32 protein-coding genes, 2 tRNA genes and 1 pseudogene (1 of these 35 cut by a window edge) are annotated in these 48,621 nt (G+C 39.8%); 12 read left to right on the forward strand and 23 right to left on the reverse strand.

The window, feature by feature from the left end:
* Together AC1RJ8_RS23430 and AC1RJ8_RS23435 are read left to right on the forward strand one after the other, a co-directional pair.
* Positions 1-67, forward strand: the end of a protein-coding gene (locus AC1RJ8_RS23430; protein ID WP_492956044.1) for a GPW/gp25 family protein. Its footprint begins 368 nt before the window's first position; only the last 67 of its 435 coding nucleotides appear in the window; its start codon lies beyond the left edge, outside the window; the stop codon is at positions 65-67.
* A 26-nt stretch (positions 68-93) separates the two neighbouring features.
* Complete coding sequence (locus AC1RJ8_RS23435) at positions 94-1,959, forward strand: type VI secretion system baseplate subunit TssF (protein WP_492956043.1); 1,866 nt, start codon at positions 94-96, stop codon at positions 1,957-1,959.
* Between the two features lie 160 nt (positions 1,960-2,119).
* Here AC1RJ8_RS23435 and AC1RJ8_RS23440 read toward each other — a convergent pair whose 3' ends face one another.
* On the reverse strand, positions 2,120-3,058 hold the full coding sequence (locus AC1RJ8_RS23440; RefSeq protein WP_492956042.1) for a type VI secretion system baseplate subunit TssG: 939 nt from the start codon (positions 3,056-3,058) through the stop codon (positions 2,120-2,122).
* Between the two features lie 117 nt (positions 3,059-3,175).
* Here AC1RJ8_RS23440 and AC1RJ8_RS23445 point away from each other — a divergent pair, with 117 nt between their 5' ends.
* Positions 3,176-4,069: a TssN family type VI secretion system protein gene (locus tag AC1RJ8_RS23445; RefSeq protein ID WP_492956041.1), complete on the forward strand. Its 894-nt coding sequence runs from the start codon at positions 3,176-3,178 to the stop codon at positions 4,067-4,069.
* Between the two features lie 21 nt (positions 4,070-4,090).
* Entirely contained in the window at positions 4,091-5,230 is a 1,140-nt protein-coding gene (locus AC1RJ8_RS23450; protein WP_492956040.1) for a hypothetical protein, read from the forward strand.
* 194 nt (positions 5,231-5,424) lie between these two features.
* Here the strand turns inward: AC1RJ8_RS23450 and AC1RJ8_RS23455 are convergent, their stop codons facing one another.
* The 3 genes and pseudogenes from AC1RJ8_RS23455 to AC1RJ8_RS23465 all read right to left on the reverse strand — a co-directional run bounded on the left by AC1RJ8_RS23455 (position 5,425) and on the right by AC1RJ8_RS23465 (position 8,534).
* Positions 5,425-7,098 carry a LamG-like jellyroll fold domain-containing protein gene (locus tag AC1RJ8_RS23455; RefSeq protein ID WP_492956039.1) on the reverse strand — a complete coding sequence of 558 codons (1,674 nt, stop codon included), beginning with the start codon at positions 7,096-7,098 and terminating at the stop codon, positions 5,425-5,427.
* Between the two features lie 288 nt (positions 7,099-7,386).
* Complete coding sequence (locus tag AC1RJ8_RS23460; RefSeq protein ID WP_492956038.1) at positions 7,387-7,806, reverse strand: hypothetical protein; 420 nt, start codon at positions 7,804-7,806, stop codon at positions 7,387-7,389.
* Between the two features lie 162 nt (positions 7,807-7,968).
* Positions 7,969-8,534: pseudogene (locus AC1RJ8_RS23465) on the reverse strand (zinc-binding dehydrogenase).
* A gap of 1,051 nt (positions 8,535-9,585) precedes the next feature.
* Here AC1RJ8_RS23465 and AC1RJ8_RS23470 point away from each other — a divergent pair.
* Positions 9,586-10,485, forward strand: coding sequence for a helix-turn-helix domain-containing protein (locus tag AC1RJ8_RS23470; RefSeq protein WP_492956037.1), 900 nt, complete (start codon positions 9,586-9,588; stop codon positions 10,483-10,485).
* Positions 10,486-10,618: 133 nt separating this feature from the next.
* Here AC1RJ8_RS23470 and AC1RJ8_RS23475 read toward each other — a convergent pair whose 3' ends face one another.
* The 6 genes from AC1RJ8_RS23475 to AC1RJ8_RS23500 all read right to left on the reverse strand — a co-directional run bounded on the left by AC1RJ8_RS23475 (position 10,619) and on the right by AC1RJ8_RS23500 (position 15,791).
* Positions 10,619-11,692 carry a carboxymuconolactone decarboxylase family protein gene (locus tag AC1RJ8_RS23475; RefSeq protein ID WP_492956036.1) on the reverse strand — a complete coding sequence of 358 codons (1,074 nt, stop codon included), beginning with the start codon at positions 11,690-11,692 and terminating at the stop codon, positions 10,619-10,621.
* Positions 11,693-11,695: 3 nt separating this feature from the next.
* On the reverse strand, positions 11,696-12,109 hold the full coding sequence (locus tag AC1RJ8_RS23480; protein ID WP_492956035.1) for a (R)-mandelonitrile lyase: 414 nt from the start codon (positions 12,107-12,109) through the stop codon (positions 11,696-11,698).
* 448 nt (positions 12,110-12,557) lie between these two features.
* A tRNA-Asp gene (locus tag AC1RJ8_RS23485) sits at positions 12,558-12,631 on the reverse strand.
* Positions 12,632-12,825: 194 nt separating this feature from the next.
* Positions 12,826-12,899, reverse strand: a tRNA-Asp gene (locus tag AC1RJ8_RS23490).
* A gap of 102 nt (positions 12,900-13,001) precedes the next feature.
* Complete coding sequence (prfA, locus tag AC1RJ8_RS23495) at positions 13,002-14,075, reverse strand: peptide chain release factor 1 (RefSeq protein WP_057933254.1); 1,074 nt, start codon at positions 14,073-14,075, stop codon at positions 13,002-13,004.
* A 966-nt stretch (positions 14,076-15,041) separates the two neighbouring features.
* On the reverse strand, positions 15,042-15,791 hold the full coding sequence (locus AC1RJ8_RS23500) for a UDP-2,3-diacylglucosamine diphosphatase (RefSeq protein ID WP_492956034.1): 750 nt from the start codon (positions 15,789-15,791) through the stop codon (positions 15,042-15,044).
* A gap of 152 nt (positions 15,792-15,943) precedes the next feature.
* On the opposite strand from AC1RJ8_RS23500, the gene AC1RJ8_RS23505 reads away from it, so the two are divergent.
* From AC1RJ8_RS23505 to AC1RJ8_RS23520, 4 genes are all read left to right on the forward strand, one after another.
* Positions 15,944-18,070: a prolyl oligopeptidase family serine peptidase gene (locus AC1RJ8_RS23505; protein WP_492956033.1), complete on the forward strand. Its 2,127-nt coding sequence runs from the start codon at positions 15,944-15,946 to the stop codon at positions 18,068-18,070.
* Positions 18,071-18,082: 12 nt separating this feature from the next.
* Entirely contained in the window at positions 18,083-18,703 is a 621-nt protein-coding gene (locus tag AC1RJ8_RS23510) for a hypothetical protein (protein ID WP_492956032.1), read from the forward strand.
* 186 nt (positions 18,704-18,889) lie between these two features.
* On the forward strand, positions 18,890-19,900 hold the full coding sequence (locus tag AC1RJ8_RS23515; protein WP_029274634.1) for an NAD(P)/FAD-dependent oxidoreductase: 1,011 nt from the start codon (positions 18,890-18,892) through the stop codon (positions 19,898-19,900).
* A gap of 43 nt (positions 19,901-19,943) precedes the next feature.
* Entirely contained in the window at positions 19,944-20,270 is a 327-nt protein-coding gene (locus AC1RJ8_RS23520; protein WP_025141835.1) for a 2Fe-2S iron-sulfur cluster-binding protein, read from the forward strand.
* Between the two features lie 357 nt (positions 20,271-20,627).
* On the opposite strand, the gene AC1RJ8_RS23525 is transcribed toward AC1RJ8_RS23520, so the two are convergent.
* The 6 genes from AC1RJ8_RS23525 to AC1RJ8_RS23550 all read right to left on the reverse strand — a co-directional run bounded on the left by AC1RJ8_RS23525 (position 20,628) and on the right by AC1RJ8_RS23550 (position 30,394).
* Entirely contained in the window at positions 20,628-23,234 is a 2,607-nt protein-coding gene (locus AC1RJ8_RS23525) for a glycoside hydrolase family 2 protein (protein WP_492956031.1), read from the reverse strand.
* 206 nt (positions 23,235-23,440) lie between these two features.
* Positions 23,441-25,699, reverse strand: coding sequence for a GH92 family glycosyl hydrolase (locus AC1RJ8_RS23530; RefSeq protein WP_492956030.1), 2,259 nt, complete (start codon positions 25,697-25,699; stop codon positions 23,441-23,443).
* A gap of 319 nt (positions 25,700-26,018) precedes the next feature.
* Entirely contained in the window at positions 26,019-27,344 is a 1,326-nt protein-coding gene (locus AC1RJ8_RS23535) for an alpha-L-fucosidase (protein WP_492956029.1), read from the reverse strand.
* A gap of 28 nt (positions 27,345-27,372) precedes the next feature.
* Positions 27,373-29,064 (reverse strand): S41 family peptidase, encoded by a 1,692-nt coding sequence (locus AC1RJ8_RS23540; protein ID WP_492956028.1) that lies wholly within the window; start codon positions 29,062-29,064, stop codon positions 27,373-27,375.
* Positions 29,065-29,247: 183 nt separating this feature from the next.
* Entirely contained in the window at positions 29,248-30,081 is an 834-nt protein-coding gene (locus tag AC1RJ8_RS23545) for a carboxylesterase family protein (protein WP_492956027.1), read from the reverse strand.
* A 97-nt stretch (positions 30,082-30,178) separates the two neighbouring features.
* On the reverse strand, positions 30,179-30,394 hold the full coding sequence (locus tag AC1RJ8_RS23550) for a hypothetical protein (RefSeq protein ID WP_492956026.1): 216 nt from the start codon (positions 30,392-30,394) through the stop codon (positions 30,179-30,181).
* Between the two features lie 257 nt (positions 30,395-30,651).
* Here AC1RJ8_RS23550 and AC1RJ8_RS23555 point away from each other — a divergent pair, with 257 nt between their 5' ends.
* Complete coding sequence (locus AC1RJ8_RS23555) at positions 30,652-31,254, forward strand: porin family protein (RefSeq protein ID WP_492956025.1); 603 nt, start codon at positions 30,652-30,654, stop codon at positions 31,252-31,254.
* 45 nt (positions 31,255-31,299) lie between these two features.
* Here the strand turns inward: AC1RJ8_RS23555 and AC1RJ8_RS23560 are convergent, their stop codons facing one another.
* The 4 genes from AC1RJ8_RS23560 to AC1RJ8_RS23575 form a co-directional block, all read right to left on the reverse strand.
* Positions 31,300-33,690, reverse strand: coding sequence for a T9SS type B sorting domain-containing protein (locus AC1RJ8_RS23560; protein WP_492956024.1), 2,391 nt, complete (start codon positions 33,688-33,690; stop codon positions 31,300-31,302).
* Positions 33,691-33,793: 103 nt separating this feature from the next.
* A complete protein-coding gene (locus AC1RJ8_RS23565) occupies positions 33,794-34,609 on the reverse strand; it encodes a DUF4397 domain-containing protein (RefSeq protein WP_492956023.1) in 816 nt (271 codons plus the stop codon).
* A 10-nt stretch (positions 34,610-34,619) separates the two neighbouring features.
* Positions 34,620-36,191, reverse strand: coding sequence for a RagB/SusD family nutrient uptake outer membrane protein (locus tag AC1RJ8_RS23570; RefSeq protein WP_492956022.1), 1,572 nt, complete (start codon positions 36,189-36,191; stop codon positions 34,620-34,622).
* 11 nt (positions 36,192-36,202) lie between these two features.
* Positions 36,203-39,301, reverse strand: coding sequence for a SusC/RagA family TonB-linked outer membrane protein (locus AC1RJ8_RS23575; protein WP_492956021.1), 3,099 nt, complete (start codon positions 39,299-39,301; stop codon positions 36,203-36,205).
* Between the two features lie 245 nt (positions 39,302-39,546).
* Here AC1RJ8_RS23575 and AC1RJ8_RS23580 point away from each other — a divergent pair, with 245 nt between their 5' ends.
* Positions 39,547-40,293, forward strand: coding sequence for a DeoR/GlpR family DNA-binding transcription regulator (locus AC1RJ8_RS23580; protein WP_492956020.1), 747 nt, complete (start codon positions 39,547-39,549; stop codon positions 40,291-40,293).
* 35 nt (positions 40,294-40,328) lie between these two features.
* Here AC1RJ8_RS23580 and AC1RJ8_RS23585 read toward each other — a convergent pair whose 3' ends face one another.
* The 3 genes from AC1RJ8_RS23585 to AC1RJ8_RS23595 all read right to left on the reverse strand — a co-directional run bounded on the left by AC1RJ8_RS23585 (position 40,329) and on the right by AC1RJ8_RS23595 (position 46,136).
* Positions 40,329-41,636 (reverse strand): RagB/SusD family nutrient uptake outer membrane protein, encoded by a 1,308-nt coding sequence (locus AC1RJ8_RS23585; protein WP_492956019.1) that lies wholly within the window; start codon positions 41,634-41,636, stop codon positions 40,329-40,331.
* 27 nt (positions 41,637-41,663) lie between these two features.
* On the reverse strand, positions 41,664-44,825 hold the full coding sequence (locus AC1RJ8_RS23590) for a SusC/RagA family TonB-linked outer membrane protein (protein ID WP_492956018.1): 3,162 nt from the start codon (positions 44,823-44,825) through the stop codon (positions 41,664-41,666).
* A 114-nt stretch (positions 44,826-44,939) separates the two neighbouring features.
* The gene (locus AC1RJ8_RS23595) at positions 44,940-46,136 is read right to left on the reverse strand and encodes an anhydro-N-acetylmuramic acid kinase (RefSeq protein WP_492956017.1); all 1,197 of its coding nucleotides are present in this window, start codon (positions 46,134-46,136) and stop codon (positions 44,940-44,942) included.
* A 153-nt stretch (positions 46,137-46,289) separates the two neighbouring features.
* On the opposite strand from AC1RJ8_RS23595, the gene nagB reads away from it, so the two are divergent.
* Positions 46,290-48,215 carry a glucosamine-6-phosphate deaminase gene (gene nagB / locus AC1RJ8_RS23600; RefSeq protein WP_426326997.1) on the forward strand — a complete coding sequence of 642 codons (1,926 nt, stop codon included), beginning with the start codon at positions 46,290-46,292 and terminating at the stop codon, positions 48,213-48,215.
* Positions 48,216-48,621 lie beyond the last annotated feature (406 nt).

The raw sequence follows: 48,621 nt of genomic DNA on the forward strand, positions 1-48,621 counted from the left end.
AATAAAAACCACAGGAGAAAAATATTTTTTTAATACCGCTTTATTTCTTAGCCCATTATCAACTTAATCTAAAACGCCCAAAATATTCTACACATGAAACCAGTTTTTTATTCATCAAAAGATGAAATCCGGAACAGAATTTTAAAAAATGCAGAAGATTTCTGGAATATTAAAGACAGTAACGACTTCGATCCACTTGTTAGACTGATTATTGAGGCGTTAAGCAATGAGCTTTTTAATGTATCCAATGATGTTAAAAATTTAGAGAACAGGATTTTTGACAAGATCAGCCGTATTTTAGCTCCAGATCATTTAACTTCATCGTTACCGGCACATGCCATTATGCACGCCAGGCCGATTGAACAACAGGACTATCTTTCGATCTATTCGCAGTTTGCATTTAAAAAGAATATCCCGCAGGAAAATGATAAGGCAAAGAAAACCGATATTTTTTTTAGCCCGCTGCATACCGTGAAATTAAATAATGCATCTATAAAATACATTGTTACCGGAAATACACTTTTTAATGTAGAACAGTTGGGCAAGCAGCCTATACACAATACCCTCCCTGGCACTTCTGTAGACAAAAACACCATTTACATAGGCTTTGACGGCATTAAAGACTGGATGGACTTTAATAAACTGAATTTATTTTTCGACTGGAAAAATTATTCGGTACCCGAAAACACTTACGATCTGCTCTCACTGGGGAAATGGTTCTACAAAAATAATGAGCTCGCCGCCTATACAGAACGTTTTATGGATGAGCCTTTAACGGGTAAGGTACAGGCACCGTTTCAGCACAAACAATTGCTTAATCTGATTAAAGCAGATGTTTTACAGTTTTACAGCAACAGGTTTATTACCCTGGGCGATCTTAACGATTTTAATATCGACGAAAGCAGGGAACTACCTCCTGAGTTTGCCAACCTTTTCCAACCGGGTGTTTTAAGCCAGATCGATCATTCGGTAAAATGGCTTAAAGTAATTTTTCCGGCGGCTATAAATCAGGAAATGCTGAACGAGCTCCATATTTATATTAATGCGTTCCCGGTGGTAAATAAACGGTTAAGCCAGATCAAACACCGCCTTAAAACGATGAACAATATTATCCCGATTAAAACGGAATCATTCGATCAGATGCTTGCGGTAGAAAACCTGAAGGATAATAAAGGGAAAAGTTACAACGAAATTCCTTACACCAATGAGAACGAAAAAGGAGACGGATCTTTTTCGATCCGGTACGGAGGCACGGAGCGTTTTGATACGAGAAACGCCAAAGAGTTAGTAGATTACCTTTTTGAGCTATTACGCGATGAGAAAGCAGCTTTTACAGCTTACGGACCTGATTTTTTAAGCACCATCCTTAAAAATTTGGAACAGAATATTGCGCTTATTGAACAAAAAAGCCGCTCAGCGCTTAAAGACATTAAAGAACTGCCCAGCTACATTGTATTGAAACCGATTGACGATGCGGATATTCTATTCCTTGATATCTGGGTTACACAAGCAGAAGAGGCCAACCACATTAATGCCGGAAGCCGTTTAGTGGTATACGATAACAATAAAGTAAATGCAGAGAGTATCGTTTTATTGAGCCAAACGAAAGGCGGCCGGTCGAGATTGAATGCAACCAACCGAGTGCAGGCTTATAAATATGGTTTAACCACGGCCGACCGGATTATTACAAAGGCTGATGTAATCAATTTTTGCCGTTACGAGCTGGGCAACAAATTAAAGGGCATTACCCTGGCCAAAGGCCTGATCATGGATAATAAACCAAATGCAGGCTTTATTAAAACTACTGATATTTTGATCGAACCTGCAGATCAGCTTAACCTTAGCATACAGGATTGGGAAGAACTGTTGAGTTTAACTTTGGCGAAATTAAACCTAAGGAGTACGATGAATGTGCATTACCGTATGCTGTTAAAGCCAGTGTTGTATAAAGCGGTTTAATAAAAAGGTCGTCATTGCGAGGAGGAACGACGAAGCAATCTTACTACTTTAGATGGGAATAATCAATTCATATCTAGCGATCGTTGTAAGATTGCTTCGTCGGCTGAAAAAGCCTTCTCGCAATGACGATCTCTCGCTCCTTGTTAAAACTTCATATTAACTAAAGATATACCGTATACCCTAAATATGCACTTTCGCCATCCTCGCTCAATATCGTTTCCTGATAATCGGGTGCGGTAAGGAGCGCTACATTAACCTCTGCATCAACAGGCATTAAATAACTGATGGCCATATCTAAAATTGCCCGGTTTTTTTGTCCGGGAATAAACTTAACCAGTTCCTGTGGCAAAGTTGGACCGATATTAACATGATAAGCTTCGTGTTCGGGGGTAAAGCGATCACCAATGATGGTATCAATGCCCAATGCACTTCCACCCAGCTGCATCTGCATTTCTTCGGCAATTTTTACCGGTGCAATATTAGCTGTAGCATCTACAATGGTAAGTGGCAGGTTAAACAGTGCAGTAAGTACTTTTGATGCAAAACCGATATCGTTTCTCTTTTGCTGAATTTCGGGTAGCAGGTGCATCCAGATGATGCTTTGTTCTTTATTGAGTAAATTAAATTCATCCCATCCAAATTCAAAAATCTGACTTAAATCGGAATAGGTTGTTTTTTTATCGAGCATATTTTCATATAACTCGGTCATGACCCTTACATAATTAATTTCCGCATCAAAGGGTGTAAAAAACAACCTGGCTTCCTTTTCTTCTTCTCTCCTATCCCTGATATCTTTAATCATAGATTCCTCGTCCATACCTGCACTACCAGTTGGCGGACGGTGGAAAAGCCCTTCAGGCAGCATATCGTACAAACCCTCTCTATTGGTATTGATGCGGATACGGTCTTGCCTTCTTCTTTCCGTATAGTAGGTAGTTGTATTTTCAATATCCTTAGCAAAAGCACGCTTATCTGGCCCTATCGGGATCACCTCAATCCGATCGGCATCAATTACCTTACGCTCTATTAAATCGGCAGCATGAGCCACCGCTTTATAATCTGTAAAGAGTTCGTTGTTAATCAAAGTTTCTTTTTTCATTTAAACTTTAAGCTTGCTTATTTGTTATAGGTTAAATTTATATTATCGAAAAAAAATAGGATTATAATCAAATACTAAAGATACTATATTTGTAGTACATCACATCTATCAAAATTAATGGACGTTCAATCATTTTTTATTCGCTTTCTCTTATTTCCGCTGATATTTATAGTCTCAACGGCGGTGCTTTCTATCATCAACAAAAAGAACCAGTTTCTTAATAACAAAAGACTTATCGTAAGTGTTCTGCTTATCGGCATTATTTTAGCGGCTCCGGGTTTCTTAGGGTTCCTGAACTTTAATTTCATGCCCTGGGGTTATATTATCTGCTGTATTTTTTATCTTTTAATGGGAACAGTATTCGTTTACCTGCTAACAAAATACTACCCCAAAGATATGCTGGAGCGCAAGGCTTTTATCTTTTTTGCCACTGTAATTTCGGCTATTTTAGCCGTTTATTTATATCAGCTAGCCTTTAACTGGTTAAGCGTTGTAAATTTTGGGTGGTTTGGTGCCGGCAGCATCACCTGCTTTTTTGTTCCACTTATTTTTTGGTGGGCTTATGTTTCACTGCTTGGTATCCCTTCAGAAATCTACAAGATCTGGAGATATCCCGATACGCCATTGGACATCAACATGGACCATGTAGATTTTAACCGTTTATTGGTACTGGAGCTGGAGCTTTACAAAAAAAGCAGCGATCCCGAACCTTTAAAGGTAAAGGTAAAAGCTGTAGAAAACATGAACTTCGGTATCTGGTTCCACAAGTTTATTGATGATTACAATTTAAAATTTGCCAAAAGCCCGGTAGAATTTAGGGGCGACGATATGGAAAATTATAAATGGATTTTCTTTATTAAAACTTCTTTTTTTAAACGCAATATTTTCATCGATCCGGATCTCGACATTATCGAAAATGGCATTACCGAAAAAATGACGATTTACGCTAAACGGGTATCTGAAAACGTAAACAAACCCAATGAAGTTGGAGAAAGTGCTATCTTTATCTAATCTATAATAAAAACATCTACCATGATAAAGCCGCTAAAATATAAATCCATTAACTGGATTAATGGCATGAAGCTTTCCAGTGATCATTTTACATTAAGTGATCTTTATTTGCAGGACTTTGTACGCGATGCCGCCTCTCTACATCTAAATAATAGTAATTACGGACTTTTACCGCCTTTTGCAGGTTACAAAAGTTCGCACGATATCGAAATTATCGAAAAAGCAACCAACCATATCGAGGTAAGGGTGAGATACTGTAATGCCATTACGCCCGAAGGCTGCCACATTGATATTATACAATCTGATAATATGGATACGCTGGTACACAACCATTATTTTGGCCAATCGGAACCGCGTAACTATGTTATTTTATTAGTGGTGAGCCCCTTTAACCGTGTACCAACAGGCACACCAAACCCTGAAGAAAACCCGATCCGTTACCCGGAGCTTGCCAAAAGTTATTCTATTGCGGTTTTACCGGAGAGCGAGGTGGGTTCACAAACAGCAGATAGTTATTTCTTAACCATTGGGCAGGTTTACTACGAAAATGGCCGGTTATCGATCAACAACAGTTATATCCCGCCCAGCTCAACCATAACAAGCCATCCAGCCCTGATTAGATATTATGAATCTTTTAGTGTTTTACTAAACGACTTACAGCTGGCTGCTTTTAAAATTATCGATAAAACAGGAGGAAGGGACAACATTACACCGCTAGGCAAGAACATCCGTTTAATCTCAGAGAAAATTGTAGATTACATTGCGGGTTTATTTTACGAATATAGAAACATTGCACATCGCGAATCGCCAGCAGTTTTAGCAGGTTATTTCTCCAGCCTGGCACACATTTTTTTTACAGCCATTAAACTGATTGACCCCCGCGAAAGAGAAGAACTCTTAAAGTATTTTTACGAGTGGAAAGATGTAACCCCGGGAAACTTTGAAGAGCTTTTGGCCAAAACCATCGAACTGGTTTACGATCATAAACAAATTAACAACAGTATGCTAATGGCCAACGAATTTATGAATGTATTGGTAGCGCTTTGGAATAAGTTGAGTGGATTAGAATATATTGGCCAGCGCAAAGAAAATATTGTGGTTGCCGAACAGCAAGTTGTACAGCAGGTACAGGCCAGAAAAACCTGGACATTGCTGGATTAAAATTATTTCTCGGCGTAAATTAATAATGGAGGGTGTATCATAAAGGCGATTTCAGCCCAGATGCTGTCATGTTGAGCCTGTCGAAACACCTTAAAGCGTATTTCAACAGGTCCTTCGACAAGCTCTCCACAGGAGTCCTTTGGACAGGATGACAAATCTATGTTTATGATACACCCTCTTTTTATTCTTATCAGTTAAAAATTAACCAGGGCCTGCCCATCGTAATAGCTAGGCGCTGTGATTCCTAAAAATTTTAATATTGTTGGTGGTACACCATACAAATAAGGTGCGCCGTGATAATCGGTTGTTTTACGTTTAAATATTGGAGTAGTTAAGGCACTCCACGTAACTGTTGCATTGCTTTTAGTCAGGATATTAATTTGAGGTGTAACCAAACTTCCATTATAAGTAGTTCCGGTGCCCTCGTTTCCCTTGGTATATAAAACCAGGTCGGCATTTTGCGGGTGCGATGAAGTTAAAGCGGTAAAACTGTAGGCGCTAATACTCGCTGCAGGTAATGCAGATTTAAACAACCTGATTTCTGATATATAGCCTGTAAAATACGGGCTATAGTTCCCTGTACCATCTTGACCGATCTGAAATGCAATATTGCTCTGCAAATCGCCAACTGCCGATAAATTACCTTCAGCCACCTGAACCCCACCATCGTACATGGTTGCTTTTTGTGTGCTACGGTTAACCACTATCGACACATGGTGCCACAACTGATCGGTTAAATCAACACCATCAATATCTAATCTGTGGGTGCCATCGCCAAAGTTGGCTCTGATTACGCCGTTTCTATTGGCAATGATAATACCTTTATTGTAACCACTCGCCCAGTTTTTGTTCCCAATAATTACCGGATCGCTGGTGGCGGTTGTTGCCCTGGCCCTAAACTCGATGGTAAAACTGCTTGTTGCACTAAGGTTAAGACTACTGAGCGTAGGCAGCTGACCATAAACATTGGTTTTAAAATTAACAGTAGAAATACTGTGCGGTGTCGATTCTGTTGCGGTGGTTGGTAAAGCATTAACCAATTGAGGAGAAATGGCACTGTTGTTTAAAATGATAAATGCATTTTGCTCGAGATAACTCGAACCGCCATGGCTTAAATCTCCACCGTGATCTGTGGCGACCACAATTAACCAATCTTCGTTATTATAAGTTGGCCGTGCTTTTAAAGCAGTTAATATCCTTCCCACACGTGCATCGGCAGCTTTTACCGAATCCATGTACATTTGCGTTGTGGTTCTATAATTACTGGCATGCCCGGCATGATCAACATTATCGAAATGGCAAAATGCAACATCGGTATTGCTGGTCGTAATTTCCTGAATGATTCTGGTTTCTGTAGCATTATCGTTTGCGCTGTTCTGTTTCACCGTTACATCAGGTGTTGCAACTATAAAATTATTGATCGAAGACCAGGTAACAATTGATGCGGTACGCAAGCTGGGCAAACTGGTCTTGATTTGCCTAAAAAAAGAAGGATAGTTTACGAAATCAGATCCCGAAAAACTATTATCGGAAGCTTTGTGTTTGGCTACCCCAACACCGGTAAACAATGCCGACCAACCATTTGATGACCAGGTAGGCACCTGGGCCAACGCATTGGTACTGGTGTACGATTGGTCCATCAACGTTTTAAGGTTAGGCGCGTTTGTAGCCGTAATGGCTTTCCATACACAGCCATCAATACCTATAAACAAAACTTTTTTAGGTTTCGCAACTAATGCATTCACTGCTAAAGCTTGTTCATCTGAAATTTGTTTTTCTTTAGGATCAGTAGTGCCAGCCTTTTTGCAGGACATGATAGACCAAACCATTAGAATAATTAAGAATGATAAAAGTTTCAATGTTTTCATAGTTAAATCAGGGTTAAGATATTGTTTACATAAACCAATTATTGTTTAGCTAAACTAAACAATAATTTTCATAAAAATCAAATATTTACCCTAAATTATTTACACAGTTTAATGATTAACAAGGCTTTAATGCAATAAGAAAGATTTAAGAGAAATATGTGAAACCTTGCTTTTAAAAAACGCTGTTTCTAATAGGCAAGTAAAAGCACAGATTGATGCTGATTTTGTTGAAATAAAAAAAAGCCTCAACTAAGGTTAAGGCTATAGGTTTTGAACATATTAACAGGTTTAATCGAAAGCAATCTGCTGCGGTCCTGAGATTTTATTGATGTGACACGCACACTTGCCACCACTTACTTTGATTACATCAGATTTAGTCTGGTTCGTTTCTACAGAGGTACCAGTAATTTTCAGATTATCTCCTTGTTCTGACAGACCAAGTTTATTATTATCATCAACGATAATAAATACGCCTTTTATGGTACTTGTATAAATACTCGAGTTAGCCGCTATCCGTTCTCCGGTTCTTTGGTTGATTACACTGAAATCTTTAACTTCCGCACCAGCGCCTTTATTGTCTACAAATTTTAACGTTACCGAGGCAAATTCTTCAGTACATATCTTGTCCCCACAATCGGAAGTAGTTTTATTTTTTTTACAGCTTAGTAGGGCAACACCCAACAATAATACAAGCGCTATTTTTTTCATCGTCTATTTTGTTTTTAATGAAAAACGACAAAGCGCATTAAAACGCTACAAAGCACCGGCTTTAAAAATTATTAAAGTCAAAGAAACAAAAAGCCTAAACTTTCCAAGTTAAGACCTTTGTTGTGGAACAAACAAAAATACAACCGAACATTCATCGATTATTTACTTGACTTTTATTACCACTTTTCCTTTGGCACGACCGCTTTCTACATAAGCTATTGCTTCATTGGCCGATTGGAGCGGAAAAATTTTATCTATCACAGGTTAATAGCCCCCGCGTTTACAAGCGTCGTAATTTCATTCAACTGAGATCCGCTGGCCCTCATAAACAGAAAGCAAAAATGCACATTTAGCCTTTTTGCTTTCTTCCTTACCTTTGAGCTCAATAGGCGCATAATCAGTTTCACGAACCAGGATGCACCGATTTGTTCCGCAAAATCCGGATCGGGAGGACCAGAGATCGAGATGAGTTTTCCGCCTGGTTTTAATACCCGTAGCGACTTTTCAAGCGTCAATCCGTCCTGGCTAGGCCAATCATTATCCGCTTCTTTCTTAATGGTCCAATCGGCAAAGTACCTGATGGCTTTCAGGGGCTGTAGTTCGGCACTGGTTTTACTGCTCTTTTTGGGCAGGCCCTTTAGGTAATCTACGCTGCGCCAGTTGCTGCCGATTACACGGCCTACTTTTCCCGAGAATGCGCCACTTGCGCCTTTTGAGTATGCGACCATATTTTTTGTTTTTTAAGTTAAAAATGTTCGTATAAATGATTGCTGTTATACCGGTATATTTAAATCCATGTTCAAACCTAGTGGCTTAACAGTATTGGCGCCTCATTTTGAGCTATAATGAGCTGAAATGGACCATCACAGTTGTGGGGCAGTGGGGCGAGGGCCTCTGGGTTTGCGGCGGCCCGATGGAATTAAGTTAAGCATCGCGGTTGCCAGTCTGAGCTTCTTGAGATTGATAAAATGCAAATAAATACCCTTCGACTACGCTACCTTTGACAGACTTCAATAGAATGGTCGTCATCTCGACTGTAGCGTAGCGAAATGGAGAGATCCTTGTACCAAGTTATTGAGATCAAATTTAAAAGATTTTGCTTCGCAGAGCCTTCGGGTTCTCCACTACGGTCGAAATGACGATACTTCGAGACCGTTTACCTCCATAAAATCACCCGTTATTATATTGATTTTATAAATAAATTATCCCTCGGGGTGACATCGTTTTGCGATTATCCCTGAACTTAATGACGTTGGGTGGCAGCCTGCTTAAGGGCAACATAACCGTAAGCGGTGTTGCCATTCTGCGAAAGCAAGCTTTGGCTTTACCTTTTAGGTAACCAAAAGGTAAAGCCGGGGTAAGCCTGGGGTAACCTTGGGGTTAACTTGGTAGCAACAAAGGGTAAACAACAGGTAAAGCAGGGGTAATTAAATACGGTCCTTTTGCTGGCTTTCCAGGTAGGCAGCCAGTAAATCTTTCAGGTAAAAACGATCGCCACCGGGCAATTTTACAGACTTTAACGTGCCGTCTTTTACCTTGCGTTGTAGGTACTTTCGCTAATGTTCAGGTAAGCTTTAACCTGTTGGCGGGCAAGCTGCGCATTAGGCTTGCCAAAGAGATCGATAAAGGTAAAGGCTAGTTGTTATTTGTTCAGTTTATACTTTTGCATCAGATCGTTGTACGGATTCCTGTTTTTCTTACCAATTTTCCTGTTCATTAGCGTTTCTGCAGGGATTATTGAAATACTTAAGCTATTTTCACTTTAAAATAACCGAAGTCATGGGAAATCCCCTTAGAATTGAAAGTGTGGCCCAGATCAATAACGAGCGGGGCCAGAAAACCCTGCATCCTTTGGTCAGTGTTCTTGATCAGTCGCTATCAAAGCCGGTAAAAGAGGCACGTTATATTTCTGATGTATACATGATCTTTTTAAAAGACGAGAAGTGCGGGGAGATGAAATATGGCCGCAATCACTATGATTACGAAGAGGGAACACTTCTTTTTATTGCACCCGGGCAGGTATTTGGTTTTGAGGAAAGCGAAAACATGATACAGCCGACAGGCTGGGGATTATTCTTTCATCCCGATCTGATCCGAGGAACCCATCTTGGCAAATGTATTAACAAATACAGCTTTTTCTCTTACGATGTTAATGAAGCACTTCATGTATCTGATGCAGAAAGAGAAATAGTGCTGGAGTGTTTGAATAAGATCCGGTATGAACTCGCTCATCCAATTGATAAGCACAGCAGAACGTTGATCGTTAGCAATATCGAAATGTTCCTGAATTATTCTGTTCGGTTTTACGACCGGCAGTTTCTCACCAGAGAACATATCCATAAGGATGTATTGACTGGATTTGAGGGATTACTGAATGAGTACTTCAAATCGGAAAAGCTGCAAACGCTGGGATTACCTTCCGTTTCGTATTGTGCAGCGCAACTCAACCTGTCTCCAAAATATTTCGGAGACCTGGTAAAAAAAGGAACAGGAAAATCTGCGCTAGAGTATATACACTTAAAACTGATTGATGCTGCGAAAGAACAGATCCTTGATACCAGCAAATCGGTAAGCGAGGTTGCTTATGGGCTTGGCTTTAAATATCCCTCACATTTCACCCGTTTCTTTAAACAACAGGTTGGGCATTCGCCCAATGAATACCGGAATTCAATGAATTGACTGAAGCCGGAAAATATGCATAATCTATTGTCAGGCTGCAAATTATAACAATTCAATCATGTTGATAATACGGATTCGTTGATTTAGCCTTAACGATTTCAAAAACCACATCCTTTCTCGTCCCTAACCTATCTTATTTAAGTTTACTAAAAACCTTTAGCATTGTTTCATTATCCAGGCTGTTCATATCTACCAGTTTTAATGCTTTTACCATCTTTAGGGTGGTTGTTTTGTAATGCTGAAAATGCGGTGTTAGCAAATGAGACTGATATGCTGCCTTATTGGCATATATTTCTATGATCCTAACCTCGGTAGGGGTTTTCTGTTGAAACATAGGAAAAATGGCAATTACACCAGGCTCAATATTTATAGAAGCGGCGGCCTCCTGCCGTAAAATGGATTTATATTCTTCGAGGTATTCGGGTAAAATTTCGATTTCAGAAATACGCACCATCATATCCTTCTCAATTACAGGAAGCAATGGTTTCCCGATTATTTTCCTGATGGTATTTCCCTGTGTTTTATTCACGCTTGCTTCAACCAGCATTGCTAATTGCTCCAATTGATTTTCAGTTATGCCTGTATTCTTTCCCATGTTGATATGAGCCTGCAGCTGACCTTCTACACCAGGCATTGAGGCCAAGGCTGCAATCGTTACCATTTCTCTTTGCTTATAATTCAACACGTCACTAACAAAAATATCTGCAAATAAATGTTCCTTTAAAAAAGCATCAATACGTGGTGCAAATGCTCCGAAGCCAGGGGCAGGTTTTGATTGTGGTGTCTTGGTCAGTTCTTCCAACACTTTTCTGCCCTGTTCATACTTATTTTTAGAATTATTTTCTACGATAATTGTTTTCCCTACTTTATCACTGATCCCTTTTTCTTTCCTCTCCTTTGCTACAGTCATAAAAACGTTAATGGCATTAAGGCTTCTTGGAAAACCACAATACGCATAAAGCTGAACGAGGGCTTCTTTAATTTCGTTAATAGCAAGTCCGGAATCCAACCCTTTATTCAATTCCACTTTTAACAGTTGCAGGTTTCCCGTAGCTGTAAGTACCGAAATCTTTACCAAGCTTTGCTGTTGTGCAGACAAATCCGTATTAGCTGTTTTGTTAGGTTGTGCATTCATTTTGATCATACTTGTTGTGAGCACAAAAAATAGTAGCCATTTTAAAAACTTGCTTTTGCCCATTATTCTCATGGCTTAATTTTTATTGGCAGCGTTGAACTCTTCATCAGTTACAGGGTTTAACCAAACTGCGTTGGTTTCACCTTCGTAATTGGTAATGGCAATATGTACCATCTTTGTTCTGATCGTGGCTCCATGCCAGTGTTGCACATTTTCTGGTATGTTGATCACATCACCTTTTTTGATGGTCTGGACTGTTTTCCCTTTTTCCTGATAAAGACCCTCGCCTTCGGTAACAATCAATACCTGCCCTTTAGGATGTGTATGCCAGTTGGTTCTTGCCCCTGGTTCAAAAGTTACGCTACCCAAGATAAAATTGTTGTTCTTATCTCTAACCAGAAGTGTCTGCAGATAAGCATCTCCAGTAAAATATCCATTGGTTAATTTTTCTCCTTTGGGGAAAAGAATCGCAGTGTTTTCTGTTGTCATTTTTTCTTGATTTTTATTGTTATTGCAGGCCGTTATAGAAAATAAAGTTCCCATTATAAAAGCTAATAACATTATCCTGAAAATTGTTTTCATTGCAATAAAGTTTATCTTATTCTACTAATTCAAGGTTATTTAGTTTCAGATCGCATTTCTCACCAGCGGCACCGCAAAGTTCGTCACTAAAGCTCGCAATGGGCTTATACAGAATACTGTTTTATTTACCAGTTTTACGGTTTTTGAGCTGAATAGACATGGTGTGGTCTTGTCTATTCATTCATAGTACTTGTTCACAAATTATTTTGGTTGCCTCATTAAAAAAAAGAAACGGGTATTATAGCATTGGAATGATATTGGGAATGAAAATTGAATAATTTGGTGTTTCCAGAAAACGAAAAAGCCTGTAAACATTTAATTTACAGGCTTTTAGTTGAATTTAAAACTACTTTCGCGGAATGGACGGGACTCGAACCCGCGACCTCCTGCGTGACAGGCAGGCATTCTAACCAGCTGAACTACCACTCCTTTTGTTCTCTTTAAAGTTCGAACCTCTTCCCCTTGCGGGATTGCAAATATAGACACTATATTCAGTTTATCACTATAATAATCGACTTTTTAATCAATAATTACGTAACACACTGAACCTCATTCTAAATATTTTAATCAAAACGATTATTAAACAAAAATGCCTCAACTTTTTCAAGTTAAGGCATTTATTGCGGAATGGACGGGACTCGAACCCGCGACCTCCTGCGTGACAGGCAGGCATTCTAACCAGCTGAACTACCACTCCTTTTGTTCTCTTTAAAGTTCGAACCTCTTGTCTCTTTCGAGGTTGCAAATATAGAGACTATATCTTAATTCGCAAACTTTTTTTCAAAAAATATACAACCCCTTATCCTACAGCACCTTCCTGCATCTTTTCTGCATTTTCAGCAAACTGAAGCGCATCAATAATCTCCTGAATATCGCCATCCATAATGCTTGGCAAGTTGTACATTGTTAATCCGATACGGTGCTCCGTAACACGGCCCTGAGGATAGTTGTAGGTTCTGATCTTCGCTGAACGATCGCCGGTTGATACCATTGTTTTACGCTTAGCGGCAATATCACCGTTCTTTTTCTGCAATTCGATGTCGTAAAGTTTGCTACGCAACATCTCCATCGCAATAACCCGGTTACCCAATTGTGAACGTTCTTGCTGACAAACCACCACAATACCCGATGGCTTGTGCGTTAATTGCACCTTTGTTTCTACTTTATTTACATTCTGCCCGCCGGCACCACCTGAGCGCGAAGTTTGCAGCTCTATATCGGCAGGATTAATGTACAGATCAATTTCTTCAGCTTCAGGCAAAACTGCTACAGATGCTGCCGAAGTGTGTACACGACCCTGGGTTTCGGTATCTGGCACACGTTGCACGCGGTGTACGCCGCTTTCGTACTTTAACTGACCATAAACATCATCGCCACTCACTTTCAGAATTACCTCTTTATAACCGCCTGCTGTTCCTTCCGTTACATCAACAGTTTCCACTTTCCAGCCTTTGGTTTCGAAATAACGGGTATACATGCGGTATAAATCGCCGGCAAATAAAGCGGCCTCATCTCCGCCGGTACCACCACGGATCTCGAATACCGCGTTCTTAGCATCTTCAGGGTCTTTAGGAATCAACATCAAACGGATATTGCTTTCCATTTCTTCCTGTTGTTTTAACAGAAGATCCAGTTCTTCTTTTGCCATCTCACGCATTTCAGCATCTTTCTCAGTAGCTAAAATTTCTTTGTTGGCATCAATATTACTCATCACATTTTTGTAGATTTTATATTCGTCTACAATTTTGCCCAAGTCTTTATATTCTTTGTTTAAAGCCGCAAAACGTTTCATATCCTGGATAACATCCGGATTGCTCAACGATTCTTCTACATCTTCCCAACGCAGCTTTATAGCTTCTAATTTATCTAACATATTTATTCTTGTTGAAATTTCCCGACGGTCCGTATAGGTCCAAAAATTCAGGAAATGCAAAAATAAGGAAAAAAGCTGAATTAGTTTGTTTAGGATTAGCGATTGGTTAATCGTTTGGACGTAATACTCAAGCCAGATAAAAAATCAAAATGTTGCTGCCAGTCGGAAAATTCAAAAAAAGTTATTTAAAGGTTTTGGAAACGAACAGTTCTGTGCCTGTGGCAGCCGGTAGTCCCGCTATCACTTCAAGTCCTCGCTCGTGCCTCGTTCCGGGCTTTCCGTTTTATCGGGTTTATAGTTAGCGGCAGGTGTATATAAGCACGAACCTGCGTACCTAAACGGGATCCGATAGCTATCGGATGAAGTGGCAGCTCCCGATTCTTCATCCTACCGTGTGGACACATCTTTTGGTTTGGTTTTTTTTATACGCTTTGCTAGCTTGCTTTAATAAATTACAGGTTTTACCGAAGAACGCCGTCAATCCCAAGGGCCTGGAGAATCAAAAAAACAGGAGTAGTTCATTACAATTGGCACGAACAAACCTAAAACGCAGTGGTTTTGTGTTCATAAATGCAAATTTTAAAGCTTTAATAAGTACTGAACACAAAACAAAGTGCCGCTGTTTTTTTGATGTGCGTGAGATTGTGTAAAGAGCCCATTGCTGGATTGACAAAGCGCTTTGGGTACTTTGGCGCTCCAAAGTACCATGCCACCGCGGCATAGAGCAGAAAACAACAAATTTATTTCCAAGCTAGTATTTATAGGGAATCGGAATCTGTTAATAGCAGGAAAGATGCTGAAATAAATTCAGCATGACGATCGCCTTTGGAATATGTGTTAAAAACAAATAAAGGCTAACAAAGATGTGTCCACACGGTAGAATTCTTCATCGGGACTATAACGAAAAGCCCGACGGACATTAGAAAAAGCTACAGACTTTGCTTTCCGAAAAAAAGAACTTAAAAATTAAGCATCTGGCTTGTAATACTCCAATTTCAAATCCACACCATCAAAAACCCCATAAGAATTATAGTTGAGCCATTCGCCGATATTTACATATCTGCTTCCGCTGCCCAAATCGATATCGAGCGGCAGATGCCTATGTCCGAAAATAAAATAATCAAAATGTTCCTTACTCAACTGTTCCTTGGCATAAATGGCCAGCCATTCTTTATCTTCACCTAAAAAAACTTCCTTTTCAGTTTGCGCAGCCCTACTGCCCTGGCTCCATCCATTGGCAATACCGATCCCTAGATTTGGATGTAAACGGGCAAATAACCATTGACAAAGTTTGCTTCTAAAAATCTTTCTTAAGAATTTATATTTATTATCGCCAGGCCCTAAGCCGTCGCCGTGGTGCAGGTAGAACTTCTTGCCCTCTCTTTCCATGATCAATTCATCGCTGATGATTTCCAGGCCAATTTCCTTTGTGAAATAATCGCGCACCCACATATCATGGTTACCCTTAAAAAAATAGATTTTTATCCCGGCATCGGCCATAGCCGCCAATTTACCCTGTAAACGGATAAATCCCTTCGGAATTACTTTAGCATACTCGAACCAGAAATCGAAAATATCGCCCATTAAAAATAGTTCGCTACAATTTGGTTCTATAAAATTCAACCAACTTACAATACGCGCTTCACGGGCACGGCTTTCGGCATAATTTGGAGTGCCTAAATGAAAATCAGAAGCGAAGTAAATATTCTTAACCATGTACAAATTCAAAGGTAAGGCAAAAAGCTGAAAGACTATAATCTGTGAAATCCTAAAATCTGTGCAATCACACCGAAAGGAAAAATCTCTAAATCTGCGTAATCAACCCAAAGAAAAAAAAGACATATATTAGTAACCAAATCTTATTAAAGATGAAAAAGCAAATTGTATTGAGCTTATTTGCATTAAGTGTGTTTGCCTGCAATCAAGGCAAAAAACCTGCAGAAAAAATAACATTGATGAAATACCCTGAAACGAAAAAAGACAGCACAAAAGATAATTATTTTGGAACCATAATTGCCGACCCTTACCGATGGCTAGAAAACGATACCTCGGCTGAAACGAAAGCCTGGGTTATAGCTGAAAATAAGGTTACCCAAAACTATCTCGAGCAAATTCCCTACCGTGCCGACATTAAAAAGCGTTTAACAGCATTGTGGAACTACCCCAAAGAAAGCGCGCCATTTAAGGTTGGCGAATATTATTTCTTCGCCAAAAATAACGGGCTTCAAAACCAAAGCATCTGGTTTATTAAAAAAGGATTAGAAGGTAAGGAAGAGGTTTTTCTGGATCCAAATACACTCACAAAAGATGGAACGGCAGCTGTTTCGCTTTTGGGCTTTTCGCACAACAAAAAATACCTGGCCTATTCGGTTGCACAAGCCGGATCGGACTGGAGCAATATTTACGTAATGGAAATAGCCAGCAAAACCAAATTAACTGACGAGCTGAAATGGACCAAATTCTCTGGCGCAGCCTGGAAAGGCGATGGTTTTTACTACAGTAAATTTGATGAACCCGCTAAAGGAACCGACCTTTCTGCAGCCAATAAATACCAAAAAGTGTATTTCCATAAATTGGGCGATCAGCAACAAAATGATCAGTTAATTTTTGAAGACAAAACCAATCCAAATCTATATTTCGGTGCCAATGTTACCGAAGATGAACGCTTTTTGGTGGTTTACGCCAATGCGGGTACTTCAGGCAACGCACTATACTACCAGGATTTAAAAGCGCCGGATAGCAAAATTGCCTTATTGGTTAAGGGCTTTGAAAACAACCACAGCGTTGTTGATAATATTGGCGATAAACTGCTGGTAAACACCGACCTGGGCGCAGAAAACAAACAGGTGGTTTTGGTCGATCCTAAAAATGCCGATCCTAAAAACTGGCAGAAGATTATCCCTGAATCGAAATTGGCGCTAGAGGGAATCGGAAGTGGAGGAGGATTTTTATGGGCGTCCTATTTAAAAGATGCAAGTACCAATATTATTCAGTTTGATTTAACCGGAAAAAAAGTTGGGGATGTAAAACTGCCCGCAATTGGAACTGTTGATAGCTTTGGCGGCTACAAAGAAGATAAAGAATTCTTTTACACCTTTTCCAATTTCACTACTCCAGGCACCATTTATCGTTACGACATCAACAAGAGCGAATCGATATTATATAAAAAATCTGGACTCCAATTTAATACCGATAATTACGAAACCAAACAGGTGTTTTATCCATCAAAAGATGGCACCAAGGTACCTATGTTTATCGTATCAAAGAAGGGGATCAAGCTTGATGGCAACAACCCGGTTTATCTTTATGCATATGGCGGCTTCCAGGTTAGTTTAACACCTGGGTTCAGCCTTTCGCGTTTGTTGTTTTTAGAGCGTGGCGGCATTTACGTTCAGCCTAGTTTACGCGGTGGAAGCGAGTATGGCGAAGCCTGGCACAAAGCCGGAATGTTATCGAAAAAACAGAACGTTTTCGACGATTTTATTGCCGCAGCCGAATACCTGGTTAAAGAGAAGTATACCAATCCATCTAAAATTGCTATATCTGGCGGTTCAAACGGTGGTTTGTTGGTAGGTGCCTGTATGACCCAAAGACCCGATCTGTTTAAAGTGGCTTTACCAGCTGTTGGTGTTTTAGATATGCTGCGCTACCATAAATTTACGGTTGGCTGGGGCTGGGCAGTTGAATACGGAAGTAGCGATAAAAAGGAAGATTTCGATTACCTGATTAAATATTCGCCGCTCCATAACCTAAAAAGCGGTGTAGATTATCCGGCAACCTTAATTACCACAGCTGATCACGATGACCGCGTAGTACCTGCTCATTCTTTCAAATTTGCAGCAACCCTACAGGAAAAATATAAAGGTGAAAACCCTGTTTTAATCAGGATTGAAACCAAAGCAGGCCATGGTGCAGGAAAGCCTACCACAAAGGTGATTGAAGAAGCGGCTGATGTGTGGAGTTTTGTATTTCAAAATTTAGGGATGAGTTGGTAACAAAACATAATCATGGTAAAAAATAAAGCGCTCTGGTTAGCCACTCTTGCTTTCTTCCTGATTATTCAAACAGTATATTTTTGGGAAGGTAAAACTGGGCTATTTGCCTTCCCGATAATCATAGGGCTGTGTATTTTTTACCTCATTTTATTTTTCCTTTTAATACAGCAATTAGTTTTGCTTACAAAGAAAAAATTCAAGGAAAAACATAGAATCTACATCAGTTCTACATTGGCAATAGTTTTGATATCAACAGCTTTTTTCCCTTCGGGCATAATTGATTTTGAAAAATTTGAGGGTAAAGACGTATTAATTGCGGGCTGGACTGGTTCGGCTGGCTGCACAACAATATTAAAATTTAAAGAAAACGGCAAGCTTTATAAAAGAGTGACCTGCTTTGGAATAAAAACAATGAATTCCCGATACTATATAAAAAACGATACTATATTCTTTGTTAACAATATCGACTCCAAATTAGAAGATCAATATCAATTTGCGATAATTGGTAAGTCTAGACTATCATGGAACAACCGAGATGGTTTATTCTCTTATAAAACCAAAAACGACAGCCTACCTAATGAGCTAATAATTGTTTATGATAAATTGGCTTTAAAAAAACGATATAAAAATTAAATTCTACAATATCCATAGACCAATTATAATTTGCTTTAAACCCCTAAAAACCCTTTACTTTTGTTTTACACCAACGCAAAGCATATAAAATATTGAATACAACTGGTTTACAAAATTATCTAGAATATTTCTAAATAGCAGGATTGATAATACTTTATTTTGTAACTTTGCGTCAAATTTTTTTTAATGATCACTACTGATATAGCCGTAATAGGCGCTGGTCCGGTTGGCTTATTTGCCATTTTTGAAGCCGGTTTATTAAAAATGCGTTGCCATTTAATTGACTACCTGCCTCAGGTTGGTGGTCAGCTGTCTGAAATTTACCCTAAAAAACCGATATACGATATCCCTGGTTATCCTTCTGTGTTGGCCCAGGAACTTATCGATAACTTAATGGAGCAGGCAAAACCTTTCCATCCAACGTTTACTTTAGGCGAGCGTATTGAAGGTTTAGAAAAGCGTGGCGAAGCAGATTTCGTTTTAACGACCAATATGGGTACTGTTATCGAAGCTAAAGTTGTGGTAATTGCAGGTGGTTTAGGTTGCTTTGAGCCACGTAAACCTGCTGTAGAAAACTTAGAGAACTTTGAGAATGGTAAGGGTGTAAACTATATGATCCTTGACCCAGAGAAGTACCGTGATCAGAAAATGGTGATTGCTGGTGGTGGCGACTCTGCTTTAGACTGGACCATTTACTTAGCAGAAGTTTGTTCTGAACTAACTTTGGTGCACAGAAGCGAGAGTTTCCGTGGTGCTCCAGATTCGGTTGCTAAAGTAATGGCATTGGCAGAAAGCGGAAAAATCAATCTGATTTTAAACAGCAACCTTCAGGCAGTACAGGGAACAGACAAATTAGAGCAGGTTGAAATTGTACAGAACCGTACCATGGAAAAAACGGTGGTAGAGGCTGATCATTTAATTCCTTTGTTCGGTTTGAGCCCTAAATTAGGTCCGATTGAAGACTGGAACTTAAATATCAATAAAAGTGCAATCGAGGTTAACGTTGATGATTATTCGACAAACATCCCTGGAATTTACGCTATTGGCGATATCAACACTTACACCAATAAACTAAAATTGATTCTTTGTGGTTTTCACGAGGCTGCATTAATGAGCCACAGCGCTTATTCTTACATGAACCCGGGGGTGAAATATACCATGAAATATACAACGGTAAACGGAGTTTCAGAATTTTAAGCTTTCTCCTATATTTGTCGCTACAACATAAGAGAACTAAAAAATGGAAAACAACATTAACATATATATGCAAGAGCCGGATGGCTCGGTTACTGAACACGTTGCCCCAACTGACATGGGTTTAAGCCTGATGGAGTTTTTAAAAGCATCAGAGTACGATATTCTAGCTACTTGTGGCGGAATGGCCTTGTGCGCTACCTGCTGTGTTGATGTGTTAGAAGGCGAAGAAAAACTTAACGAAATGACAGACGATGAGTATGCCATGTTAGATACTTTGCCCGATCTGTTACCAAATTCGCGTTTAGCCTGCCAACTGCAGTTAAACAACAACATGGACGGATTAAAAGTAAAATTGCACGGCGTAAGCTAGGTTGTAAAACATATTAAATGGAAAAAGGCGATACCTAAAGTGTCGCCTTTTTTTGTTTTATAAACCACTGACTCTTGTTAGTCGAGATTTGCAATCTCTACTCTCCGTACCGTGGATTCATCGCGATTTGGAGCAACGACCCTTGTTGCTAAACCTGATAAAGCGTAAAGCCCGGAGCGCAGCGAGGACTTGCAGCGATAGCAGGACTGCTGTCCGCCATTGAAAAAGAACCCATCATTTCCAAAAAACTTCATATGAGCCCTGTTAGTCGAGATTTGCAATCTCTACTCTAAGTATACCTCACCATAGGATTAAAAATCCTTAGTTCTAAAGACGGGATTACAAATCCCGCCTAACTTATTGAATATTTACTTTCTGCTTTTCTACATTCCAGCCATATACCTCTACAGCCATATTACTTTGTTTCCCTGTATATTCTACAGTTACCGTTTTACTTTCGCTCGGTAAAATACTTACATAGTTATCATCATAAAAAGCCGGGAGTACACGTTCGCCGGTATTGCCATTTATTAAAGCTATACGGTTAAAAAATGCTACAGGGTTTCCATTTGCATTGCTCAAAGTAACGGCCACCTTGCCGTTTTTCTGATCAACTGCTGTTACTTTTAATGGTGCTTGTTTGATGCTTTTTAAACCCGAATATTCGCCATCCTTACCGGGAAGCCAATAAATATTCTCGCTTAAAATGTTCTGCTTTTGATCTAAAATCCTTAAAGAAACGAACACACCTTCTTTTTTATCCAGTTTGGCAAGGAAATCATTCAACGGGAACAACCTTCTTACTGAAGACGGACCAACCGAATTGAATACCTGCGAATAGAAATAATCTTTGCCATCCATATCGTAAGCTTTCGCTTGCACCATCAGGTTGTTTTTGATGGCAAACCCATTGTTTACGATGGTAACCATACTATCCAAAGGATTCATCATCACATGCAAAGGCTCACTTCCTTTCCTTAAACCATATAAACAGGCGTTAGGATCCAGGTAATAATCGTACATCTGTCCACGCATGGCTGTCCAGGGATTTTGAGTTTTCCAGATGATAGAACCGGTATACCAATCCCACATTTTGTTCGAGAAACCCTCCATCAATGCCCTGTATTGATCGTAATTGGCCAATTGAGCCTTCATTGCAAAATCTTCTGCACTTTTCGGTTTGCCGTACGGATTAAGGTATTGTTCATAAGAGATATATTTATGATAATCCCACACCGAATCGGGCTTGGCTTTGTATTGTGGTGCAATCAGGTTTTCTTTTGGGATAAAACGGAGCAGGGAAACATAGTCGCCTACGCCTACCGAGCCTACTTCCGAGTTATAAGGGAAGGTTCTGGTACCCCAAAAAGTTTTAATATCCTGTATACCGTACGGGCCATCACCGTTTCCACCAATGGAATTGAAAGACATTTCATCGCTATTAGAAAAATCGAAAAGTTTTCTCGTTCCATCTAAACGCGGCAGAATATCGTTCTTTAAAGGTTCCAAAATATCTTCCGGAGGGGTAATCTCATTCCCTCCGCACCAAAAAGCAAGCGAAGCATGGTTTCTGATCATCTTGATCTGATCTTCAATCGCTGTTAAGGTTAAATGATGATCATCAGGATAATTTCTGCGTGTCCACTGGTCTTCTTTTTTCATTGGATCTACCCAACGACCGTTGCAATCGCCACTGAACCAGAAATCCTGGAACACCAATAAACCATATTTATCACAGGCATTGTAAAATTCAGGTCTTTCTAAAATTGCTCCTCCCCAGATCCTGATCAGGTTGAGGTTCATATCTTTATGGTAACGCACCTCAGCATCGTAACGGGCATCACTAAAACGGAGCATCGCGTCAGAAATAATCCAGTTACCGCCCTTAATAAAAATCTTTTGCCCGTTTACAAAAGCGCCCATACTCCTGGTATGCTCGTTCCAGATATTGTCTATCTGGCGAACACCCACTTTAAGCTGTTCTTGATCTAAAACCTGATTGGCCGCTATAAATTCGATCTTCACATCATACAGGTTCTGCGGCCCATATCCGCTTGGCCACCATAATTTAGGATTTTCGAGCTGTAAATCAGGGAGTTTAACGGTAGTTGTTTTATTTGCAGCAACGGTGGTAGACTGTTTAATCAACTTTCCGGCAATTTGATATTGTAAAATACCCGAAACAGGCTTACTGGTCGGGTTTTCAACTTCAACTGAAACTTTAACCGTAGCCGGATTTTGTTTCCCTTCAGGTAAACGTTTGCCCGGAACCAGGGTAATGACCTGTGGATTCAGGACATTAATGCTTTTTGTTTTCTCAATGGTCACTTTATCCCAAATGCCCGTGTTACGATCGCGGGTGGGCTGAATCCAATCCCAACCGGCTGTATATTGTGTGGTTAAACCTTTGGCAATGGTACCGTCGCCGCCCTGCCCACCGTTGGGATTGCCCGGAAAATCTGGCGGATAAACAATTACAGCCAGCCTGTTTTTCCCATTCGGGGATAACAGTTTGGTAATGTTGTATTGCGCCCTAAGGTGCATACCCACCTGCGTTTTTGGGTTAACTTTTTTTCCGTTTAAATAAATTTCGGCTTTGTAATTTATTCCCCTAAACTGCAGCCAAACCTGTTCGCTACCCACAGCGCGCTCTTCAAAATCTTTTACAAACCAATAGGTGTAATAATCGTTACCGGTTTTATACACATCAGGAATTTTCTCATTGTTCATTCCATAAAATGGATCGGGCACTTTTTTGTTATTCAGCAAAGTAGTTAATACCGTTCCCGGAACTGTCGCCTGCATCCAGTTGCCGACTGGAAAACCAGCTTTCGAGATTTCTGAGCCCGAAGCGTTGGCATCTTTGATATTGGTACATACCCAACCCGAATTTAGTTCATAGCGCTGTTGTGCATTTACGGTTAAAACCGAACAGAGTAAGAGAAGTAGAAATAGTTTTCTCATTTATTTGGGATCTTATAGTTGATACTTGTTATGGTTAATTTTCATGAGGATGTATTATAAATATGGATTGTCATCCTGTCCAAAGGACTCCTGTGGAGAGCTTGTCGAAGGACCTCCCAGAACACCATGAGGGGCATTTCGACGGGCTCAACGTGACAAAATCTAGATAAACCAGAATTACAATATAACCTCCTTTTCATCTGGAATTATTTTCCGGATGTTGGTCTATCCCCAGGTTTTACACCCCAGCTTGCTGATGGTTTATTGCCCATATAAATTTGCATATTTCCGCCAGCTGTTATCGCTTTGTGCAAGATATATGATTTGGTATAAGCTTTACCATTCAGCACAATTTTCTGAATGTATTTATTCTCCGCACTGTTATCCACAACCTTTATACTGAATTTCTTATTCCCGGGCAGCGAAATAATCGCATCATTAACCAATGGCGTTCCGAAAACGTAAGCCCCGTTTGCCGGATTTACAGGATAGAAGCCCATTGCGGAGAAAATATACCAGGCACTCATTTGACCTACATCTTCGTTACCACACAAACCATCTGGTTTTGAAGAATAAAAATCTTTGTCGATTTTACGGATCAGATCGGCAGTTTTCCATGGCTGGCCTGCGTAAGTATATAAATAAGGGATGTGGTGGTTGGGCTCATTTCCCTGGGCATAATTACCGATCAACCCGCTAATATCCGGCGAACCGTTGGTTCCCAAATCTAAGGGTAAGGTAAATAACGAATCGAGTTTATTGATAAAAGCTTTATCCCCTCCAAAAAGATTGATCAACCCTTCTACATCTTGCGGCACCAACCAGGTATATTGCCAGGCATTTCCTTCTACATAGTCATCTTCACGGTGTTTGGATGAAAAGGGATTAAACGGGCTTCTCCAGTTTCCATCAGTAAGTTTACCCCGCATAAACTGAACGCTCGGATCGAAGTATAAGCTATACAGTTTCGATCTTTTGCTAAAATAAGTGTAATCTGCTGTTTTATTCAGTGCCTTGGCCATTTGTGCAATGCAATAATCGTCAATGGCATATTCCAAAGCCTTACCTACTGATTCGTTTATTTTATCAGCAGGAATGTATTTAAGCTCCTGAATGTATTCGATGCCATCTGTTTTCTGCATAGCCGATTGTTTTATCGCTTCGTATGCCAGGTTTACATCAAAGCCACGGTACCCTTTTAAATAAGCATCAACAATAACCGGAACGGCATGGTAGCCCACCATGGTATTGGTTTCACTGCCCATTAAATGCCAAACAGGCAGTTTACCCTGTTGTTTATAGATGGCTAACATGGTATTTACCACATCGTTTACCTTATCTTGATGTAGGATGGTATACAATGGATTAGCCGCACGGTAGGTATCCCATAGTGAAAAGGTAGTGAGGTTATTGAAATTTGCCTTTTTGTATACCTTTTTATCTGTACCGAGGTAATCTTTATTTACATCGTTAAAAAGTGATGGGGCCACCATGGTATGGTACAAAGCGGTATAAAATATCTTTTTGGTCGTGTTTGAAGCCTCAATTTTCACCTTAGCCAGTTCTTTTTCCCACTTCGCATCGCTGTTTTTAGCTGTAGCGGCAAAGTCCCAGCCAGGCAATTCTGTTTTTAGGTTTAAAATAGCATTTTCGATGCTTACCGGAGATAAAGCAACTTTAATCTGTAATTTATCATTGTTAATGGCATTGAAGCTTACCGCAGCTTTTAGTTTTTTGCCAGATAATGCCGCACCACTTTTCACTGCAGTGCTGTCATATAACGCAATACTTTTAATCGGTTGTGAAAGTTTAATTACAAAATATAAACGCTGATCGTTTGCCCAACCTTTCGAATTACGATGCCCCACGATGGTGGTCGCATCAAGCTGTTTAAATGATGCCGATACAGGTGCATCCCAGCCTATACCTTCTATCAAATCGATAATAATATGTGGATTTTCAGCGCCTTTTTTAAAAGTATATTGGTGAAAACCTACCCTTTCAGTGGCTGTTAGCTCGGCTTTAATGTTATATTTATCTAACAATACGCTGTAATAACCTGCTTTTGCAATTTCATTCTGATGAGAAAATCTGGAGAGATAACCTTGCTGATCATCAGCTGTTTTTCCCTTTTCTAAGACTAGTTTACCTGTTGCAGGCATAATCGAAATATCACCTAAATCGCCAATGCCCGTACCACTTAAATGGGTGTGCGCAAAACCGGTAATGGTATTGCTGCTATAATTATAACCACTGCACCAGTCCCAGCCCTCAAAAATATTGTTCGGGCCCAACTGAACTGCACCAAACGGCACATTTGCCCCTACAAAAACATGCCCGTGTTTTGCCGATCCGATTAACGGATCTACATACTGGGTAAGTTTGTGGTTCTGCTGCGCAGCTGCATTAAAGGAGAATAGAGAGGCCGTTAGAAATAGAATAGACGAGGTTTTCTTGAACTGCATGTGTGCTTATAATTTCTTATATTAGAATTTAAAGCCTAAAAGTAAAACGTTTTACGTTTATTTTCTCATAAAGAGGGAAGAATTGTGCTAAAATTAAATAAAAGCATTGAATTTAGTAAATTATAGGAAGATAATAGGCTTTTGAACGAGAGAGATGGTCATTGCGAGAAGGCTTTTTCAGCCGGCGAAGCAATCTTACAACTATCGCTAACAGCGAACGCATTAAGATTGCTTCGTACCTCGCAATGACGACTCTTTTAATTGAAATTCAGAAAGATTCTTCACTGCGTTCACGATGACAGCCTATATAAACGTTCACTTACCCAATCTCCAAAACAATTACCTGATCGGGTTCTGCACTATTTAAAGTTGTAGTAATGGTTAATGTTGATTTTTTAAAGGTGTAGTTCACCACGCTTTTATCTTTCAATAAATACGCCTTTTTGATTTTCTTTACCGGAACATTTTCCAAATTAAGTGTTGTCGTTTTTCCATCAACAAGGTGGATATAAACTTTGTTATCGCTTTGTGTAATGCTTCCCCAGGCCTGTGGCTTAATAAATCCTGCTTTTGTGCCGTAAATACTTTCCCCGTAAATTTTAAGCCAATTGCCCAAACCGGCTAACCTGTCTTGAAACTCTGGTTGGATTTTACCGCTCGGCATTGGTCCGATGTTGAGTAAAAGATTGGAGCCTAAACTTGCTGCTTTAACCAACATATGTACCAGTTCTTTATTCGACTTGTAATAGGTATCGCTCAAATTATATCCCCACGAATTTGAAATGGTTTCGCAGGTTTCGAGCGGTAATTTATCTGATGCCTTCTGAAAACTTAAGCCTGATTTATTCTCTCCGGGCAGATCGCGCTCGAACATCTGAAAATCTTCTCCGGCAAAGGGTGTTAAGTGATGGTTGTTACCAATCATACACTGTGGCTGAAGTTTGTGGATTAAACCATAAATTTCATTGTATTTCCAATCAATCCGCGATGTCCTGTCTTTTGCCCCTTCTGGTTCAGTCTGGTCCCAATGCCCGTCGAACCAGATTCCGCCTATTTCACCATAATTGGTCAACAACTCGGTTAATTGGTTTTTCATGAACTGCAAATAGCTTGCGTAATCACCTTTGCCCGTTCTACCTGAGTTCTGCCCGGTACGGCCGGTTTCGTGCGGATAATCTTCTCTGCGCCAATCTAACAGCGAATAATACAGGTATAGTTTTATGCCCTGCTTGTGGCACTCATCGGCCATCATTTTTACTATATCTTTTTTGTAGGGTGTATTCATGATATTGAAATCAGAATATTTGGTATCCCACATGCTAAAACCATCATGGTGCCTGGTAATCAGTGTAATGTACTTCATTCCGGCATTCTTCGCCATGCTTACCCATTGTTCGGCATTAAACTCAACCGGGTTAAAAAAATCTTTAAGGTTAGTATAGTTATGAACATTCAACTTTCGTTCGTTCATTACCCATTCGCCACTCCCAGGTATACTAAAAGGCCCCCAGTGGATAAATAAACCAAATCGGGCATCGTTAAACCATGCCCGCTGTTTTAAATTAGCGGCTGTAGGTGTATAATCCTGGGCTTTTAACTGTAAGGCAATTAATAGCACAAGGCATAGTAGGATTAATTTCTTCATAGGGATAGCGGTATCGTTTGGTTAGGTTTTAGTCTATTGATGCAGTGGCTTTGGTCGGTTTTCCGATCACCTTATAATTTCCATCTCCTTTTAAAATGGCCAGAATCTGCGATTGGTTGGTAAAAAGGTTTTTTGCCGCAGCCAATTCTTTATCGTACTGGAAGCTCTGTTCAATTCTTCCTTTTTCGTAAAAATACCGGCTTACGATCTGTGTTTCTAAAACTCTTTTTATCTCTGCTTTATGGCTAATCAGATCGGTTTTTTTAGAAGAGGTAAGTTTATATTTAAGATTCTCCAGATCGGTTTTTACTTCAGCAGATTTATTTTCCTTTTCGGCTTCTACACGTAAATCGGAAAGCAGCCTTTCGGTACGGCTTAGGTAGGTTAAATCTTTATCGGCCAAGCTGCCAGAAAATGCAGCATAATCCGCATCAGATAACTGGAAAGTTTTGGCTGATGCCAAACTTGGTTTTTCTTTCCTATATTGATTGGCGTAGTTAAAGAAAAGGTTTTTATTAAGCATTGAAATGGTAATCGGGCTGAGCTTTACGGCATCTACCACAATATCGGGATATACACCATTGCCACTATACACGTTCCTTCCTGCTTTGGTTTGGTACATTACCATAGTCGAATCGGCAAAACGCTCGGCAATACCATCTGCATTTTTGTGTGCATAATCCAATTTTTGGATGCACCTGCCCGATGGCGTATAATATTTCGCCACAGTTACTTTAACCAGGCTGTTATAGGGCAGGTTAAAGGTTTGCTGAACCAAGCCTTTGCCATAACTGCGCTGGCCAATTACAATGGCACGATCTAAATCCTGTAAAGAACCCGCAACAATCTCTGAAGCTGAGGCCGAATTTCCATTTACAAGCACTACTAACGGAACCGAAGTAGAAACCGGGGTTAAAAGTGTTTTATAGGCAATGGTTTTCTCTACATTTTTGCCTTTTTGGGTAACAATAAGCTGATCTTTATTCACAAAGAGGTTCACAATTTTAACCGCTTCCTGCAAAATACCCCCGCCATTGTTTCTCAGATCTAAAACCACACCTTTTGGATTTTCTTTTTGAATAGCCAACAGCGCATCTTTAACTTCCTGTCCGGAATTTTCAAGAAATTTATCGAGTTTGATGTAACCAATGCCATCGCCAACCATTCCAGAGTAAGAAACGTTAGGCTGTTTTATTTCATCACGGACAAGTTTTTTAGTGATTTCTTTTCCGTCTCTAATCACCAGCAAATCTACGGGTGTTCCTTTCGGGCCGCGCAACAATTGACTAATTTCCTGACGGTCTTTCCCCTTTACTGCGATTCCGTTTATGCTCAGCACCTGATCTCCTGCTTTAACCTCACTTTTATTTGCCGGATAACCTTCACTAACATCGTTGATAAACAGTTTTCCATCGATAAAAACCGTGCTGGCACCAATACCTCCATACTGCGTGCTTACATATTTCAGCTTGTAATCTTCAATCTCCGATTCGGGAACATATTCGGTATAGGGATCTAAACTATCCAACATGGCATCAATCCCCGTTTTCATCAACTGAGGGGCATTGGTGTCATCAACATAATTGATATTGATTTCTTTATAGAGTGAAGCAAAAATATCCAGGTTTTTAGATACGAGAAATAAATCTTCTTTAAATGAAAAAGACAAAACAGCCACACCAAAGCCAGCTGCTAAAAGACCATATTTTAGTTTTTTCATTCCCTTATATATTTTAATTCCGAAGGGCAAGTTAAATGAAATACCGCTCTTTTTGGAAGATTATTATTGGTTAAGTACAAAGGTAAATGTACAAAAACCGATAAATATTAAAAACAGCTTATTTGGGCTAAGCGTAAATTAAGCGTTACGCAATGAACCAGGCAGTGTGCCCAGGCAACATCTTTATTTATGCCGGGCAAATAACCAGGCCGGTACCTGAGCAGTAAGTAATAACGGAATTGTAATGAGATTATGATCTAACTTATTATAAGTTGTAAACAACAAATCAGGATTACCTTTCAACGCACGATATAAATGCTCGCTTCCCTCATAAGGATTTTCATTGTCCTGCCGCCCATGAATTAACCAAATAGATTTTTGCCTGATGCCGTTAATATTTAAAAAATCGGGAACTGCCGCAATAGAAACCATAGCGGCAAAGTTTTTCGGAGCAATATTCATCAGATTTTGTGCGGTAGATGCACCCATAGAATAACCTACCAAATAAATGCGGTTGGCATCTATCTGAGGATACTTATTTTTTACTTCCCGGATCAATTCAAGCAATAAATAAACTTCATCCGACGGTTTCGAGATTAAGCAGTGCCTTACTGAATCTGGATAATAGTTTGATGAACGGGTTTGAAACTGCGGAGCAATCACAAATGCCGGATATTCCCGACGTATATCGGGGCGCAGCCAGATCCTAGCCAGTGGTTCTAGTTGCCTTTCATTATCTGTACCTATTCGCGTTGAGTTATGAAATGTAATAACCAGGGGATATTTCATCTGGCTACTATTCTCCACCGGCAATAGCAATCTATAATTAATCGATTGGTGTCCTTTATTGAAAGTCTGTTTAAGGTATTCAATGGCAGATAAATCGTTTAATTGTTTTCTCGTCTGGGTTGAAGTTAAACTATCCGTGAAATTGTCATTAAATACCTGTTGTTGTGCAGCTGCTTTAAGTGCAACTAACCAGAGCAGGGATGCTATTACAAAAGAGTGGCGTTGCATAGCAGTGTAAAATACACTGAGCGGTTGAACGTATTTAAATTGGCAACAGAAAGCTTAAACAAAAAATGCTGTGCGTAGAAAAATGGAAATGGGAATCTTAAAGTCTGTTTCCTTTGGTATCGGCAAGTGCTTTTTGAATGGTAAATTCGATGTAGGTACGGTCGCGTTTTACCAAACGCATTAAATCTTCAACCAATTGATCTTCTTTGCCTGGCGTAAAATCTAAAGGCTCGCTCGCCAGATCGCGATATTTCCTTAAGAACTTGGTTTTTACTTTAAATGCAGTTTCTGAAGTAAGTTGAAAATTAGCCATGGCATATTTTATTTGATGCAAAAGTAAAAAATATTTGCTCAGGTTAATACCTTTTTATGTGATGTGACAAAAAAAGTAGAGATTCGCGGAATATTTTTGCACGATAATTGTGTTAAAACCACGTTATAAAATCTAACCCGGTATAACAACCGCTTGATGCAGACTTTAAATAGAAACCAAAGCCTTAAAAATGCAGGTTAAATTGCTCAAGCACTGTTTATGATTTTATAATCCTTAAAAAAAACAATTTAAACAACATGAAAAAGATCATCTTCTCTATTGTTTTCCTAACCTTAGGTTGGGCAACATCAAAAGCACAAACATTTAACCTTGGGGTTAAAGCAGGTGTAAACTTAGCTAAGTTAAATGCAGATTTCGCAAGCGAAGAAAACCGTTTAGGCTACCAGATTGGCGCTTGGGCACGTATTGGCGGGGCTAGCTTTTATGTACAACCAGAGGCTTACATTGGCAGTAAAGGCAACAAATTTATCAGCATTACGCAAGATAACGGGAATGAAGTTACAGCTGAAGGAAAGGTAAAATTTACCACGCTGGACGTTCCCGTTCTGTTGGGAACAAAATTTGGCGCTAAAAATTTAAACTTCCGTTTAATGGCTGGTCCGGTTATTTCATTTGTTTTAGATGAAAATTCGTCGTTCAGCTCTGCTTATCAACAAGCTACCGATTTCGACAACTACAAGAATCAGGCATTGGGCCTACAAGCTGGTGCAGGTGTAGATGTGGGCAGCATTTCGGTTGATTTACGTTATGAAGCTGGTTTATCCAACATCAGTAAAAGTGAGAAATACAGCCAAAAACCTAACTTGTTCCAATTGAGTTTAGGATTTAAAATTTTGTAAGGAAATTTATAATAATAGAGGCAGTTAATCTTTTAGCTGCCTTTGTTATTTCAATATAGTTAAGCTCCCGCTAACTTTACCACAATCTGTTTTCAGATCGATAAGGTAATAATATACACCAGCAGGAAGTGCTTGATCTTTATAATTTCCATCAAATTCTTTTGGATAGCCTTTTGAGTAGAAAAGCTGGTCGCCCAGCCTGTTAAATATATAAAACTCAGCGTTTGGGTAGTTTTCTGTACCATTTATCTTCCAAGTATCATTTATGCCATCGCCATTAGGCGTTATCGAATTAGGTACTTGTAAAATCGTTTTTTCAAGTTTTGTTAAATCGAGTACCTCGCTACCTACCTCACAGTCATACCTGTCTTTTACCCACAACTGGTACTTGTCTGGCTTAAGTTTTTGAAAAACAGGTGTATTGGCTACAGTATTGCCATTTTTATCTAACCACCTATAGGTAAAGGGGCCAGTTGTTCCATCTATATCTACACCGTATACACTTACGGATTTCCCATCACAGCTTATAGCAGTGCGTAATCTAGAAAAATCGATTACCGGAAGTTCGGCAATTCCCACTACAAAAGTTCCGACTACATTTGTACAGCCATTTCCGTTAGCAGCAGTTAAAGTATAATCTCCAGGGGCTACATTGTTAAGCATTTCGGTTGTAGCTACGACTACTCCATCTTTATCTGTCCAACTAAAAAGTAGAGGTGTTTGTGTTTCGTAGGCTATGATGCTTACGCTCCCATTGTCTTCATTACAACTTGCAGGCTTTATAGTAGAACTCTTTACCTTATAGGTTATATCGGTATTTCGAATGGTATAAATTGCCGAAACAGATTCGCAACCTCCGGGCTGGCTGGCCTTTAGGTAATAGGTGCCACTAGACACATCTTTCAAATCTTTTTCATTTCCAACCAGCGTGTTAGCTTCATTAAACCAGCTAAAAACGCTGGCATCACTAACGTCTAATTTAGTGATGCTTCCGGTTGAATTGCCACAAAAGGCATCGGTTATGATTTTATTTCCGTCAGCTAAGAATGGTTTTGAAAATGCAGAAGTTGCTCCGTCAGCATTGGTTCCTGTACTGGTTATACCTGTGGTTAAGGCTCCATTGTATTGCCATGTTCCATTAGCATTTGTTGGTATTGAAGCAATAAAAGTTTTGCCTTGACAATCAGGGCATTCATCATCGTAAAAGAGCTCGATAATGGAGTTGGGAAGATAGGTGCCACTTGCCGATGTTGACGTAATCAATCCAATTCGTGATTGCGTAATGCTTTTATCTGGTGGAATATCCTTAAAGCCGATGGCGGATGAACCATTGCAATATATACTGTTTTTCAATATGCTTACAGGATATGATTTATCTACTAATATAGCTGATTCGTTATAGGCAATAATATTCCTATCTGCAGCGGTCGGTCCGCCAATAATACCTGCCGAGCAGTTATACAATTCGATTCCATATTTTATATTGCCAAAGTTTTCGCCATTTACCCCACATCCGATTACATTGCGGGTTATTGTATATTTCAATTTTAAGTTATCAACTTTTATCCCTTTAAACTGGGAGACAATGTAATTATCAGAGATGGTGAGATTAACGGTTTCTCCATTGGCAAAAATACCCGTCGACTGCATTTGAGGAAAAGTTTTAGCCTTCGTGACATCAAAACCGATCACATTGAAAGAAATGTTAACGTTTCCTGACAGCGCACCTAATGAAATGGCATTGGAATTACCAGAGATAAGATTTCCATGCGCGACAGTATTTCCACCAATTGTCGAATTTTTGAGGTAACTCAAATCGATACCCACAACATTTCCTTCTGGGCTTTTCCCCGCTGGATCTAATCCGATAATATTGGAAGAAATGGTAATGTCGTCCTGTACAAAAAGCTGAGTTGGCGAAATAATAGCGGTATAATTATTGCCAAAACCATTTTGCTTATTGGGCGCTCCTATTGTAACATGTGCTGCATTTTTCAAAAAAACCGCGGCTTTTCTGTCGTCAGCCGGAATACCTGCCTGAGATACAAAATTACTGAAATAAAGCCCGTAAATCTCAATATGCTTAATTCCATCTATAACCAGGCCATGAAAAAACTGACTTGCGCCACGCACTAATTTAACCTTAATACTTGGGCTTTCCAGCAAGGTAGTGGGCTGAGTAGTTGCATCTATTACAATGTTTGAAGTGAGCGCAGGTAATTCTTCGGTAAGGGTAATGGTTATGTCTCCTGTTGAGGTTGCCGGTATATCGAATAGGATGAGATCGGCAGTTGCGGTACCATTTGCATTGGAACCGAGAATAGCATCGCGTAGAGAGCCAGAACCGGCGTTTGCATTATTTACCACCACAAATGTTGTCGCTTCTACCTGGAGACAACTTACACCAATAAGCAAAAAAAGATATAAAACCCTCATTTTAATGCAGTTAATCGGATTTACAAGTTAGTAAAATTGGCAAACAAGAACAAGAAAGCCCTGGTTAATAAAACCAAGGCTTTGATAATGTGTTTAAAAACTGCTATTGATTGGCTGTATTATCCAACAATGGCCTGTTTGCTGCTGTAGCGGAAGTTATGGTCATATCTCCTCTGGCACCAACAGTAAAGGCTCTTCCACCCAAAAAGCCCACCACACCATTTGTTGTTCCATTCCGCGAAATAATATTAGTTGATGAAGATGGATATCTTACATATAACTCATAACTACCAACCGGTACAGCAACAAAGGCAGATCCGCTTTTATAACCAATATTGGTTGCCACTATGGTTTCTACAGCTGTAACTGAATTTTTAATTACCAGATTCATTGCCGCTGTTCCATTTGGAATGGCATTAACAAAACGAACATAAGATACCGTGTTGCTTGATGTTGAAGGCGGTAGCACATCTTCTAAAACAAACGACTCGGCTGTTTTGGTTGTACTGTTGTATATACCACTGGTGTATAGCGAATAGTATTTACCATTTGCCAAAGCCGGATTCACTTCAGAAATCGAAACATTTGCATTAGCTGCGGCTGTTGAGGGTATAATTCCATTTATCTTATAAGTACCCGGATTGATAATACTATAGTTAGAGGCAGGGTATACGCCGCCGTAAGCTGTTCCGGTTGTACTTTCTGAGCCAGTAGCGCTTAATATCCCTGAAACTTTTGTGCCATTGGCATAAAAATTTACAGAAGGCGCGCCTGCAGCAAAATTGAAATATTTAATTCTAGAAACATTTGTTGCATCTACAGGCGTATCAATAACCTGTATGCTATTGTCTTTCTTACAAGAAAATGTAAAAGCCGCTACCAGCGTAACCGCCAGCAAACCTATATATTTTATTTTCATAACGTGCTAATTAAGGTTGAATAATCCAGGTTTGTTTAGTGTGATAATCGGTTGCCAATCCACCGATTACACTCAGAGCATCTCTGTTCCAAACATACTCTGAGTTATAACGTGGACGAATTCTATAAGCCGGTTTACCCGCATTATCAGAGTACAGTGTAGTTGGAAAAACGTAGCCCAAATACACCTGTTTTCCCGTTACAGGATCAGCATCGGTATAATGATACCTTCTCATATCCATCCAGGTTTCTAAATGTCCCCAGCCCCATTGTGCAATATACTTTTGGCACATAATCTGCGTTAAGGTTAAATCTGCAGCTGCTGCAGGAACAATTGCAGTAGCACTCATATAAGCTGTTTTTTCTGCACTTGTGATTTGGGTTGGAGATTGGTTATCCTCAATGTTTCTGGCATTAACAAAATCAATATGCGCTGATATACCATTTTTATAGGCTGTTAAAGCGGTTTCCTTATCTCCTTTTTTAAATGCGGCCTCTGCTTTAATAAACTGTAATTGAGAATAGGTCATTACCGGCAGTTTACATTTATCAGAAAAAATATACCTTCCTTGTGTATTGGCTGCTGGTGCAGCAATAGAAGCGATGTTCCAAAAATTGTTAGGCAGCTGACTTGCTGTAAAAGCTCCAGTTCCTGCAGCGGTTACAATACCTCTATAAACACCATCTGGCGCAGGAGCCAACATCCGGCTCATCCTTGGGTCTACTACTCCGGTAAACTGTGTTCCATTCATCAGGTTAACAATAAAAGGTGTTTGCCTGTAAGTTTGCATATTACCTCGTGTTGGGCCTAAGAAATTTCTGTCGTCATTTCCGGTAACACCTGGATATGCCATTAAAGCATCGTCTGTATTGCTTGTAAAAGATTTATCAACCGCAGCAATTACATCATCCGGCTTGTAACTGGCTTTATTGCTATAGTGATTTAAATTTAAAGCTAACATGGCATAGGCCAGCTTGGTCCATTTTGCACGATCGCCTTTGTAAATCAAGTCTGTTTTACCTAAGAAAACAGCGTCTACTGCTCCATCTGTCCTGGCTAAATTAGCTATGGCAGCGGTTAACAGACGTTGCACTTCCTGATAAGCATATTCCTGGCTGTCATAATTAAACAGATATTTAGTTGGGTCTATGGCTTCTTTAACAATAATCTCTCCGTGTACATCGGTTAAGGACTGCCATCCCCATGCTTTTAAAATCTGGCCAACACCCAATAAATCCCATCGCTGCTCAGCCTCTGCTTTAGTGTTCATATCTACTAGATTCTGACCTAAGCTCCAATACACATCCCTCCACAATTCAGCACCGTTATCAGATGACGGATCATAACCTTGCAAATCCCAGGTGGTACCTGCTGTTGTCGAGGTCCAGTTTTGGGTATATCTTCCAATAAACCTGCCATCGTACTGCGGGGCAGTTACCATCCAGTGTAACATTGGCGACAAATATAAATTTGCAGTAACCGTTTGTGGGGCATTTGGATTAGTATTTACATCCAGATATTTCTTGCAGCTACTAACGGTAAATAAAAATCCTGTTAGCAGTGTTATATATATATATTTCATAATCTTTTCCATTATAATCCAATCTTAATTCCAAAGTTTAAACCAATAGGCATTGGAAAATTACCATAATCGATACCAGAAGCTCCCGAACCACCAACAGCAGCCGTATTTCCGTTAACAACCGGATCTAAACCAGTATAGTTGGTAATCAAAAACAAATCTGTTCCAGTAACAAAAACACTTGCGCTTTTCACAAAATTCTGTTTCTTGAGCATCGTTTGCGGCAGCTTATAACTAAAAGTAACATCTCTCAGCCTAATCCAGTTGATATCCTTTTCTATAAACAACTCTTCGCTTGCTGTAGAATAAAATGTATTTTGATAATAAGGAACAAAGGCTATGTTATTCTGAGTTGGATTTGCGGTATTCTCTCTACCATCCTGCAGTACGCCAGGAATAATTCTTGGGGTCATTCTATCTACAGTATTATTAGCTAAACCAATGGTGGTTAAGAAATGCTGGGTAGCGTTCAATACATCTCCGCCCTTCCTGATATCGAGCAGGAATGACAATGACATATTTTTATAGGTAAACGTATTAGATAAACCAATTGTAAAATCAGGCTGTCTGTCATATCCACCCTCAATAAAGGTAGTAGAACGTACAGGCACTCCTGTTGTAGGGTTTATTAACAACTGCCCCTGATTATTTCTTAAATAAAATAGACCGGTTAATGATCTGGTTGAATTTCCAGGTGTATTACCATTGCGCACATTGGCGTATAACCAGGTATCAGACACATAAGATTCAGGTAGCGCATTTGGAAGCGAAAGTACTTTCCCCCTTGCCGATTCGAAGTTGGCTAAAACGTCCCAGTTAAAATCTTTTGTTTTTATAGGATTTCCGCGCAAGGTTAACTCAATACCCTGGTTTCTGGTAGAGCCACCATTAAGGTTTAACAAAATAAAACCTGTTGCATAACTACTTCTGATATCGTTTACAATCTGATCAGTGGTTTCTTTGCGATAAACCGTTACGTCGAGACCTAACCTGTTATTTAAGAAACCTAATTCGGCCCCAAATTCATAAGATTTCGCAAATTCTGGTTTTAAACCTGGGTTCGGTCCTGTAAATCCATAGCCATAACCGCCGCCAGAAGTTGTTTTATTCTCTAATGTCGGCACATAGGCATATGGCCTGGCATCTTTACCCACATTTGCATAAGCTGCCCTTAACTTACCATAATAGAACACATTTTTGAGCCCTTTGAAAGCAGGTACATCCGTAAAAACAAAACTTCCCTGAACTGATGGATACCAAAAAGAATACCGGTCAATCGGAATGGTAGAAGTACGGTCGTTTCTGATGGTTCCTGTTAAAAACAGGTAATTTTTATAATCGAAAGTCGCTCTACCGAAGAAGCTTACCAAACGGCGTTGGCTAATTGAAGTTCTAACTAATTTTGTGGCTACATTATTTAATGAATTAAAATTAGGGTCTAAAAATCCTTCACCATATCCGGCATCAACATTTGATTTTAAGTTCTGCAGGGAATTCCCAAGTGTAGCGTCAAAGGAAATATCTTTAGTAAGTTGTTGCTTATTAAAATTAATCAGATTTTGCAGGTTAATATTTCTGGTTATATCGTTGGCAACATCAATTGTTCCGCCTCTGCTAAAGGCTGAAGCACTTTCGGGATGGCGGACAATTAAGTTTTGATTGGTATAAGAATCCATACCAATATTGGTTTTAATATTTACCCACCTAAATGGCGTAATAGTTAAACCCAGATTTGAAATAATCCTACTTGTTTTTGAATTGATGATATTCTTGTTTACATTAAAATAAGGGTTATCAATTTCAGCATTACCTGCCGATCCAAAGGCGAGTAGCTTTCTGGTTCCGGCTGGAGTCAAATAGTTCGATGCATCATCGGTTTGCGGCCAGGCCAATAAGCCCAATAAAGGACCAATACTGCCTTTTAATGGCTGATCGTTAACTGCATAACTATAATTCATAGACAAATCAGTTTTCAACCAGCTATTTACAATCCCCTGAGAGGCTCCGGTCAAGTTGATTCTCTGATAGTCGGAGTTTGGTACAACACCACTTTGATCAGTGTAGGCACTCGAAATACGGTAATTAACTTTGTCTGAACCGCCTTCAAATGAAAGGTTATGCTTTTGAGTAAAGCCTGTTTGGAAGAAATCTTTTACGTTATCGTAAAACTGTGTTCCTTCAGGGTAGGCAGGACCGAAATACTGATAAATATTATTCAGGGTAGATACAGATCCGGGAACCCCGCTACCGCCAAGTCCATATTGTTTTTGAATTTCAGGATAAGCTCTAGTTGCTTCCACCCTGAAACTGTTACTGTAATTAACAGCCCCAGCACCTGCCTTTGCTCTTTTAGTCGTAATTACTATTGCTCCATTTGCAGCATCAATACCATAAAGCGCTGCCGCTTCCGGTCCCTTTAAAACAACTAAACTTTCAATATCTTCAGGATTGATATCTGCCGAACGGTTAGTAAAATCTACCCCCCTATTACTAAAAGCAGTATTTGAACTCGCATCAGATACAAAGGCAGAAGTATTTAAAGTCTTATTATCAATAGGTAATCCATCCACAATCATCAGTGGCTGGTTACTACCGCTGATAGAACTTACCCCACGGATCGTTATCGAAGATGATGCTCCTGGAACCCCAGAAGAGCTTGTCACCTCTACACCTGCTACCCGCCCCTGTAAAGCGTTAATAAAGTTTTCTCGCTGTGTTTCTGCAATTGCTGCGCCACTTACGGTTTGCTGGGAAGTTCCTAGTTCTCGTTTCTTAACAGTATTACCAAGGGCAGTAATTACAACCTCATCCAGCCCTTTTGAGTTAGATTTTAAGGCCACATTAATTGTCGTATTTATGCCAACGGTTCTTTCTATCGTTGTGTAACCAACGTAAGAGAATATTAAAACATCACTTTTTGATGCTTTAATGGTATATGATCCATCTGCATTGGTTTGCGAAACGGCTGTGTTTCCTTTCACACGGATGGAAACACCAGGTATTGGTCCGTCTTCTGACGTAACCCTACCGGTAACGGTTATTTGCTGCGCAATGGCATGGGCCAGCAACAAAAACGTACCAATAAAAATTAGTAGTAGTTTTTTTTTCATAAACTGCCTGTTTAGGGAATGGAATGGGTTGTTAGTTGTTAGTTAATTTGTTGTTTGCCAAAACACGCATAAAAGCGCATTTAAATTTATTATTTAGCTAATATCATAAATGTTTTTCAATAAAAAAACAATTTAATAAAGTATATCTTCCTATCAAACAAAATTTTATCGCACAAACACGCATAAAAACGCAAATAATATAATTTTAAAATCTTTTTATACATTCGTAGAAAATCAAATGATTTATGCTGAAAAAAGAACGCCACGACTTCATCATGCGCCAGATTAACTTGCATAACCGTGTTTTAACATCCGACTTAGTGCAGTTGCTTAATGTTTCGGAAGATACCATCAGACGGGATTTACAAGAGCTTGTGGATGAAAACTTGCTTTATAAGGTTCATGGCGGTGCTTTATCGAAGTCTTATCACAGTTCTTTTGACGATAGTACGGTTTATGCCAGAGATAGTAAGATTGCGATTGGCAAGAAAGCCGTTCAGTTGATCAAAGATGGCATGGTCGTTTTAACCGGGGGAGGAACAACGATTTTAGAGTTTGTAAAACGGCTTCCACAGGGCCTATCTGCTACATTTTTCACCATTAGTCCGTTGGTGGCAGTAGAACTGGCCAAATACAACAATATCGAAGTGATTTTGATTGGAGGCTTGTTTTCAAAAAATTCGCAAGTTACCTATGGCGGGCAGGTAATTACACAATTATCGGAAATTAAGGCCGATTTATGCCTGATGGGAACCAGCGCCATCCACCCAGACGAAGGCCTGACGGATACTTACTGGGAAATTAACCAACTTAAAAAGGCCATGTTGGCCTGTGCAAAAAGAACCGCTGTGCTCTGTATTTCTGAGAAGCTCGATATTGCTTTAAGATTAAGGGTGTGCCCGATAGAAAGCATTAGTTATCTAATAACAGAATTAGATTTGGATCATGAATCACTTTCACGTTACCGCGAAAAAGAATTGAATATTTTATAAAAAAGTCCCGACGAAAATCGGGACTTTTTCATCTGCTAGAAAGTTGGATCTGCAGGGGTATTGGTATTATTATCCCTTTCCTGAAAAGGATAAGGAAAGAAATTCCGTTTACGATCGGTTAATGGTTGATTAAACCTTCTCATATCTTCGAGCTTTAGACCAGACATAAAAAGCTCAATACAACGGTGTTTGTAAATCAGATCTAAAAGCTGTTGCTGTGTATAGCTACCCGTTAACGCAGGTAACCCAGCCCCCATTCCATAATTAGCATCGAGCACATTTCCTGTTGCCTGACGCGTTACTACCTTGTTTAACTCAGTTAGTGCTGACCCCAGGTTAGGGGTGGCCTGCCGAGCGTAAGCCTCTGCCTTAATTAAAGTCATTTCGCCAGGCAGATAAACTGGAATTGGCGCTAAACTAGCCGCACCAAAACCATTAATACGAACGGTAGTGCTTATTGTAGTATAAAACGGAATTCTTGTATCACCTACATCTGGAATATTGGCACCAGTTTGCCCTAAATTTAAATTTTTAGGTTGGATTACATTATTAGTAGAAGTAGCAATTTCAAAAATGGGATTGAGATTTTGCGCATCATAAGTGAACGACGATCTTTTGGTTAAATCAACAGCGTTGGCGCTGCTTAACGCAACTGCATAGTTTCCAACAAATAAGGCGTAACGTGCTTTTAACGCATTCAACGTATTCGGAATATCAACTCCTGTAGGAATGTTGCTCAAAAAGGAGGTGCTGATTGGGTTTGCTGCAATTAAGGCCAAAGCATTATCAATGGTTGCAATGGCTTTGTTAAAACCTTCTGCCCTTGTAACAAAAGTTACATTCTGCCCGGTTCCGGCCGGAACTTTCTCCCAAAATTCTGCCAAATTACCTAACGCTAAAGCTTTAAAAATACTGGCATGTGCAATTAAGCCAGAAGCTAGCCCCTTATCAGCAAGTTTAGCGGCATTATTTATCACATTATCGGCATCGAAAATGATTTTATTTGAACTGGTCCAAACATTTAACAATACGGAATTTGTACCATCTACCTGCACTCCGCCTGTCATTAACCGATCTTCATTGGTATTTCCCGTATTAACAGAAATTAACTCGTTTGTGGTAATGCCATTAACCGTAGTTGCGGCATATAAGAGGCCGGCCCTTGTTGTGGAGAAGTTTTTCTGAAGGCCGACAGTAATCCCGGTCAAACCTCTTGTAGAAAGGAGTACATCATCGGCTACAGCTCCATTAGGGTTTAGGTATTCTTTTTTACAAGCAAGCATCGAAACGCCCATTGCAAAGAAAAATACGTAGCGAATATATTTTGAATTTAAATTTTTCATCTTAATATGATTTATTTCTTCAATGAATTAGAACTTGGCTTGTAAACCGAAAGAAAATGTACGTGGGATCGGTACCGCACCAAAATCGATATTTCTTAAAATTGTTGATTGTCCACCTGCATTCAACTCTGGATCATAGCCCTTATAATTATCCCACGAAACCAGATTTCTACCACTAATATTTACGGTAAGATCTTTAACAAACTTTACCTTACCAATGTTATAGCTCAAAGAAATTTCTCTTAGTTTCACAAAAGAGCCATCATCAATACGCCATTCTTCTACATTATAAGCCCCCGCTACGTAGCCTCGAGGCAACTGTCCTAAATATTCTGCTTCAGCTACTTTACCATTACCTACACCCTGACGGGTTCTCCAATCTGCATTCCAAACATCGCCTCCCTGTACTGCATCTAACTGAATGTGCAGACTTAACTTTTTGTAAGTAAAATCGTTTACAAACGACCCTGTATAATCTGGGTTTGGATCACCAAGAACCTTGCGTAGAGGATCTCCAGTAGGCAATCCATTCGCATCGCGTTGTACAGTATATTCAGTTGGCGATTTTTGAACCCCTCTTTCAGTTAGTGGAATTCCCTGCGCATTAGTTAATAAACTTCCGTCGGCATTCCTGGCAAAGAAAGTTCCGTAAAAAACACCAACAGGATAACCATCTGTGATAGAAACCGGTGCCCCGGCATTAGTATTGATTAAACGTTGCGCACCAGATCCGACAATTCTGTTCCGGTTTCTATTGTAAATTAAGGTGGTGGTCCAGGTAAAATCCTGCGTTTTTAATGGCACCCCTGTAAGCATAAGTTCTATCCCTCTGTTTTTAAGTGATCCGCCAATATTATCCAACAGACTCGAATAACCGGAAGTTGGCGCAATTACCACACCCAACAATAGGTCTTTAACACTTTTATTGTACCAGCTAAAAGTTAAGCCTAATCTGTTGTTAAAAAACGACATGTCTGTACCCAATTCCAGTTCTTTTTGGCGCTCCGGTTTAACATCGGTATTGGCTAACGTGCTGCTAGATGCCAGTGATGTTTTACTATTTAATGCACTGGGTAAATACACATTAAAACGGTCGTAGGCCCCAATACCTGTTAAATTACCCGATTCGCCATAAGCTGCCCTGATTTTGAGGGTATTCCACCATGAAGATAAGCCAAGTCCCTTCCAGTAATTGGCAGATGACAACACATAACTTACATTTGCTTTTGGATAAAACTGTGTTCCATTTCCCTCTCCAAAAACAGTCGATTGATCGACCCTGACTGCACCTGTAACAAAAAGATGGTCTTTATATTTAAAATTCTGTTGTAGATAAGCACCGCTTATCGAGAATTCTGAACGGTTATCATTGTTTGGCAATATAGTACTGGCGCCATTTACGGTTTCAATAAGTGGTGCCAGCCCCCTACCATTTAACAAACTGAACAAATCTTTCTGATATTGATACGATCCGCCCAATTGTGTTGTAGAACTTAACAGATCTGATATTTTTGCATCGTAGGTGAAATTTAATTCATTATTAAATAGTGTTGTTGTTGCATTTGCCGCACTTGCATAACCATTTAATGATGGGTCTAAACTAGCCCCACCACCATAAAAGCCCGTACTTACATTATAGGTAAAGGGCGGAATAAATGTTGTTCCGTTTTGAATAGAATTATCAACCCCCATGGTATAATCGATGGTTAGGTTTTTCACGGGATTAAGCTTTAAGCCCAAGTTGGCAATAATACGATTGGTAAACTCTCGCTGTTTAATATCTTCGATAACCGATACCGGATTTACACGGCCGCGTTCGCCAACAGCCTGCAAGTTACCGAGTATATCTCTAGCAAAAATATCATGAAAATTACCAATAATGGTAACTGAGTTCATTGGCGAAAAGAATGAATTCCCATCTGGTTTTTCATTGGCATCGCTGTGTACATAGTTAAAGCCAGCGGTCATTTTAGCCCAGTTATTAATCTTTTGATCCAGATTTGCTCTAAAGTTCATTCTTTTGAAATCTGTATTCTTTATAATCCCTTGGTTTGAAAAATATCCTGCCGATGTGTAAAACTTGGTATTATCGTTTCCACCTGAAACAGAAACGGAGTTATCTGTGCCTACGCCGGTATGAAAAATATAATCCTGATAGTTATATCTGGTAACTGGAGTTTTTGCGGTCTGTAAAACAGGAGTGGCACCTGGAGTGGGTGGAACTGTTTGAATGATATCTTGCGTTACAGAGTTTGCATTATCCCCAAATCTAACAGGCGCCTGGTTTACTTCAATTTGCTTACGGAGCTCACTTATGGTTAGGCTTGTACTAAAGCTCACTTGGGGCTCTCCGGTTTTGCCTCTCTTGGTAAAAATCTGGATTACCCCCGCATTTGCGCGCGACCCATAAATGGCTGCTGCTGCTGCCCCATTTAAAACCTCAATATGATCAATATCAGACGGGCTAATGTCAACCATTCTATTCTGGCCGATATTTCCGACCTGAACTCCATTATTAATGTTATCGTAATTTCCTGAGGTATTGGTTACTCTGGTTGTAGAATTATTTACAATTACCCCATCGATTATGTATAGTGGTTCTGATGATGAGTTAACCGAACTTACACCTCTTAAACGGACAGAAATTCCGCCAGCCGGATCTCCAGAATTCTGGCTGATCTGTGCACCAGGAGTTTTTCCTTGAAGTGAGGCCAGCGCATTTCCACTCGGTGCTTTATTTAAATCATCACCTTTTACCGTACTCACATAACTACCGAGCTGTTTACGTGTAGTTCCCTGAGAGGTACCCGTAACAATTACTTCATCTAGTCCCACTGCATCACCACTCAAAGCACTATTTGCCTGAACCGTGGTATTGTCGCCAAGGCTTACAGATTCGATATTCGATTTAAAGCCTATAAAAGAAATTTGGATCTGATATTTACCGGGTGCTAAATCAACCGAAAAGCTATATGTTCCGCTCGAACTTGTGCTTGTTACCAGATTTGTATTGATAATTTTTACAACAGCGCCGGGAACAGGGCTGTTATTTGCCGCATCGGTAACCTTACCGCTTATGGTATACCGTTTGTTTTGTGCCTGCGCCATTTCTGTAAATAAGAGCAGCAGAAATGGGATCAACAAAATTGCAAAGAATCCTGGTGACCATTTTAGGTAACTTTTTTCCATAAAATTTGGTTTTGTTAGAAGATTAGTGTTAAAACAAATTTAACAAAATACCGCACAAACCAAATTTTTAACCTGTACAAACTGATTTACAATCCACAAAGCAATTGCGTTTTATTACGCTGGTAAACTGATTTTACCCATACAAACCGAAGGCACGCCTTGCCTATCGCCAAAGTTTATTGGTTTGCCACAGAGCGTTTCGTTGGCCAAAACAGCAAACAAAACAGCCTCTTTTGCATCGGGATCAATATTTAAATCCTCAGTGGTTAAGAAGTTGCAAAAAGGTAACTTGCTTTTTAGAAGCTGCACAAGTAAGGGGTTATGCATTCCGCCGCCACTCATAAAAACCTGTGCTTTGGCATCTTCGCCAAAGCAACGCTTAATTGCATTGGTAATGGTTTCTGCAGAAAAATGACATAAGGTAGCCATTACATCGGCTGCACTTAAACCGGTTGTTGATGACTGTTTTTGTGCACTGGTTAAATACTCCAGATTAAACAATTCCGGCCCTGTGGTTTTAGGAAAATCCAGGTTAAAAAAGCTGCAGTTTATTAACGCAGACAATAGACCGGGATTAGATTCGCCTGCAAAGGCAACAGCCGCATTTTTATCATAAAATTGATTAAAATATTTCTGCATATACTGGTCCATCAAAGTATTTCCAGGGCCAACATCCGTCGAAAAAATTTCACTGGCATCGGTACTGCCTGGCAAATAGGTGAAATTTGCTATGCCACCTATATTTAACATTACCCGATCTTCGCCAGCTTTCGAAAATATTAAATAGTCGCCATAAACCGCTAAGGGGGCACCTTCGCCACCAGCGGCCAAGTGTTTTTGTCTAAAGTCAGAAAGGGTGATAATCCCAGTCTTTAGCGCAATATGATCACCATCACCTATTTGTAATGTGCCATTTGGATAATCGGCTAGTTGATGCAGAGACTTTGGCGCATGAAAAATAGTTTGGCCGTGGCTTGCAATAAAATCGATAGCCTCATTTTGATAACCCCACTCTTTTAGTGCTTCATTTATTAGCCCTGCATGGGTATTTGCAATATGTTCGTTCATCAGGCAAACCAACTGTAAGTCGACTTCTTTTTTCGAAAAAACGGCTTTTATTTTGGACCTAAAATCATCGGTATAATCGCCTGTTTTAAATTTTAAAATCCGGATTTCCGTCTCAGCACCGCTTCCCTTTACCAAACAAAGTGCAATATCCAGTCCATCCATTGATGTACCACTCATCAATCCTATAATTAAACGCTCCGATTTCCCTGCTTTCGAATACAACTTTTCAATCTGTGTGTTCATATTGTTTTTTTATCTTAAAAAGATCAAACGTTTGTCTGCCCCTTTAATCGAATTTTATATAAATACTTGCAATAAAAGTAAATATCCTTTGTTACAAATTGGGCATAACTCTCTATATTTACTGCTCCGTACATTAAAATCCATATAAAAAAAATGGCTAGATTAAATCTACTGGAGGAGACACGTTTCGAGAAATTACCGGTAAGCGTGTTCGAAAATCCAAAAATTGCTTCAATTAATGTTGCACACCGCATTGCCGAGCTCATTAAATCTAAACAAGCAAGCAACACACCTGCAGTACTGGGCTTAGCAACAGGTGTTACCCCAATTGCAGTTTATGCCGAATTGGTTAGACTGCACAAAGAAGAGGGCTTGAGTTTTAAAAACGTAATTACTTTCAACCTGGATGAATATTATCCAATGGCGCCAACTGCGGCACAAAGTTATGTTACGTTTATGAACGAAAACCTTTTCAATCATATCGATATTGATAAGAAGAATGTTCACATCCCTGATGGTACGCTTGCACTGGAAGACATTCCTGCATTCTGCTTAGAATATGAAAAGAAAATAGGTGATCTTGGAGGTCTTGATATCCAGATTTTAGGTATCGGCCGTACAGGTCACATCGGCTTTAACGAGCCAGGATCTGCACCAAATTCTGGTACCCGTTTAGTTACTTTAGATGACCTTACCCGCCGTGATGCCGCACGCGATTTCGGTGGAAAAACCTTCGTACCAACTAAGGCCATTACCATGGGAATAGGTACAATTTTCAAAGCAAGGGAAATTATATTAATGGCCTGGAGCCGTAAAAAGGCTTCCATTATCAAAAAAGCAGTTGAAGGTGAGATTTCGGGCGATGTTCCGGCAACGTACCTGCAACTTTCTGATCATGTAGAATTCATTCTTGATGCACCTGCAGCTTCAGAACTGACCCGTTTTGATACTCCATGGTTGGTTAAAGATTGTGTTTGGACAGATGCATTGATCCGTAAAGCGGTGATTTGGTTAGCCAATACCTTGAAAAAACCGATCTTAAAGTTAACCGAAGACGATTATAACAATAATGGTATGGCACAACTGGCTACTGAAAAAGGACCAGTATACAATATCAACATCCATATCTTTAATAAATTACAGCACACCATTACAGGTTGGCCAGGAGGCAAACCGAATGCTGATGATTCTCAGCGTCCGGAAAGAGCAGAGCCTGCCAAAAAGAGAATCATTATTTTCTCACCGCACCCTGATGATGATGTGATCTCGATGGGCGGTACATTTCTACGTCTGGTTGACCAAGGGCATGATGTACACGTAGCTTACCAAACCTCAGGTAATACCGCGGTTTGGGATGATGATGCACTTCGTTTCGTTGAGTTCAATGTAGATTTCACAGAGAAAATGGGTATGGACAATACACATTTGAAAGATCTCTACAACAAAATGAGAAGTTTTATTGAGCAGAAACAACCTAACCAGATAGATACGCCAGAAATCCAAACAGTTAAAGGATTGATCAGAAAAGGCGAGGCTATTGCCGGCGCAAGATATTGCGGTCTTGAAGATGATCATATCCATTTTCAGGCGCTTCCTTTCTACGAAAGCGGTAAGGTTCAGAAAAACCCGGTAACGGATGCCGATATCGAACTTACAATAGCGCTATTGCAAGAAGTTAAGCCTCAGCAGGTATATGCAGCAGGCGATTTTGAAGATCCGCATGGAACGCATATTGTTTGTTTTAATATTATTTTAGAAGCATTAAAACGTTTACGCAAAACCGAAGCCTGGGCACAAGATTGCTGGTTGTGGATGTACCGCGGTGCTTGGCACGAATTTGAAACGTATGAAATCGAAATGGCTGTTCCTATTTCTCCGCAGGAGCTTGAGCGTAAAAAATATGCTATTTTCAAACACCAGAGCCAAAAAGACAGGGCAGTTTTCCCTGGCGACGATTCAAGAGAGTTTTGGCAGCGTGCCGAAGACCGTAACCGTGATACGGCAAAAGCATACGACGAACTAGGACTTGCAGAATATGAAGCAATGGAAGCTTTTGTACGCTGGAAATTTGTGGATTAACTTGTGTTAAAATAAATATTGATCCTGCCTTGTTAACTCAAGGCAGGATTTTTTTTGCCCACCAGGCCGTCATGTTGAGCGTAGTACCTTCCTATTGGTTGGTGTGACACCAACCAATATAATTAAAGTCTAATTTTCCAAAATCTCTTTTTTTGGAAAGCAGTGTCCGTAGTGTTTCGGCCCCTGTAGTCCTGCCCTTTGCTTAATCCCGATAAAAAAACGATAAAACAAATTAACCTTAAATCGGGATAACGCTGTCGGTCAGGTTTATTGAACGTAAGGCAGCTTTCATTACTGATCCCGGTTTCTTCAGTGAAAGATAAAAAAACTTCGTCATCTCCTTTGGTTTATCAAACTGATTTTTCTTCTTTCAAATAGTATTACAAGAAGAAAGCTTGGTAAGCGT

The organism is Pedobacter sp. GW822-FHT03F06 (assembly GCF_058801365.1).

Bases quoted from the DNA above. Each gene is read 5' to 3' on its own strand.
- AC1RJ8_RS23475 (WP_492956036.1), bottom strand. From the start codon at position 11,692: ATGAGAATAATGGGCAAAAGCAAGTTTTTAAAATGGCTACTATTTTTT.
- AC1RJ8_RS23510 (WP_492956032.1), top strand. From the start codon at position 18,083: ATGGTAAAAAATAAAGCGCTCTGGTTAGCCACTCTTGCTTTCTTCCTG.
- AC1RJ8_RS23515 (WP_029274634.1), top strand. From the start codon at position 18,890: ATGATCACTACTGATATAGCCGTAATAGGCGCTGGTCCGGTTGGCTTA.
- AC1RJ8_RS23580 (WP_492956020.1), top strand. From the start codon at position 39,547: ATGCTGAAAAAAGAACGCCACGACTTCATCATGCGCCAGATTAACTTG.
- AC1RJ8_RS23555 (WP_492956025.1), top strand. From the start codon at position 30,652: ATGAAAAAGATCATCTTCTCTATTGTTTTCCTAACCTTAGGTTGGGCA.
- AC1RJ8_RS23440 (WP_492956042.1), bottom strand. From the start codon at position 3,058: ATGAAAAAAGAAACTTTGATTAACAACGAACTCTTTACAGATTATAAA.
- AC1RJ8_RS23570 (WP_492956022.1), bottom strand. From the start codon at position 36,191: ATGAAATATATATATATAACACTGCTAACAGGATTTTTATTTACCGTT.
- AC1RJ8_RS23565 (WP_492956023.1), bottom strand. From the start codon at position 34,609: ATGAAAATAAAATATATAGGTTTGCTGGCGGTTACGCTGGTAGCGGCT.
- AC1RJ8_RS23455 (WP_492956039.1), bottom strand. From the start codon at position 7,098: ATGAAAACATTGAAACTTTTATCATTCTTAATTATTCTAATGGTTTGG.
- AC1RJ8_RS23480 (WP_492956035.1), bottom strand. From the start codon at position 12,109: ATGACAACAGAAAACACTGCGATTCTTTTCCCCAAAGGAGAAAAATTA.
- AC1RJ8_RS23575 (WP_492956021.1), bottom strand. From the start codon at position 39,301: ATGAAAAAAAAACTACTACTAATTTTTATTGGTACGTTTTTGTTGCTG.
- AC1RJ8_RS23540 (WP_492956028.1), bottom strand. From the start codon at position 29,064: ATGAAAAAACTAAAATATGGTCTTTTAGCAGCTGGCTTTGGTGTGGCT.
- AC1RJ8_RS23535 (WP_492956029.1), bottom strand. From the start codon at position 27,344: ATGAAGAAATTAATCCTACTATGCCTTGTGCTATTAATTGCCTTACAG.
- nagB (WP_426326997.1), top strand. From the start codon at position 46,290: ATGGCTAGATTAAATCTACTGGAGGAGACACGTTTCGAGAAATTACCG.
- AC1RJ8_RS23500 (WP_492956034.1), bottom strand. From the start codon at position 15,791: ATGGTTAAGAATATTTACTTCGCTTCTGATTTTCATTTAGGCACTCCA.
- AC1RJ8_RS23470 (WP_492956037.1), top strand. From the start codon at position 9,586: ATGGGAAATCCCCTTAGAATTGAAAGTGTGGCCCAGATCAATAACGAG.
- AC1RJ8_RS23460 (WP_492956038.1), bottom strand. From the start codon at position 7,806: ATGAAAAAAATAGCGCTTGTATTATTGTTGGGTGTTGCCCTACTAAGC.
- AC1RJ8_RS23590 (WP_492956018.1), bottom strand. From the start codon at position 44,825: ATGGAAAAAAGTTACCTAAAATGGTCACCAGGATTCTTTGCAATTTTG.
- AC1RJ8_RS23585 (WP_492956019.1), bottom strand. From the start codon at position 41,636: ATGAAAAATTTAAATTCAAAATATATTCGCTACGTATTTTTCTTTGCA.
- AC1RJ8_RS23595 (WP_492956017.1), bottom strand. From the start codon at position 46,136: ATGAACACACAGATTGAAAAGTTGTATTCGAAAGCAGGGAAATCGGAG.
- AC1RJ8_RS23530 (WP_492956030.1), bottom strand. From the start codon at position 25,699: ATGCAGTTCAAGAAAACCTCGTCTATTCTATTTCTAACGGCCTCTCTA.
- AC1RJ8_RS23445 (WP_492956041.1), top strand. From the start codon at position 3,176: ATGGACGTTCAATCATTTTTTATTCGCTTTCTCTTATTTCCGCTGATA.
- AC1RJ8_RS23505 (WP_492956033.1), top strand. From the start codon at position 15,944: ATGAAAAAGCAAATTGTATTGAGCTTATTTGCATTAAGTGTGTTTGCC.
- AC1RJ8_RS23520 (WP_025141835.1), top strand. From the start codon at position 19,944: ATGGAAAACAACATTAACATATATATGCAAGAGCCGGATGGCTCGGTT.
- AC1RJ8_RS23435 (WP_492956043.1), top strand. From the start codon at position 94: ATGAAACCAGTTTTTTATTCATCAAAAGATGAAATCCGGAACAGAATT.
- prfA (WP_057933254.1), bottom strand. From the start codon at position 14,075: ATGTTAGATAAATTAGAAGCTATAAAGCTGCGTTGGGAAGATGTAGAA.
- AC1RJ8_RS23525 (WP_492956031.1), bottom strand. From the start codon at position 23,234: ATGAGAAAACTATTTCTACTTCTCTTACTCTGTTCGGTTTTAACCGTA.
- AC1RJ8_RS23560 (WP_492956024.1), bottom strand. From the start codon at position 33,690: ATGAGGGTTTTATATCTTTTTTTGCTTATTGGTGTAAGTTGTCTCCAG.
- AC1RJ8_RS23550 (WP_492956026.1), bottom strand. From the start codon at position 30,394: ATGGCTAATTTTCAACTTACTTCAGAAACTGCATTTAAAGTAAAAACC.
- AC1RJ8_RS23450 (WP_492956040.1), top strand. From the start codon at position 4,091: ATGATAAAGCCGCTAAAATATAAATCCATTAACTGGATTAATGGCATG.
- AC1RJ8_RS23545 (WP_492956027.1), bottom strand. From the start codon at position 30,081: ATGCAACGCCACTCTTTTGTAATAGCATCCCTGCTCTGGTTAGTTGCA.